Origin of the sequence: Billgrantia ethanolica, assembly GCF_021404305.1 — a bacterium.
GTDB classification, from domain to species: domain Bacteria; phylum Pseudomonadota; class Gammaproteobacteria; order Pseudomonadales; family Halomonadaceae; genus Halomonas; species Halomonas ethanolica.
Genome location: NZ_JABFTX010000004.1, coordinates 509012 through 566682 on the forward strand (window position 1 = coordinate 509012; position 57671 = coordinate 566682).

A 57671-nucleotide genomic window follows, 5' to 3' on the forward strand; every position below is an offset into this window, starting at 1 on the left:
TCGATGCCGGGTGTATCCCCGAGATCGCGCAACTTGTCGGCATCGATGTCGGTAGCGATGACCCGAGCGCCCTCGGCGGCGAAGCGCAGGGCCGTGGCACGACCGATACCCTGGCCGGCGGCGGTAATCAGAGCGGTCTTGTGCTGCAGTCGCATGGCACCCCACCTGTATGACAGGCTGCTAGCCTGATGTTCGGTCAAGTATGGCTCAGTAATGACGGCTTGCCAACCGAACGTGGCCGGCCAGGGCGTGGTCCTGGTTGGCGCCAGCCATGCCAAGCAGTGACATGAAAAAGGCGGTCCGAGGCCGCCAAAGGTTTCAGAGAAATATGCGATGGAAACGCTGAACAAATCGACGAGCGAGATGAGGCGCAACGCAGCGATTCGCTCGCGTAGGCGTTGTGTAGCGTTTCCTATGTTTCGCGCTTGCCGTCGACCAGCCGTGTCACCCCCCAAGGGTTGCCGTCGCGCAGCGGCTCGGGTAGCAGCCCCTGCGGCAACGCCTGGTAACACACCGGGCGCAGGAAGCGGAAGATCGCCGCGCTGCCCACCGAGGTGGTGCGGGAATCCGAGGTGGCCGGGAAGGGGCCGCCGTGGACCATGGCGTGACACACCTCGACCCCGGTGGGCCAGCCGTTGGCCAGAATGCGCCCCGCCTTGCGCTCGAGGGTCGGCAGCAGCTGCCTGGCGGCGTCCAGGTCGCCGTCGTCCATCTGCAGGGTGGCGGTGAGCTGGCCCTCCAGGTGGGCCGCAACGCGTTGCATCTCGCTCGTGTCGGCGCACTCGATCACCAGCGAGGTGGCGCCGAACACTTCTTCCTGCAGCTCGGGCTCGGCGAGGAAGTCCTGGGTGGTGGTGACGAACAGTCCGGCCTGACAGGCATGGGCGCTCTCGCCGACCTGGCCGCGGGCCGCTTCGCGTACCTTGCCGTTGGATGAGAGCCGCTTCACACCCTGCTCGTAGGCGTCGTGGATGCCCGGGGTGAGCATGGTCTGGCCGGCGCTCTGCTTGACGGCACCACTCGCGGTCTCGACGAAGGCGGCAAGCTCAGGCCCCTTCACGCCGATCACCAGCCCGGGATTGGTGCAGAACTGCCCGGCGCCCATGTTGAGCGAGGCGACGAAGCCTTCGGCGAGCTGGGCGCTGCGCGCCTTGAGCGCCTCGGGCAGCAGGAACACCGGGTTGATCGAGCTCATCTCGGCGTAGACCGGGATCGGCTGAGGGCGGCTTTGGGCGGTTCTCATCAGCGCGGTACCGCCACTGCGGGAGCCGGTGAAGCCGACGGCTTGAATGCGCGGGTCGGCCACCAGCGCCTGGCCCACCTCGCGGCCCGAGCCGAACAGCAGCGAGAATACCCCTTCCGGTAGCCCGCGCTTCTCCACCGCGCGCTGCACGGCGCGGCCTACCAGCTCCGAGGTGCCGGGGTGGGCGGAGTGGGCCTTGACGATCACCGGGCAGCCGGCCGCCAATGCCGAGGCGGTATCGCCGCCGGCCACGGAAAAGGCCAGCGGGAAGTTGGAGGCGCCGAACACGGCGACCGGGCCCAGCGGAATGTGGCGCTGGCGCAGGTCGGCGCGGGGCAGCGGCTCACGTTCCGGCAGAGCCGGATCGAGACGCAGGTCGAGCCACTCGCCGGCGCGTACCACTGACGCGAACAGGCGCAGCTGGCCGCAGGTGCGGCCGCGCTCACCCTCGAGACGGGCGCGGGGCAGGCCGGTCTCGGCCATGGCGCGTTCGATCAGCGCGTCGCCGATGGCCTCGATCTCGCCGGCGACGGTGTCGAGGAACGCCGCGCGCTGCTCCAGCGTCGTCTCGCGGTAGACGCCGAACGCCTCTTCGGCGAGCTGGCAGGCGCGCTCCACCTCGGCTTCGCTGCCGCCGCGATAGACGGGGTCGAGATCCGCGCCGGTGGCGGGATTGACGGCGCGGATCTCGCCGCGGCTGCCGGTAACGGCCTCGCGGCCGATCAGGGATGTGCCTTGCAGTGTCATGGGAGCTCCTTGCGCGGGATGCAGCGGATCGACTTGTGATACATGGTATGTCGTGCTACCTGTCATACAAGCCTACCGTAGATGATGCCGTCGCGTCGATCCAGCGCAGCGCGGGCGCTGTATGGCTGTTTCGGGACCGGATGGACGGGCTTTGCCGCTGAGCCGGCTGCTTTACCGTGGGGGCCGGCTCAGCGCGCCAGCCAGCCGCCATCCACCGCCAAAGCGTGGCCGTTGACGTAGGCCGCAGCGTCGGAACAGAGGAAGATCACCGCGCCGGCGAGGTCTTCCGGGGTGCCCCAGCGACCGGCGGGAATACGCCCCAGGATCTCGGCGCTGCGGGTGGCATCCTCGCGCAGGGCCTGGGTATTGTCGGTGGCCATGTAGCCCGGGGCGATGGCATTGACGGTGATGCCGTGGGCGGCCCACTCGTTGGCCAGCAGCCGGGTCAGGCCGAGCAGGCCGCTCTTGCTGGCGGTGTAGGCAGGCACCCGGATGCCGCCCTGAAAGGAGAGCACCGAGGCAACGTTGACGATTCGCCCCGGTGCGCCGCGTTCCACCAGGTGTCGGGCGACCGCCTGGGCGAGGAAGAAGGCCGCCTTGAGATTGACGTCGACCACGGCGTCCCAGTCCTCTTCGGTGAACGTCAGCGCGGGCGCGCGGCGGATCGTGCCGGCATTGTTGATCAGCATGTCGAGCCGTCCGGTCGACTCGAGGGCGCGGGCCACGATGGCCTCGGGCGTATCGCGGCCCAGCGCTGCCTCGACGGCGACATAGCGCCGACCGAGGGCCTCGACTTTCTCGCGGGTCTCGTCGCTGTTGCTGCGATTGACGCCGACGATATCGGCACCTGCCTCGGCCAGCGCCAAAGCCAGGCCTTGCCCCAGCCCCTTGTTGCAGCCCGTGACCATCGCCACACGGCCGTGCAAGTCGAAGCGGTTCATGGCGTTTCCCCGCGCCACGCTACCTCGTTGACCAGGCTGAGCGGGCGCTTGCCTTCCAGCGCCAGGGTGATGTTGTCCACCGCGCGCTGGGCCATGGCGTCGCGGGTCTCGTGGGTCGCCGAGCCCGCGTGCGGCAGGGCCACCACGTTGGCCATGTGCGGCAGGGGCGACTCCGGCGAGAGCGGCTCCTGCTCGAAGACGTCGAGCCCGGCGGCGTGGATCTCGCCCATTTCCAGCGCCGCGATCAGCGCCGCTTCGTCGACCACCTTGCCGCGGGCGATGTTGACGAAGATCGCCGAGGGCTTCATCAGCTCGAACTCGCGCCTGCCGATCAGGTGCGTGGTCTCCGCCGTCAGCGGTACGGTGACGCAGACGAAGTCGGCCTGGGCCAGCAGCTCGTCCAGCTCACAGCGCACGGCGCCCAGCTCCTGCTCCAGCGTGGGCTTGGGCGAGGAGCAGGCGTAGAGCACCCGCATGCCGAAGCCCAGGGCACCGCGGCGGGCCACGCCGGCACCGATACGGCCGAAGCCGACCATGCCCAGCGTCTTGCCATGGACATCGGTGCCAAAGTGGGGCTCGCCGATGCTGGCCGTCCAGTCGCCGCGCTTGACCATATCGGCCAGCTCGATGGCGCGCCTGGCAGTCGCCATGATCAGCAGAAAGCCGGTGTCGGCGGTGGTTTCGGTAAGCACGTCGGGCGTATTGCACAGCAGGATGCCGCGCCGGGTCAGCGCCTCGAGGGGGTAGTTGTCGTAGCCCACCGAGATGGTGGCGATGGCCTCCAGTTGCGGGGCCAGGTCGAGCAGCTCCGGTGTAATGACGAGGCTGGAGCCGACCAGGCCGTGGGCCTGCCCCAGAGCCTGGCGAAAGTCGGGGTCGTCGGTGCTCTTCAAGGTCTCGAAGTAATCGATGTGGAAGCGTTGGCGAAGCTGGTCGAGATGGATCGGTTTGAGGCGGGTGTAGGCGACGATGCGTTTTGTCATTGTGTTCGCTCTGTCTTTGCTCTGTCTTTGCTCTGTCTTTGCTCTGTCTTTGCTCTGTCTTTGCTCTGTCTTCGCTCTGGGCGGGCGGGGCAGGCTCAGCCTAGTCAATGCGCCAGCACTGGGCAAATACGACGCCGACCCATCCAGTTTACGACATATGCGCTTGACGCTACTGGCATACTTTCTGCGTCTGAACGATGTTAAGCATATCTGTGAGCGACAACTTGGTTTACCTTTGCCAGACAGGCTTGCCTGAGAGCGACACCAAGACCCTGACGAGCTGAATGCCGATACAACGTATAACGATTCCCGGCATTGGAGTATGAACATGTCCACGATGCCACCGGCTTCGGCCGCCCCGACTCAGCCCCTGCGCAAGGCACCCACGCCCCAGACGCTAGGTTTTCTGCTGCTGGAGAATTTCACCTTGTTCTCGCTGGCCTCGGCCATCGAGCCGCTGCGCATGGCAAATCAGCTGGCCGGTCGCGAGCTGTACCGCTGGTTCACGCTGAGCGTGGACGGCGGGCCGATCTCGGCCAGCGATGGCCTTAGGGTCACGCCGGACGGCGCCATCACCATGCCGCTTGCGCTGGACATGATCATCGTCTGCGGCGGTGTGGGGCCGGCCCGAACCGTGCAGCGTGAACACGTCGTCTGGCTGCAGTCCCAGGCGCGCCTGTCGCGTCGATTGGGCGGCATCTGCACCGGTAGCTGGGCGCTGGCCAAGGCCGGGCTGCTGGACGGCTACGAGACCAGCGTGCACTGGGAGTGTCTGGCGGCGATGCGCGAGTCGTTCCCCCGGACGGTACTGACCACCCGGCTATTCACTATTGACCGTGACCGCGCCACCGCCTCCGGCGGCACCGCACCGCTCGACATGATGCTGACCCTGATCGAGCGCGAACATGGGCGCGAGCTTTCGGCGGGCATTTCCGAGATGTTCATCTGCGACCGCGTGCGCGGCGAGAACGATCATCAGCGTGTGCCGCTCAAGCATGTGCTGGGCACCACCCAGCCCAAGCTGCTGGAGATCGTGGCGCTGATGGAAGCCAACCTGGAAGAGCCCATCGAGCTCGCCGAGCTGGCCGACTACGTCGACGTTTCGCGTCGCCAGCTCGAGCGGCTGTTCCAGAAGTACCTGCACTGCTCGCCGTCGCGCTACTACCTCAAGCTTCGCCTCACCCGGGCCCGCCAACTGCTCAAGCAGACCTCGATGCCGATCATCGAAGTGGCCTCGGCCTGCGGCTTCGTTTCCACGCCCCACTTCTCCAAATGCTATCGGGAGTTCTTCGGCCTGCCGCCACGTGAGGAGCGGCTGGGCATGAGTCCGCTGCGCCAGCCGACGCTTCCCGAGCCGCCTGCCGAAGGCCTGCTGCTGCAACCGGTCCGCCTCGAGCCAGTGCCGGAGCAGCCGATCTCGGCGGCGCTGGTGGCGCTCGACAACGCCCGTGGCGAGCCCACCTACGCCAGCGTGCGTCTGGACCACTGACCCCGACGGCTCGCGACTTGGGCGCCGTGGGCCGTTAACCCATCTCTTTTCGATTCCTTCCCTCTCCCGCCCGGCGCGGGAGAGGGGTTTGCGTGACTGGATTCCGCCCTTCCAGTGGAAGGCGGCAGGAGTGGTGAGCTGTGCCGTTCGTCGCAGTCGCGACAGGAGTGACGTTTTTGGAATTATCGCCGTCGCTTCCAGAAGTCGGGACTCATCATGCCAGCGCTATGCTGCCTTCAAGTCAATCCATCCGGAGCACGCCCTCATGACGCCCCAAGACCTGCACGACGATGCCATCGTCATCGACGGCCTGATCATCGCCAAGTGGAACCGCGAACTGTTCGAGGACATGCGTCGCGGCGGTCTCACTGCCGCCAACTGCACCGTCTCGGTGTGGGAGGGCTTTCAGGCCACCGTCGACAACATCGTCAAATCGAACCAGCTGATGGCCGAGTGCAGCGACCTGGTACGCCCGGTGCGCACCACCGCCGACATCACCCGGGCAAAGGAGGAGGGCAAGACCGGCATCATCTACGGCTTCCAGAACGCCCACGCCTTCGAGGACCAGATCGGCTACGTCGAGATCTTCAAGCAGCTCGGCGTCGGCATCGTGCAGATGTGCTACAACACCCAGAACCTGGTGGGCACCGGCTGCTACGAGCGCGACGGTGGGCTCTCCGGCTTCGGTCGTGAGATCGTCGCCGAGATGAACCGCGTCGGCATCATGTGCGACCTCTCCCACGTCGGTTCGAAGACCTCCGAAGAGGTGATTCTCGAATCGAAGAAGCCGGTCTGCTACTCCCACTGCCTGCCGTCCGGGCTCAAGGAACACCCGCGTAACAAGTCCGACGAGGAGCTGCGCTTCATCGCCGAGCACGGCGGCTTCGTCGGCGTGACCATGTTCACCCCCTTCCTGCGCGCCGGGATCGACGCCACCGTCGACGACTACGTCGAGGCCATCGAGTACGTGATGAACATCGTCGGCGAAGATGCCATCGGCATCGGTACCGACTTCACCCAGGGCCACGGCAAGGACTTCTTCGAGTGGCTGACCCACGACAAGGGCTACGCCCGTCGCCTGACCAGCTTCGGCAAGATCATCAATCCCGAGGGTATTCGCACCATCGGTGAGTTCCCCAACCTGACCGAAGCGCTGCTGCGCCATGGGATGAGCGAGCGTCAAGTACGCAAGATCATGGGCGAAAACTGGGTACGCATATTGAAAGACGTTTGGGGCGCCTGACGATTGCGGCTGAGGCGACTCCTCAGCGAGGAGCGCCGGGGGCAGGCCGAAGAGGAGGTCCGACTCCAGGGGTGAGGAGCACTGCTCCGAACGGGCTGGCCATGGATGGCCAGCACCGGCCCTGCAAGCGGAGCAGGATGCGAGAGCGCCGCAGGGAATCGGTAGCGTACAGGGAAGTATTCACAGCGCCTCCTCGACGGTCCGGCGCCCCGGGGCCTGCCCCCGGATCAGCTCCGAGCGGTGCTGCCAAAGACGATGCTCTTGCCCGCAATGCCATAACAAACAAGATTTGAGGAAACCAACCGTGACCAAGATGGCCCCTGAGCTTCCCATCGAGGTGGATAGCGAAACCGGCGTGTGGACCACCGACGCCCTGCCGATGCTTTACGTGCCACGGCACTTTTTTATCAACAACCACACGGCCGTCGCCGAAGCGCTGGGTGTGGATAACTATGCCGAGATTCTCTACCGCGCCGGCTACAAGAGCGCCTGGCACTGGTGCGAGAAGGAGGCCGAATTGCACGGTCTGGAAGGCGTCGACGTGTTCGAGCATTACATGAAGCGGCTGTCTCAGCGCGGCTGGGGCAAGTTCGTCACCGAGGCCATCGATCTCGATGCCGGTACCGCCCGCGTACGCCTGGAGCACAGCGCCTTCGTCTATCAGCTCGGCAAGACGGGGCACAAGGAGGAGTACATGTTCACCGGCTGGTTCGCCGGCGCCATGGACCAGATCCTCGCCGCCCGCGGCAGTGCCCTGCGCACCGTCGCCGAACAGACCCAGAGCGCCGCCGAGCCCGGCTGCGAGGTAGGCATCTTCACCGTTCAGCCGTTGGCCGACGCCCAGGGTTGAGGAGGTTTCCATGGCATTCGACGCGATCTTCGAGCCGATCCAGATCGGCAAGCTGACCATCCGCAATCGTGTGGTCAGCACCGCCCACGCCGAGGTGCATGCCACCGACGGCGGCATGACCACCGAGCGCTACGTCAAGTACTACGAGGAGAAGGCCAAGGGTGGCTGCGGCCTGTGTATCTGCGGCGGCTCCTCCGTCGTCTCCATCGACAGCCCCCAGGGCTGGTGGAGCTCGGTGAACCTGTCCACCGACCGCATCATCCCGTACTTCCAGAATCTCGCCGATGCCGTGCACAAGCACGGCGGCAAGATCATGATCCAGATCACCCACATGGGTCGGCGCTCGCGTTGGGACGGCTTCGACTGGCCGACCCTGGTGTCGCCCTCCGGCATTCGCGAGCCGGTGCATCGCTCCACCTGCAAGACCATCGAGGAGGAGGAGATCTGGCGCATCATCGGCGACTACGCCCAGGCCGCGCGGCGGGCCAAGGAGGGCGGTCTTGACGGCGTCGAGCTCTCTGCGGTGCACCAGCACCTGATCGATCAGTTCTGGAGCCCGCGGGTCAACAAGCGTACCGACCAGTGGGGCGGCAGTTTCGAGAACCGCATGCGCTTCGGCATGGAGGTGCTCAAGGCGGTGCGTGCCGAGGTGGGCGAAGACTTCGTCGTCGGCATGCGTATCTGCGGCGACGAGTTCCACCCGGACGGCCTGACCCACGAGGACATGAAGCAGATCGCCGCCTATTACGACGCCACCGGCCAGGTCGATTTCTTCGGCGTGATCGGCTCCGGCTGCGATACCCACAACACCCTGGCCAACGTCATTCCCAACATGTCCTTCCCGCCGGAGCCCTTCCTGCACCTGGCGGCGGGCATCAAGGAAGTGGTCAAGGTGCCGGTGATCCACGCCCAGAACATCAAGGATCCCAACCAGGCCCAGCGTATCCTCGAAGGGGGCTACGTCGACCTGGTGGGCATGACCCGGGCGCACATCGCCGACCCGCACCTGATCGCCAAGATCAAGATGGGCCAGATCGACCAGATCAAGCAGTGCGTGGGAGCCAACTACTGCATCGATCGCCAGTATCAGGGCCTCGACGTGCTGTGCATCCAGAACGCCGCGACCTCGCGGGAGTACATGGGCCTGCCGCACATCATCGAGAAGTCCGAGGGACCGAAGCGCAAGGTGGTGGTGGTGGGTGGCGGCCCCGGCGGTATGGAAGCGGCCCGTGTCGCCGCCGAGCGCGGCCACGACGTGACCCTGTTCGAAGCCGCAGATCAGCTCGGCGGCCAGATCACCATCGCCGCCCAGGCGCCGCAGCGCGACCAGATCGCCGGTATCACCCGCTGGTACCAGCTGGAGCTGGCTCGCCTCAAGGTGGACCTGCGCCTCGGCACCCGCGCCGACGAGGCCACCCTCGAGGACCTGCGCCCGGACGTCGTGATACTGGCCACCGGCGGCCAGCCCTTCCTCAGCCAGTACCCGGAGTGGGGCTACTCGGAGAACCCCGAGGAGAGCCTGGTGGTCAGCACCTGGGACGTGCTCTCCGGCAAGGTGGCGCCGGGCAAGAACGTGCTGATCTACGACTCCATCTGCGAGTTCTCCGGCGTTTCGGCGGCGGATTATCTGGCCGACAAGGGAGCCAAGGTCGAGATCGTCACCGACGACATCAAGCCCGGCGCGGCGGTGGGCGGCACCACCTTCCCGACCTACTACCGCAGTCTCTACGAGAAGGAGGTGATCATGACCTCCGACCTGATGCTGCACAAGGTCTACCGCGAGGGCGACGCCCTGGTGGCGGTGCTCGAGAACGAGTACACCGGCGCCATGGAGGAGCGAGTGGTCGACCAGGTGGTGGTGGAGAACGGCGTACGCCCCGACGAGGCGCTCTACTACGCGCTGAAGGAGCGCTCGCGCAACCGCGGCCAGGTGGATCTCGAGGCGCTCTACGCCGCCAAGGCGCAGCCCTGCCTCGCCGAGGAAGGCGACGGCTACCTGCTGTTCCGCCTGGGCGACTGCACCGCGCCGCGCAATACGCATGCAGCAATTTATGACGCCCTGCGGCTGTGTAAAGACCTCTGAGTTGGCGAAAGCCACCAACGGTGAGGGGCGCCGGGGGCAGGCCGTCGCGAGGGTCATTTGCCATGGATGGCAAATGTAGCGCCCAGGGAAGGGTTCACAGCGCCCTCGCATAGGCCTGCCACCGGCAAAGCCCCGGCACCAAAGCTAACGCCAAAGCCAACGGCTTATGAGACGAGGTGAGCACCATGCTCGACACCCTCCTGCCGATACTGATCTTCTCCGCCCTGGCGCTGGCCGTGATCGGCGCCGTGCGGCGCATTCGCCTGTGGCGCCAGGGTCGACCCGCCCGGGTCGATCTGCTGCGCGGGCTCGCCGCCATGCCGCGGCGCTACCTGGTCGATCTGCACCATGTGGTGGCACGTGACAAGGTCATGTCCAACACCCACGTGGCCACCGCCGGCGGTTTCGTCGCGGCGGCCGTGCTGATGATCCTGGTACATGGCCTGGGGCTCGGCTCTTCAGAAAGCATGGGGCCCATCCTCGGCGGGCTGCTGCTGTTGGCCAGCGCCGCCATGTTCGTCGGCAGCCTGTTCGTCGCCAAACGGCGGCGCAACCCGCCGGCGCGGCTCTCCAAGGGGCCCTGGATGCGCCTGCCGAAGAGTCTGATGGCGTTCTCGGCGAGCGTGTTCCTGCTCACCCTGCCGACGCTTGGCATCCTGCCTGCCGGAACGGGCAGCGTGATCCTCGCTCTGGCGCTGGCCGCGGTGCTGGTGTGGGGTCTGGGCGAAATGTTCTTCGGCATGACCTGGGGCGGGCCGATGAAGCACGCCTTTGCCGGCGCCCTGCATCTGGCCTTCCATCGCCGCCCTGAGCGCTTCGGCGAGGGCAACCGCTCCACCGGGCTCAAGGCGCTGAACCTGGACGACCCCAAGGCCCCCCTGGGTGTCGAGACGCCCAGCGACTTCACCTGGAACCAGCTGCTCGGCTTCGATGCCTGCGTGCAGTGCGGACGCTGCGAGGCGATGTGCCCGGCCTTCGCCGCCGGTCAGCCGCTCAATCCCAAGAAGCTGATTCAGGACATGGTCGTCGGCATGGCCGGCGGCAGCGATGCCCACTATGCCGGTAGCCCCTACCCGGACAAGCCCATTGGCGAACACCGCGGCCACCCGCATGGGCCCATCGTGGCCCGCGAGGGCACTGCCCTTGTCGATGCCGAGACGCTGTGGTCGTGCACCACCTGCCGCGCCTGCGTCGAGGAGTGCCCGATGATGATCGAGCACGTCGATGCCATCGTCGACATGCGTCGCTTCCTGACCCTGGAGCATGGCAATACCCCGGGCAAGGGCGCCGAGGTGCTCGACAACCTGATCGCCACCGACAATCCCGGCGGCTTCGATCCCGGCTCGCGCATGCACTGGGCGGCGGACCTCAACCTGCCGCTGATACGCGACATGGGGCAGGTCGACGTGCTGCTGTGGTTGGGCGACGGGGTCTTCGACATGCGCAATCAGCGCACGCTCAGGGCGCTGGTGAAGGTGCTGCGTGCGGCCGGCGTCGATTTTGCCGTGCTCGGCAACGAGGAGCGCGACAGCGGCGACGTGGCACGCCGCCTGGGCGACGAGGCGACCTTCCAGTCGCTGGCCAAGCGCAACATCGCGACGCTGTCGCAGTACCGCTTCCAGTGCATCGTCACCTGCGACCCGCACAGTTTCCATGTTCTCAAGAACGAGTACCGCGAGCTGGGCGGCCCTGATTTCAATGCAAACTGGGTTGTGCGCCACCACAGTACCTACATCGCCGAGCTGTTCGAGGCGGGTCGGCTGCACTTCACGCCCTGGAAGGGCGGCCGCGTCACCTATCACGACCCCTGCTATCTGGGCCGCTACAACGGCGAATACGAAGCACCACGCAACGTGCTCAAGGCGCTGGGCATCGAAGTGGCCGAGATGCAGCGTTCGGGATTCCGCTCGCGCTGCTGTGGCGGTGGCGGCGGCGCGCCGATCACCGATATCCCCGGCAAGCAGCGGATTCCCGACATGCGCATGAACGACGTCAAGGAGACCGGCGCCGAGCTGGTGGCGGTAGGCTGTCCGCAGTGCACCGCCATGCTCGAGGGGGTGGTCGATGCCACCGCCGAGGTGCGCGACATCGCCGAGCTGGTGGCCGATGCCCTGGTGGAGCGCCCTGCTGGCTCCGGTGGCGGCAGCGATAGCGCTCGCACCCCGCAGTCTGCCTCAACCCGTCCCTTGATGAAGGAGGTCACGCCATGAGCGAGATCGTGCGTCGCGATCCGCGCCGCGAGTGGATCGCCCGCAACCGCCTGCATCCCGAGCACGAACGGGTGCTGGCCGAGCTTGGCCAGAGTGCCGGGCATGGCATGGCGGCGACGGAATGGATGGGCCCCAACGGCGTGATCCGCAAGAATCCCCATGCGGTCGGCTTCATCGGGCCCAACGGTATCAAGCGCATCGACCGCAGCGGTGTCCAGCAGGCTGCCGCAGCGGGACGTGGCGCCAGTGCCGGTAGCAAGGCCGCCGACGAGCGGCGGCAGGTCATCATCGAGGCCCCGGACTTCCTGGTCGCGGTGGTACCGGACCTGCCCGGCGGGCGTCTCTCCAGCCACGACCGTGACCTGCTGGGCCTGGCCCGGCAGCTGGCCGACGCCGATGGTGAGCGGCCGGGGGCCGTGCTGGCGGTGGTCTTCGGCCAGGCGGATGTCGGAGGGTATGGCGACGCCGGCATCGATCGGCTGCTCGTGCTGGAGGGCGATGACATCGACGGCTACGCGCCGGAGGCACGCCTGGCGGCACTCACCGCCGTCGACGGCGAGTTTGCTCCGCGTCACTGGCTGTTGCCCGACTCCAAGCTGGGCGGCGCCGACCTGGGGCGGCGCCTGGCGGCGCGCCTTGGCGAACGGCCTGCCGCCGGCATCTGGCAGGTCGAACGGGACGCTGCCTGCGCGCTGGGCTGGCGCTGTACCGGGCGCGGTGCTGCGGGAACCAGCGATATCCAGCGCGCCCTGCCGCGTGTGGTACTGGCGCTGGCCGAATGTGCCGAACCCGTTTCCGAAACCCGCCATGCGGTACAGCCGCTGGGCTTGTCGCAGCCGCTGCCGCCCCTGCTGGGGCGCATCGAGGACCTGGGCCAGGTGGCCGTCGACCCGGCCGGCGTGGCGCTTTCCGAAGCCGAGTTCATTCTTTCCGCCGGCAACGGCGTCAAGGACTGGGAGGGCTTCCATCAAGCCGCCAAGGTATTGGGAGCGACCGAAGGTGCCTCGCGGGTGGCGGTGGACGATGGCTTCATGCCGCGCCATCGCCAGGTGGGCGCTACCGGGACCTGGGTCACTGCACGGGTCTACGTGGCGGTGGGCATCAGCGGTGCCATCCAGCACCTGCAGGGCATCCAGAGCTGCGACAAGGTAGTGGCCATCAACCTCGACCCGGGATGCGACATGATCAAGCGCGCCGACCTGGCGGTGATCGGCGACTCGGCGAGCATACTCGCGGCGCTGGTCGAGATGGTCCAACGGCAACGGGAGGAGAAGCGCGATGCAGCCTGAAGTACAAAGAGAGGCGGTACTCGACGTGGCGGTGCTGGTCTCCGTGGGCCGCCACCCCGTGACCGGGCGCGCCCGGCGCGCCGATCAGGACGCCCGCGGCGTGGAGCTGGCCCTGTCCCTCGCTGGGGCGCGCATCTCCCTGCTGCACGCCGGCGCGCTCGACGAGGAGAGCGAAAGTGCCTTGCGCGGCTATCTGGGCATGGGCTTCCCCGCCTTGACCCTGGTCGAGCAGTTGCCTGGTGCCGACGTGATCCCCGCTCTGACCGACAGGCTGAGTGCAGCACGGCCGCAACTGGTGATCGCCGGCGAGCGCGCCGAGCAGGGCGAAGGCTCCGGCATGCTGCCTTACCTGCTGGCCGAGCGTCTTGGCTGGCCGCTGGTCGGTGGCCTGGCTGCCGTGGAAAAGGTCGAGAATGGCGTGGCCACCCTGCTCCAGGCTCTGCCTCGTGGCCAGCGCCGCCGGCTGCAGGTGCGGCTGCCGGCCATCGTCACCGTCGACGCTGCCGCCGCCGCGGCCCGCCAGAGCGCCTTCGGCCCGGCCCAGCGCGGTGAGATCGAGGCCGAGTCGGCAGCGGTTGAGTGGGACGAGGCTCAGCCGGAGTGGAACGTGACACCGGCCCGCAAGCGTCCCAAGCGGCTCAAGATCGTCAAGGCGGCCTCGGCGCGGGATCGCTTCAAGGCCGCCGCGGCCAAGGCCGAAGGCGGCAGTGGCCAGGTGTTGACCGACGTGACCCCGGAGCAGGGCGCCGAGTCGATCTTCAAATTGCTCAAGGAAGAGGGCGTTCTGCGCTAGCTTGCGATAACGCACCCACGATAACGCCATAACCCAACGCAACGACCCCGGCCTTGGCCGGGGTTGTTGCGTTGGGGGGCGGTATTGGCGGAGATAGGCAGCACCCAGGGCAAGTGGCACACACGCCAACCGCGCGCCGGCGGCGGGCCTTGTATCGCTTGCGACAGCGATCCAACCGGTTGGTCTCTTGGAGCTTGGCTTATGTCTTCCCCCAACAAGAAGACCCCGGCCAAGGCCGGGGTCGCGTGGTTACTCCTTACATGAGGTTGGCGATTTCAGGCCAGCTTGGCGACCGCCAGTCCGCGCTGCTCTTCTCTCAGCCCCTTGACCAGGCAGTAAGCCATGCCCAGCAGTACCAGGGTGAATGGCAGCCCGGTGGCCACGGCGCCGGCCTGCAGGGCGCCCAGTGCGGTGCTGCCGCCGCCGTAGAGCAGGATGCCGGCGATCACGCCTTCCAGCACCGCCCAGAACACGCGCTGGCCGCGGGGAGCATCGGTCTTGCCGCCGGCGGTGATGTTGTCGATCACCAGCGAGCCGGAATCCGACGAGGTGATGAAGAAGATCAGCACCAGCAGGATCGCCAGACTGGAGGTCAGGGTGGTCAGCGGCAGGTGCTCGAGCATCTGGAACATCGCCAGCGAGACGTCGCTGATGCCGTCGGCCAGGGCGCCCACGCCGGCCGCCGACTGAGTCAGGGCGGTGCCGCCGAAGGCGCTCATCCACACCAGCGTGACCAGGGTCGGCACCAGCAGCACGGCGATCAGGAACTCACGTACGGTGCGCCCACGGGAGACCCGCGCAATGAACATGCCGACGAAGGGCGACCAGGAGATCCACCAGGCCCAGTAGAACACGGTCCAGCCGTGGTACCAGACGGTGTCGTCGCGGCCGACCCAGTTGGAGAGCGGCACGATATGGCTGACGTAGGCCAGGGTGGTGTGCCACAGGTTGTTGACGAACAGCAGCACGCCGCCGGTCACCAGCACGAAGGTGAGCAGGCCCAGGGCGAGCATCATGTTGATCTTGGAGAACAGCTTCACGCCGCCGTCGATGCCGCGCCACACCGAGAACAGTGCCACGGCGGTGACCACCACGATGATCGCCAGCTGGGTGCCGATGGTATTGGGCACGCCCCACAGGTAGTTGAGGCCGCCGGCCGCCTGGGAGGCACCGAAGCCCAGTGAAGTGGCCAGACCGAAGATGGTGGCCAGTACCGCGACGATGTCGATGATGTGGCCGAACCAGCCTCGCACTCTCTCGCCGAGGATCGGCGTGAAGGCTGAACGCAGGGTCAGCGGCAGGCCGCGATTGTAGGCGAAGAAGGCCAGCGACAGGCCCACCACGCCGTAGATCGCCCAGGGGTGCAGGCCCCAGTGGAACATGGTGGCGCCGATGGCTGCGCTGGCCCCGGCCGGGGTGTGCGCCTCGGCGTTGAGCGGAGTGCCGTACCAGTCGGTGTAGTAGGCCACCGGCTCGGCCACGCTCCAGAACATCAGGCCGATGCCCATGCCCGCGGCGAACAGCATGGCGAACCACGAGGTGGTCGAGTACTCCGGGCGGGCCTGGCTGCCGCCCAGGCGGATGCGCCCCAACGGCAGGACGATCAGCGCCAGGCACAGCAGCACGAAGAGGTTGCCGGCAATCATGAACAGCCAGTCGAAATACTCGATGGAGAAGCCGCGGGCCGCGGTGAGGTGGCTGTTGGCGGCATCGGGATAGATCAGGGCGTAGAGGATGAAGGCCAGAATGGCCAGGGCCGAGAGTGGGAACACGGGATGGTGGAAGTCCATTCCCAACACCTGGGCGTTGTCCTGCCCGGGCTCAAGGATTGGCGCATCGTCATGCTTCATGGGGATTCCTCACATGTTGTTGTTGGCATCCGCAAGCGGCAGGCGCTCCCGGGCGAACCATTGTTGGGTCAGGTCGGCGAGGGGTATGTCGTGAAAGCGACCTCCAGCTATCCGTTGGCTCACCGCGGTCGCGTCATGTCTCGGGCAGGCATGCGGAGGTCTCTGTGGGGCAAGTGCCACCTGATGGAGGGCATAGGCTGAAGCGGCGGTATGTACCGCCCCATGACAACAACGAGTGGAGCCAGCCATGAGCCAAGCCAACCGAGGCGTCGTCTACAAAGGTCCGGGTAAGGTCGACGTCGAATCCATCCCCTATCCGGAACTCGCCCTTGGCAATCGCAAATGCGACCACGGCGTGATCCTTAAGGTGGTCACCACCAATATCTGCGGTAGCGACCAGCACATGGTGCGCGGCCGTACCACTGCGCCCGCCGGCCTGGTGCTGGGCCATGAGATCACCGGCCTGGTGGTCGAGTGCGGGCGCGACGTCGAATTCATCAAGCCGGGCGATCTGGTCTCGGTGCCCTTCAACATCGCCTGCGGGCGCTGTCGCAACTGCAAGGAAGGTCGTACCGGGATCTGTCTCAACGTCAACCCGGCACGCCCCGGTGCCGCCTACGGCTACGTCGACATGGGCGGCTGGGTCGGCGGCCAGACCGAATACGTCATGGTGCCCTACGCCGACTTCAACCTGCTGAAGTTCCCCGACAGCGACCAGGCCATGGAGAAGATCCGCGACCTGACCCTGCTCTCCGACATCTTCCCTACCGGCTTCCACGGCTGCGTGACAGCCGGCGTCGGGCCGGGCAGCACCGTCTATATCGCCGGGGCCGGCCCGGTGGGGCTGGCGGCGGCGGCGTCGGCCCAGCTGCTGGGCGCGGCCTGCGTGATCGTCGGCGACATGATCGAGGAGCGTCTGGCCCAGGCGCGCAGCTTCGGCTGTGAAACCATCGACCTGACCCAGGAAGGCGACATGGCCGACAAGCTGGAGGCGATCCTCGGCGAGCGCGAGGTCGACTGCTTCGTCGACTGCGTCGGCTTCGAGGCCCACGCCTGCGGCTGCAATCACGACAAGGAGGCGCCTGCCACCGTGCTCAACTCGGCGATGCAGATGACCCGCGCCGGCGGCCAGATCGGCATCCCGGGCCTCTACGTGACCGAAGACCCGGGCGCCGTGGACGATGCCGCCAAGCAGGGCGCTCTGAGCATGCGCTTCGGTCTTGGCTGGGCCAAGTCCCACTCCTTCCACACCGGCCAGTGTCCGGTGATGAAGTACCACCGTCCGCTGATGCAGGCGATCCTGTTCAACAAGATCAAGATTGCCGATGCGGTCAACGTGCAGGTGATCTCGCTGGACCAGGCGCCGCAGGGCTATGCCGACTTCGATGGCGGGGCGGCCAAGAAATTCGTCATCGACCCCCATGGCAGCGTGGCTGCGTAAGCAAGCGTGGCGGCCAGCCATTTTGGGATATCGACCCCCACGGCAGCGTGGCCGACTGACGGCCGAGCGGGTACTCTAGGGAGCGAACGACGGTAACGGCAGCGGGAGGTGAGAAAGATGATGTATGCCGACTTGATCGATGCGGAGGACTTCCGTCAGCGCCTGGTGGCGCTGGGCATCGACCTGCCTGCCGATGCCGATGCCGACCCCGATACCTGCGCCCGGCTTGCCGCCCAGCAACAGGCCGAGGCGGGGGTGCCCGGCCTGGAGGCGCTGGTCGTCGAGCTGGAGGCACAGACCGGCGTCATGCTGCCCGAGGTGCGCGAAGCGCTGGTGAATCATCTGCGGCCAATCGCTGGCTAGAGCGGCATGAGCCACACCGCTGTCAGCTCTTGATTGAACCCGGGTGAAACGAATCGCCCCCGGCCAAGGCCGGGGGCGATTTCTTTCACATCGCGAGGAGCGGGCGAGGGCTAGCCCTTCACCACCTGCAGGTGAGGGGCGCTGTGGCCCAGGTTCTCCTGCATCCGCTCGCTGTACCAGTCGATGAAGTCGATCACGCCGAACTCGTAGGTCTCGGAGTAGGGACCCGGCTGGTAGGCCTTGGAGTTGATGCCGCGCTGGTTCTCCTCGGCCAGGCGCTTGTCCTGGGCGTTGGTGGCGTCCCACACCCGGCGCATCTCCTCGGGCTGGTAGTCGACGCCCTCCACGGCATCCTTGTGCACCAGCCACTTGGTGGTGACCAGGGTCTCCTGCGGACCCAGCGGCAGCACGCGGAACACGATGGCGTGGTCGCCCATGAAATGGTTCCAGGAGTTGGGCAGGTGCAGGATGCGCAGCGAGCCCATGTCGGGGCTGGTCAGGCGGCCCATCAGCTTGGCGCAGGCCGGCTTGCCGTCCATGGTCATCGAGACCACGCCATCCAGCAGCGGCGTGCGGGTCAGCCGGTTGCGCTTGCCGAAGCGCTTGAGCTGCCAGGGAATCTGCTGCTCGTCCCAGTCGGACTGCTTCTTCGCCACCAGCGCCTTGTAGGCGGGCGTGGCGCGGGGATCGTCGGTGTCGTCGAACTCCTGCAGCGAGTTGAGCAGCTCCGGGTGGGAGCCGTTGCAGTGGTAGCACTCGCGGTTGTTCTCGAGCACCAGCTTCCAGTTGGCCTGCTCGACGATGTTCGACTCCACCGCGACCTTGAGGTTGCCCATCTCGTAAGGCTCGAGATAGTGCTCCAGGGTGAGCAGGAAGTCGTCGATGACGGGCGGCTGCTCGGCCAGGCTGATGAAGATGTAGCCGCCGCCGGTGCGCACCTGAACCGGCTTCAGGCCATAACTGCCCAGATCGAAGTTCTCACCCATGTCGCTGCCGGCGAACAGCAGGCGGCCGTCGAGCTCATACGTCCACTGATGGTAGGGACACACCAGCTTGGCCACCTTGCCCTTGTCGCTGACGCACAGCCGCGAGCCGCGGTGACGGCAGACGTTGTGGAACGCATGGATGGTACCGCCGTCGCCGCGTACCAGGATCACCGGGTTGTCGCCGACCTGCAGGGTCATGTAGTTGCCCTTGGCGGGAATCTCGCAGGTCATGCCGGCGAACAGCCACTCCTTGCCGAAGATCTCCTGCATGTCCAGCGCGAACAGGCGGGCATCGTTGTAGAACGGCTGGGGCAGCGAGAAGTTGCGCTCGCGCTCGGCGAGCATCGCGACGACGGCTTCACGCGCCGGGTCCAGGGGATCGTCCAGAGTGGTGGGTGAGATCGGATCCATGCAGAGACATCCTCATTGCTGGCCGCGGTTGCGGCATCGGTCGAATTGTTGGTTTTCGCCAGGGAGCGGCATAGTCATTGTCTTGGGTGCCGAGTACGAATACGGCGAGTGTGGATCAGCCACCGGTCGCTCAGTTGTCTGTTGACGACCCGAAAGCGTTCAGTCGCGACCAGCGGGTGCAGAAAAGTCGCCCCAAGTGGAAGCCAGGGGTACGTTCGTGTCGCAGTCAGGCAAGTCGTGGGCTTGCCTGCTGACGCAGAATTCGATCAACGGCAGGCGGTGTTCCGCAGTCGGAGCCTTCCACGCTGATCAATGCCAGGCGACTCGACATGACCATGAACTTTCTCAATCCCGTCACGACCCAGACCTGGACCAACGGCCGCCACCTGGTGCGCTGCGTCAAGGTGATCCAGGAGACCTGGGACGTCCGTACCTTCTGCTTCATGGCCGAGCAGCCGGTGCTGTTCTTCTTCAAGCCGGGGCAGTTCGTGACCCTGGAGCTTGAGATCGACGGCGAGTCGATCATGCGCTCCTATACGATCTCCAGTTCACCGTCGATTCCCTACAGCTTCTCGATCACCGTCAAGCGGGTGCCCGGCGGTAAGGTGTCGAACTGGCTGCACGACAACCTGAAGGTCGGCGACGAACTGGCGGTACATGGCCCTGTGGGCAACTTCAATTCGATCGACTTTCCCGCCGACAAGGTGCTGTTCCTCTCCGGTGGCGTGGGTATCACGCCGCTGATGTCGATGACACGCTGGTTCTTCGACACCAACGCCAACGTCGACGTCGAGTTCATCCACAGTGCGCGCGCCCCGCGGGATGTCATTTACCATCGCGAACTAGTGCACATGTTCTCGCGGATCCCCGAGTTCAAACTGCATATCGTCTGTGAGAAGAAGGACGACATCGGCGAGGCCTGGGCCGGCTATCGCGGGTATTTGACCCAGCCGATGCTCGAGCTGATGGCGCCCGACTACCTCGAGCGGGAGATCTTCTGCTGCGGCCCCACGCCGTACATGAACGCGATCAAGCACATCCTGCGCGAAAACGGCTTCGATATGAGCCGCTACCACGAGGAATCCTTCGGCGCCACGCCGCTTGACGTGCGCGAGGAGGTGCTGGAGCTGGCCGAGCAAGCCGAGGCCGAGGCGGAGGAGATCGATTACGCCGACATGCTCAGCGTCGAGTTCGTCGGCTCGGGCAAGAGCGTACGTATTCAGCCGGGTGAAACGGTTCACTCGGCTGCCGCCAAGCTCGGCTTGCACATCCCCAAGGCCTGCGGCATGGGGATCTGCGGCACGTGCCGGGTAGGGCTCAAGTCCGGGCAAGTGGACATGGAGCACAACGGCGGCATCACCGACGAGGACGTGGCAGAGGGCTATATCCTCTCCTGCTGCAGCAAGCCGCTGGGCGACGTGGTGGTCGACTACTGACGACGGCACCGGCGAGGCTCAGCCGTGGCGTGACTCGTCGAACAGCTCGTCGACGCCGCACACCTCGCCGCAACGGTCCAGCGAATAGCCGGGCAGCTCGCGCACGGCCTGCTGGAACGGCGCGCCGCGGATCATCTCGAGCAGACGTAAGACGCTGGGGTCGGCCAGGCTGCTGCGCTGACACAGCAGCAGATAGTGCTCGCTGGCCAGCGGCAGGAAATCCAGGCCGAACTGGCGCGCGGCGGCCTCGACGCCGAAGCCGACGTCGGCCATGCCGGCGGCGATGTAGGCGGCCACCGCGGAGTGGGTGTACTCCTCCAGCTCGAAGCCACGGATGCGCTGCGCCGAGAGGCCCACTTCCCGCAGCAGGATATCGAGCAGCGCCCGGGTGCCGGAAGCCTGCTGGCGGTTGATGAAGCGCACGTCGCCACGCACGAGATCGGCCAGGCCGGCCACACCCCTGGGATTGCCCGGTGCGAGCATCAGCCCCTGACAGCGGGTGATGAAGCGAATGATGCAATGGCTGCGCGGCCGCAGCTGACGGCGGTAGCCCTGCATCAGCGGACCCTGGGTCGCCGAGGTCGGCATGTGGTAGCCGGCCACGTCGCAGGCGCCGCGATTCAGCGCGGCCAGGGCCTCTGCCGGGCTGCAGTACTGCAGATCGAGCTGAAAGTCGCTGGCGAATCTGGGCAGCAGCGCCACTGCATAACCGTGACTGGCGTGCATGCGCAGCACCGGTTCGACGCCCTCGAACAGCTGCTGCAGCTCGAGATTGAGCTCCGAGCCCAGGCTCTCCAGCTGCGGACCGAGCCGGGCGGCCACCCGCTGGCGAGCCCACAGCAGCTTGTCGCCCAGTGGAGTGAGTCGTGCGCCGCGCCCCTTTTGCATTTCCACCAGCGTAACGCCGAAGAAGTCCGCCCACTTGTTGAGCAGGTTCCAGGCATGGCGGTAGGAGATACCGGCCTCGGCCGCGGCCTCGGTCAGCTTGCCGCTGCGATGGATGCCCTGCAGCAGCCCGAACAGCTGCGGATCCAGGCGGTTGCCGGCCTCGTCGGTGAAGGACCAGGCAGGTTCGATTTTAATACGTTTCATATGATGTGTTTTTCATATTTCGTAACCCAGGCAGGACTGCTACCTTCACAAATACGCACCATCAATGATGCTACGGACACCTTATCCAATATATGCACTGTAGTACATAAATAAGTAGTACATAACGAGACCGTAACCAGCAGCTTCGAACGTACCGACGCAAGACGCCAGAAGATGCGCTCCCTACGTTCGCTTCGAGGCCAGGCCATGCTCAATAGCCCATTCCCTTCATGGACGCCCCAGCTGATTCAGGACGAAATCGACGCCCTGAAGCACAAGCCCGGCGCTCTGCTTCCCATCCTGCACGCGATCCAGGACCGCTGCGGCTACGTGCCGCGCGAGGCGGTGCCGCTCATCGCCGAATCGCTGCAGCTCACCCGGGCCGAGGTGCACGGCGTGATCAGTTTCTACCATCACTTCCGCACCACGCCGCCGGGGCGCCACGTGGTACAGATCTGTCGCGCCGAGGCATGCCAGGCGCGGGGCTCACGGGCGCTGGAAATGCACGCGCGGGACACCCTGGGGATCGACTACCACCAGACCACCGCCGACCGCGAGATCACCCTGGAGCCGGTCTACTGTCTGGGCAACTGCGCCTGCGGCCCGTCGCTGCGCGTCGACGATCGCATCCTGGCCCGGGTCACCCCCGAGCGCTTCGACCGGCTGGTCGATGAACTGACCACCCAAGTGCTGAAGGTGAGCTGATGACCACGAGACTCTTCGTTCCCCGCGAGACCACCGCGCTGGCGCTTGGCGCCGACGAGGTCGCCCAGCGCATCGAGGCCGAGGCCGAGGCCCGTGGCGTCGAGATCGAACTGGTGCGCAACGGCTCCCGCGGGCTGTTCTGGCTGGAGCCGCTGGTCGAGGTCGAGACCGCCGTCGGGCGCATCGCCTACGGGCCGGTAGCCCCCGAGGACGTGGCCGGGCTGTTCGATGCCGGCCTGCTCGAAGGCGGCGAGGCACCGTCGCTGTGCCAGGGGCCGGCCGAGGAGATTCCCTATCTACAGGCCCAGCAGCGTCTGACCTTTTCGCGCATCGGTGTCACCGACCCGCTGTCGTTGGAGGACTACTGCGCCCACGACGGCTTCCGCGGCCTGCGCCGGGCGCTTGGTCTCGCTCCCCAGGCCATCGTCGACGAGGTCAAGGCCTCCGGCCTGCGCGGTCGCGGCGGGGCGGCGTTCCCCACCGGCATCAAGTGGCAGACCGTGCTCGACGCCCCCGCCGCGCAGAAGTACATCGTCTGCAACGCCGACGAGGGCGACTCCGGCACCTTCGCCGACCGCCTGGTGATGGAGTGCGACCCCTACCTGCTGATCGAAGGCATGGCCATCGCCGGCCTCGCCGTGGGTGCCACCCAGGGCTACGTCTACCTGCGCTCGGAGTATCCGCTGGCTCAGCAGATCTTCAATGAGGCCATCGCCCGTGCCGAGGCCGCCGGCTATCTCGGTAGCGACATCCTCGGCAGCGGCCAGGCGTTCCACCTCGAGGTGCGTCTGGGGGCCGGCGCCTACATCTGCGGCGAGGAGACCTCGCTGCTCGAAAGCCTCGAAGGCAAACGCGGCATGGTGCGCTTCAAGCCGCCGCTGCCGGCCATCGAAGGCCTGTTCGGTCAACCCACCGTGGTCAACAACGTGCTGTCGCTGGCGGCGGTGCCCTTCATTCTCGCCGAGGGGGCCGCGGCCTATGCCGACTGTGGCATGGGCCGTTCACGCGGCACCCTGGCGCTGCAGCTGGCCGGCAACGTCCAGCGCGGCGGACTGGTGGAGCTGGCCTTCGGCACCACCCTGCGCCAGCTGATGGAGGAATTCGGCGGCGGTACCTTCACCGGGCGACCGCTGCGTGCGGTGCAGGTAGGCGGCCCCTTGGGCGCCTATCTGCCCGAGAGCCAGTGGGACCTGCCGCTCGACTACGAGGCCTTCGCCGAGGTCGGTGCAGTGCTCGGGCATGGCGGCGTGGTGATGTTCGACGACACGGTGGACATGGCCGAGCAGGCGCGCTTCGCCATGGAGTTCTGCACGGTGGAGTCGTGCGGCAAGTGCACCCCCTGCCGCATCGGTGCGGTGCGCGGCGTCGAGGTGATCGACCGCATCCGCGCCGGCGAGCGTCGTGAGGCCAATCTCATACTGCTCGCCGACCTGTGCGAGACCATGGTGGACGGCTCACTCTGCGCCATGGGCGGCATGACGCCGTTCCCCGTGCAGAGCGTGATGAAACACTTTCCCGACGATCTGCAGCGCGACGCGCAGCCGCATTGAGCGGGAGGAGGCCCGATATGTTGAACTATTACGATCCCAAGCAGACGCCCGCTCCGCAGCACTTCTTGCCGGAGCGCGACTATGGCACCCCGGCGCGGCTCTCCGAGACGCGGGTCAGCCTCGAGATCGACGGCGTCGCGATCAGCGTGCCCGAAGGCACCTCGGTGCTGCGCGCCGCGGCCTTGGCCGACATCAACATTCCCAAGCTGTGCGCCTCGGACAACCTCGAGGCGTTCGGCTCGTGCCGCCTGTGCGCGGTGCAGATCGAGGGCAGGCGCGGCCTGCCGGCCTCCTGTACCACGCCGGTCGAGGCCGGCATGAAGGTGACCACCCAGAACGCGCGGCTGGCCAAGCTGCGGCGCAACGTGATGGAGCTCTACATCTCCGACCACCCGCTTGACTGCCTGACCTGCCCGGCCAACGGCGACTGCGAACTGCAGGACATGGCCGGTGCGGTGGGGCTGCGTGAGGTGCGCTACGGCTTCGACGGCGCCAATCACCTGGACGCCGAGACCGACGACTCCAACCCCTATTTCAGCTTCGACCCCAGCAAGTGCATCGTCTGCTCGCGCTGCGTGCGCGCCTGTGAAGAGGTACAGGGCACCTTCGCCCTGACCATCGAAGGGCGCGGCTTCGAGTCCAAGGTCGCCGCCGGCCAGAGCGAGGCGTTCATGGATTCCGAATGCGTCTCTTGCGGCGCCTGCGTGCAGGCCTGCCCGACCTCGACGCTGATGGAGAAGTCGGTGATCGAACAGGGCCAGCCGGAGCACAGCGTGGTGACCACCTGCGCCTACTGTGGCGTGGGCTGCTCGTTCAAGGCCGAGATGCAGGGCGACCGGGTAGTGCGCATGGTGCCGTACAAGGGCGGCGACGCCAACCACGGCCACTCCTGCGTCAAGGGCCGCTTCGCCTTCGGCTACGCCACCCACCCCGACCGCCTGAAGACGCCGATGATTCGCGAGTCGATCGACCGGCCCTGGCGCGAGGTGGGCTGGGAGGAGGCGATCGCATTCGCCGCCGAGCGGCTCAAGGCGATCCAGGCCAAGTACGGCCGCGAAAGCATCGGCGGCATCACCTCGTCGCGCTGCACCAACGAGGAGACCTACCTGGTGCAGAAGCTGGTGCGCGCGGCCTTCCACAACAACAACACCGACACCTGTGCCCGGGTGTGTCACTCGCCCACCGGCTACGGCCTCAAGACGACGCTGGGCGAGTCCGCCGGCACCCAGACCTTCGACTCGGTGATGAAAGCCGATGTAATCGTGGTCATCGGCGCCAACCCCACCGACGCCCACCCGGTGTTCGCCTCACAGATGCGCCGCCGCCTGCGCCAGGGCGCCGAGCTGATCGTCGTCGACCCGCGCCGCATCGACCTGCTCAAGACGCCGCACCATCGCGGTGCCCAGCACCTCGCCCTGCGCCCCGGCACCAACGTGGCGATGATCAACGCCATGGCTCACGTGGTGATGAGCGAAGGGCTCGAGGACCGCGAGTTCATCGCCAAGCGCTGCGACGCGGCGGGCTATCAGGCCTGGCGCGAGTTCATCCTCGACCCGCGCCATGCGCCGGAGAACGTCGAGGCGATCACCGGGGTGCCCGCCGAGCAGGTGCGCCGCGCCGCGCGCACCTATGCCCAGGCGCCCAACGGCGCGATCTACTACGGCCTCGGCGTCACCGAGCACAGCCAGGGCTCGAGCATGGTGATGGGCATCGCCAACCTGGCCATGGCCACCGGCAACATCGGCCGCGAAGGGGTGGGCGTCAACCCGCTGCGCGGGCAGAACAACGTCCAGGGTTCCTGCGACATGGGCTCCTTCCCCCACGAGCTGCCGGGCTACCAGCACGTCGGCGACCCCGCCGTGCGCGAGCGCTTCGAGGCGGCCTGGGGTGTGCCCATCGACGACGAGCCGGGCCTGCGCATCCCCAACATGTTCGATGCCGCCGTGGCCGGCGAATTCAAGGCGCTCTACGTGCAGGGCGAGGACATCGCCCAGTCCGACCCCAATACCCAGCACGTCGAGCAGGCGCTGCGCTCGCTGGAGTGCCTGATCGTGCAGGACATCTTCCTCAACGAGACGGCCAAGTTCGCCCACGTGCTGCTGCCGGGCTCCTCGTTCCTGGAGAAGGATGGCACCTTCACCAACGCCGAGCGCCGCATCAACCGGGTGCGCAAGGTGATGCCGCCGCTGGCCGGCAAGCAGGACTGGGAAGTGACCGTGGATCTGGCCAATGCGCTGGGCTATCCCATGCACTACGACCATCCGTCGCAGATCATGGACGAGATCGCCGGCCTCACGCCGAGCTTCACCGGGGTCAGCTATGCGCGGCTCGACGCGCTGGGCAGCATTCAGTGGCCGTGCAATGAGGCGCACCCTGAGGGCACCCCGACCATGCACATCGAGGACTTCCCCATCGGCCTGGGCCAGTTCGCCATCACCGACTACGTGGCCAGCGACGAGCTCAGCAACCGCCGCTTCCCGCTGCTGCTGACCACCGGGCGGATCCTCTCCCAGTACAACGTCGGCGCCCAGACCCGACGCACGCACAACCAGGCCTGGCACGACGAGGACGTGCTCGAACTGCACCCGGCCGACGCTGAGCTGCGCGGCGTGCGCGACGGCGACTGGGTCGGCATCACCAGCCGCGCCGGCCAGACGGTGCTGCGTGCGCGGATCAGCGACCGCATGCCGCCGGGGGTGGTCTACACTACCTTCCACCATCCGGGCAGCGGAGCCAACGTGATCACCACCGACAGCTCCGACTGGGCGACCAACTGTCCGGAATACAAGGTGACCGCCGTGCAGGTCGAGAAGGTCAGCCAGCCGTCCGCCTGGCAGCGCCAGTTCCAGACTTTCGACCAGCTGCAGCTCGAACTGCTGCGCGGTGGGAACAAGGACGAAGCGGGCCAGGCTCTCAGCGGGGCGCGTGAATGAGTGACGACCACAGCCGCTGCCGGGTTCCGGTGGACGTGCGCCGGGCCGGCAGCGCCGAGCGGCGGGAGGACAGCATCGCGGTGGAGACGCCGGTGGCGCTGGTCTACAACGGCATCTCCCATGCGGTGATGATGGCCACGCCGGACGATCTCGACGACTTCGCTCTCGGCTTCAGCCTCACCGAGGGCATCCTGCACACGCCGGATGAGCTCTACGGCATCGAGGTGCGCCAGGAGGACTGCGGCATTGCTGTCCATCTGGAGATCGCCACTCAGCGCTTCATGGAGCTCAAGCAGCGCCGTCGCAGTCTGGCCGGTCGTACCGGCTGCGGGCTGTGCGGCACCGAGTCGCTGGAGCAGGCGATCCGTCCCATCGGCCGGGTGATTGCTCCGACCGTTGACGATGCTGCCATTCAGCTGGCGCTGGAGGCGCTGAAGTGGCACCAGCCGCTACAGCGCGAAACCGGTGCCACTCATGGTGCCGCCTGGTGCGACCTCGGCGGGCGGATTCAACTGGTACGCGAGGACGTCGGTCGCCACAACGCCCTGGACAAGCTGATCGGCGCCATGCTGAGTCGTCGTCTATCGGTGGAAGACGGCTTTGCGCTGGTCTCCAGCCGGGCCAGCTACGAGATGGTGCAGAAGTGCGCCAGCGCCGGCATCGGCTGCCTCGTCGCCGTCTCGGCCCCCACCTCGCTCGCCATCGAGCAGGCGCGTCAGGCTGGTCTGCTGCTGGTCGGCTTTGCCCGCACGGGGCGCCACGTCATCTATCATCAGCCGGTACGCGAAGCCGTGCCGGTCGTTCAAGCCAGCGGAGGTTGAAGTCGCCATGAGCCGCAGTCAGCTCGATACCCTGATCCACATGGCGAACCAGATCGCCGCCAACAATGCCCACTACGGCGATGATGCCGCCGAGCGCGTGTATACCCACCTGAAGAAGTTCTGGGCGCGCAGCATGAAGCGCCAGATCGTCGACTATCTCCAGCAGGACGGCAGTGAGCTGTCGCCCCTGGCCCGGCAGGCCATCGAGCGGCTGGCACAGAGCCAGAGCGAGACGCATTCGGCGAGCGCCTGACGCCCGATACCGGTCTTTCCCGCGCTTTTTCAACGAAAGGAGGCGAGTCCCTCTTTTGCCTTAGCATGCCTATGGTATATTCGACCCACGCGTCTCATGGTTCGGTCGGCGACCTTGTTCCCAGCCCCATGTGACGAGATCCCCTCGAAGGGAGGCGTGCCATATCCTCATGGTACGGGCCATGGCGGGTCCGAATAATTCGATCGGCTTGAGTCGACGATAACTCCACTACGCACGGGCAGGGGCTCATGAACAGGCCATTCTTCCAGGCTGCCGCCTTGACGGCAGGCTTCTTCGCGTTTGGGCCGGCGGCCCAGGCCAACATTCCCGACTCTTCTCATAATCTCAATGGCGTGATGCCGGACACGCCGACGCTGTGGCAGGTGCTGGACGCAGTGGCACAGCCCGAAGGGCTGACCGCCGACGAGGTGTGGCTCAGCATCGACCTGCGCAACCGCCGGGTGCGGGTGATGCGCGGCGAGCACGAGATCAAGCGCATCGAGCACCTCGCCTTCGGTGCCGGCGGTGCGGCGCCGCTGCGCGCCAAGGGCAGCTCGATGACGCCGATCGGCGAGTTCCGCGTCGACCGCATCAACCGTGCCTCACGCTTCGGCCTGTTCTTCGGCTTCGACTACCCCAACGCCCAGGTCGCCGAAGAGGCACTGCGCAGCGGCAAGATCACCATGCAGGAGTACTGGTACATCGAGAACTACCGGGCGCGCCACGGCCGGGCACCGCATACCACGGCGCTGGGTGGGCTGATCGGAATTCATGGCCTGGGACAGGGCGACCCCGAGATCCATCGCAGCTTCGATTGGACCGAGGGCTGCGTGGCGGTCAACAACGAGGAGATCCGTGCGCTCGACCCCTGGCTGCGCATCGGCACGCGGGTGGTGATCAAGGGTTAAGCAAAGCCTTGCATCAATAGGGGGAGCTGGCGGAAGAGCGTGGGAGTCGAACCCACCAGGGACCGCTGGCAGCCCCTGCCAGATTTGAAGTCTGGCCGCCCCACCGGGGGTCGATCCTCTTCCTTGAGTCGTTAACGCCACATCTCGACGTTGCGTATCACGCGCTCGTCTCCGATTCGGCGCGTGTAGCCTACCTTATCAAAGAATTCGAGCATGTGTATGGCCAGCTTGCGGCCGGTGCCGATGCGGTCGCGAAAGGCGGCTGCGCGGATCCTGCCGTGCTCGCGCTCCAGCGCCTGCACGATGGTGGCCATCTCGGCCACCGTGTCGGCCGGGTAGAAGTGGTCGCGGCGTACCTGGTAGAGCCGGCCGAGGCGGGCGCAGGCGATGAGCACCTCGCGGATGCGGGCTTCATCGAGGCTCTCTTCTGCCAGGTCTTCGCAGGCGGCCAGATCGCGCACTCGCGGCGGCTGGAAGCCTGCCTCGGCGATGTGCGGTTCGAGTCGCTGCCACAGCGCCTCGTCCGCCTCGCTCAGGCTGGCGTGGTGGCCGGGCTGGGCGACGAAGGGGCCGTGGGCGACCAGCTTGCCGGTGGCTACCAGCCGCTCGATCAGCTGCCGGCCCGTCGCCTCGGGCAGCTGCGGCGCGGCCTGGCGCGTCAGCCGGCCGCGCTCGGTGCCCAGCATCGAGGGCTCGCGCTCGTGGTTGGCAGCCACGCTGTCGAGCAGCCGTGCCTCCAGGGCCGCGATGGCCTCGGCCGAGAGGGCGCGGAGCTGCCCTCGACTCGCAAGCGTAACGCCGCCCAGCGCCGCCACCGCGTCGCCCAGCGCCGCCGGCTCGAGGTTGGCGTTGCGCGCCAGGGTGTCGAGGTCGACGCCGGCAGGCTGCAGGCGTAGCCCGGCTTCCAGCGCCGGTGCCAGGTCGAGCGGCGTGCTGTCGGCGCAGCGGGCCAGGGCGGCGAGCCAGGCCAGCCGTTCGGGACGGCGCTGGCCGCGGCGCGGCGGGTCGCCCTCCAGCACCGTGGCCCCGCCCAGGGTGATGCCTGCGGCAGGATCGCGAATCACGCAGCGGTCGCCCAGGCAGGCGTGTACCGGTTCCTCCAGCACCAGTTGGCCCAGCATGCTCTCGCCGGGGGCGAGGTGCTGGCCTTCCAGCAAAGAGATACGTCCGCTATAGCGGCCCACGCCCAGGTGCACCTGCACCGGTGTCCAGTGCTTCACGCCGGGGGCCGAGTCGAGCAGTCGTAGCGCCACGTCCAGGCGTCGCAGTGGCGGCGCGTCGAGCGCCTCGGCAACCAGCCAGTCGCCGCGTCGAATGAGATCGCGGTCGATGTCGGCGCCGGCCAGGTTGAGCGCCACGCGGTCGCCCTGGTGCGCCCGGTCGCTCTCGCGGTGCTGACGGCGCAGGCCGCGCACCCTGGCCTTATGGCCGCCGAGGGCCAGGCGTAGCGTGTCGCCCTCGTTCACTTGGCCGGCCAGTGCGGTACCGGTCACCACCACGCCGGCGCCGCGCTTGGTGAAGACCCGGTCGACGACGAAGCGGAAATGGCCGCGCACGGCGGTGTCGCGCTGCATTGCGGCCATCGCCCATAGCCGTTCGCGCAGGGCATCCACCCCTTCGCCGCTTGTGCTCGACACCTCGTGGAGCGATGCCTCGGCCAGCGGCGTGTCGGCCAGCAGGGCGGCGATCTCCTCGCGTACCTGGCGGCGGCGCGCGGTATCGACCCGGTCGACCTTGGTCAGTGCCACCAGGCCGCGGTCGAGTCCCAGCAGCGAGAGGATCTGCAGGTGTTCGACGGTCTGCGGCATCACGCCGTCGTCGGCAGCCACCACCAGCAGCACCGTATCGACCCCGGCGCTGCCTGCCACCATGTGATGCAGGAAGCGCACGTGACCGGGCACGTCGACGAAGCCGAGCTCGACGCCCTCGGCCATCTCGGGATAGGCGAAGCCGGGCTCGATGGTCAGGCCGCGGGCCTTCTCTTCCTTCAGCCGGTCGGTATCGATACCGGTGAGCTGCCGGATCAGGGCGGTCTTGCCGTGGTCGACGTGGCCGGCGGTGCCGACGATCACGCTTGGCCTCCCGGCGGGGCCGCGCCATAGAGGCGGGGCAGCTGCTCCAGCTGACCGAGGAAGGCGGCGATTTCCGCCTCGCCGGCCAGGCAGCGCAGGTCGAGCAGCAGGGCGCCGTCGTTGAGGCGCCCGATGACCGGGCGCGGCAGCCGGCGCAGGGCGGTTTCCAGGCGCTGCAGCTGCCGCTCGCGCTGGCGTCGCTGGTCGGCGCGGGGGCGCCACGTCAGGGCCCGGCTGGGCAGCCGGTCCACCGGCAGCGAGCCGCTGCCCAGCTGGCTGGCGCAGGGGGCGAGCGTCACCTCGAAGTCGCTGAGCAGGTCGCTCGCATGGGGCAGCAGGCGCTCGCCGGTGGCGGCGATCTCCGCCTCGGCGCGGGTCAGCAGCGCCAGGGTGGGGATGTCGCGCTCGAGGGCGTCGCTGTCGCGGTAGAGGCGCAGGGTGGCCTCCAGCGCCGCCAGGGTGAGCTTGTCCAGGCGCAGGGCGCGCTTGAGCGGGTGGCGCTTGATGGTGGCGATGGCTGCCCGGCGGCCAACGATGATGCCCGCCTGGGGGCCGCCGAGCAGCTTGTCGCCGCTGAAGGTGACCACGTCGGCGCCGGCGGCGATGGCGTCATTCGGCTGCGCCTCGTAGGGCAGCCCCAGGGCGGAGAAGTCGGCCAGCGCGCCGCTGCCCAGGTCGATCAGCAGGGGGACGCCGTGAGCGTGGGCGATCTCGGCCAGCGTGGACTCCGGCACGCTCTTGGTGAAGCCGGTGATGGCGTAGTTGGAGGTGTGGGCCTTGACGATCAGCCCGGTGTGCTCGCCGATGGCGGACGTGAAGTCCCGGGGGTGGGTGCGGTTGGTGGCGCCCACCTCGCGCAGCCGGCAGCCGGCCGCCTGCATGATGTCGGGCATGCGGAAGGCGCCGCCGATCTCGATCAGCTCGCCGCGGGAGATCAGCGCCTCGCGTCCGGCCCCCAGGGCGCCCAGCGCCAGCAGCACGGCACCGGCGTTGTTGTTGACCACGGTGGCGGCCTCGGCGCCGGTCAGCTCGCACAGCAGGTCCTCGACCAGGCGGTCGCGGTCGCCGCGCTCGCCATCCTCCAGGTCGTACTCCAGCGCCGTGGGGTGGCGCGCGGCATCGGTCATGGCGGCGATGGCGGCCTCGGCGAGGGTGGAGCGGCCCAGGTTGGTGTGGATCACGGTGCCGGTGAGGTTGAACACCGCGCGGGAAGCCGGGCGGGCCAGCTCGGTGAGCCGCGCGAGGGCGGTGGCGGCCAGGACGTCGCCGTCGGCAATCTCGCCGGCCTTCCGGTCACCGGTGAGCTGCTCACGGGCCTCGTCCAGGGTCTGGCGCACCGCACGCCGCACGAGGCGGTGACCATGGCGGGCACGGGCCGCGGCTACGGCGGGGTGGGCCAGCAGGGTATCCACTGCGGGCAGGCTGCGTCGAACGTCCATTGTCGTGCTCATGTCCATGTCGGAGCGATCATCCCCCGGTGCGAGGATGGCGTTGCCAGGCGCCTAAGCGCACTGTGGCTCCCTATGGCATAGCATGTCCGACCGCGCGGCGTCCAACCGCCGGCTCAGCCTTCGGCGATCAGCAGCGGGTTATAGCCGCTGCGCCGGTAGCGCCCCTCCTCGCCCAGCAGCAGGTCCAGCGCCAGGCTGCCCAGGTCGTCGGCCAGCGGCTCGGCCTTGGCGTCCAGCGTGCGGGGGAATATCTTGAGATAGCTGCCGCAGTCGCCGCAGGCCTCGGCCTGGGCCACCTCGGCAGTCGCCTCGTCTTCCTCTGCGCTCGCTTGCGGCGCCAGGCTCAGGTAGCCGAGCTTGCCGCTCTGCTCGCACACGCTGCACAGGGAGCGCTCGAAGTACCACTGGGTCGCGCACAGGCCGCACTGCAGGTAGCGCACGCCGCTGCAGCTGGCCTCGCTCTCGATCACGCTGGCCACCGGCGGCGAACCGCAGCAGGGGCACAGGGTGCGTATCTCGCCGCTGGGGCGGGCCGGCACGTGCGGCAGCGCCTGCACCAGCCGCTGCCAGGCTACCTGCAGGGCCGCGGCGATCAGCGGCATCAGGCCACGGTGCTGCTCGTCACCGGCCTCACCGGCAAGCAGCTGGGCCACCAGCTGCTTCAGCGTGGCGTCGGGCAGTTCGCGCAGGGCGGCGATGAGGGGGCGCTGTGCTGCGCCCACGTGCAGCTCCAGCGCACCGAGCAGGGCCGCCAGTTCGCCCGGGATGTCGATGTCGTCCTGCAGCGCCTGGGCATTCAGGGGCGGCATGCCGTGCTCGAGTGCCAGACGAAATGCCTCGGGCTCAGGCTGCCAGCCCGTGGCGCGCTCCAGCGCCACCTGCTGGGCGGTGGCCAGTTGGGCCATGAAGCCGAGAAACTCCCCCAGCGGTGGGTTGCGCTCGGCCAGCGCCTGCAGACGCCGCGCGCGCCGGGCGAAGTGGTCGTCGGTGGGCAGGCGGACCTCGGGCGGCTGCATGATCCCCATGGGGGCATTGCCATAGGAGTGATTCACGGCGATTCCCCTCTGCGGCTTGCGTGGCGGCGGCTGATCTCGCGGTGCTTGCGCTCCTTCTCCATCTCCTCCTCGTACCACAGGTCGTGATGGTGGCGAGCCCAGGCCTTGCTCACCCGGCCGCGAACCATGGCCTGGAACGAGCCCTTGACCCAGATGCCGGAGTAGATGTGGATGATCAGGGTGATGATGGCGAGGAAGGCGAGGTAGGCGTGGCTCACCGAGGCCAGCCGGCGCAGGGTGATCGGCACCTCTTCGCCGACCAGCGGTTGCCACATCAGCACGCCGGTGATCAGCAGCAGCGGTATGCACAGCAGCATGACCCAGAACACCAGCTTCTGGCCGGCGTTGTTCTTGCCCACCGGCGGCAGCTTCTCGTCACGGTTGGTCAGCACGTCGTCGATCTGCTTGAGCCACTGTACGTCGTGACGCTTGAACAGGCTCTCCTTGAAGAAGCGGATCGCCATCAGCACGAACAGCAGCGACAGGAACAGGCCGATCCAGGGGTGCAGGATGCGGGTCATGGTGGGGCCGCCGAACAGCCCCGTCAGCGACCAGAAGAAGGGGTGGAAGAAGGGCAGCCCGCTGAGCACCAGCAGCACGAAGCTGATGGCGACGAGCCAGTGCAGCAGGCGTGTCCAGACGCCGTAGCGCAGCAGCTGTGGGTCCGTCTTGGCCAGGCTCATGGTCGACCCTCCCGCTCATCTCGCTCTTCTCTGGCCTCCCGCTCTCGTTGGCGGGCCTCGTCGTCGCGCACCGCCTGTTCGTCATCCTCGCCGTGCTCCTTGGGCCCGGCGGTGGCGTAGTGGAGAAAGCCGGTCAGGGCGGCAAGGCCGATGGCCGCCGAGGCCAGCGGTTTGGTCACCCCCTTCCAGGCGCTGACCATCGGGCTGATGCTGGGGTTCTCCGGCAGGGCGCTGTAGATCCCCGGCTTGTCGGCGTGCTGCAGAACGTAGATCACGTGGGTGCCGTCGACGCCCTCGGGGTTGTAGACCCCCGCGTTGTCGAAGCCGCGGCGCTTGAGAAAGTTGGTGCGGGTCTCGGCCAGGTCGAGCATGTCGTCGCGGGTGCCGAACATGATCGAACCGGTGGGGCACGATTTGACGCAGGCCGGCTCCAGGCCGTGGAACACCCGGTCGGAACACAGCGTGCACTTGTAGGACTTGCCGTCCACCTCCGAGATGCGCGGCACGTCGAAGGGACAGCCGGTGACGCAGTAGCCGCAGCCGATGCAGTGCTCGGAGTTGAAGTCGACGATGCCGTTGGCGTACTGCACGATGGCGCCGGGGGCCGGGCACGCCTCGAGGCAGCCGGGGTCGGCGCAGTGCATGCAGTTGTCCTTGCGGATCAGCCACTCCAGGTTGCCCTGCTCGTTCTCGTACTCGTCGAAGCGCATTACCTGCCAGGTGTTGGGGGTGAGGTCGAGCGGGTTGTCGTATTCGCCGACGTTGTTGCCGACCTCGTCGCGCAGGTCGTTCCACTCGGCGCAGGCGACCTGGCACGCCTTGCAGCCGATGCAGCGCGACACGTCGATCAGCTTGGTCACCGGGTCGATGCCGCCCGTTCGCTCCTGGGGCGAGGGTACCGTGGTCGCCGAGCGGGCGATGATGTTCTGCAGATTGACCTGTTCGCCTCTCATCTTTGGCCTCCTTGCCCTGTGCCTACAGCTTGTCGACGCGCACCAGGAACGACTTGTACTCGGGTGTCTGGGTATTGGCGTCGCCCACCGAGGGCGTGAGCGTGTTGGTCAGATGGGCCTTCTTGGTTTCGCCGAGGAAGCCCCAGTGCAGCGGAATGCCCACCTGATGCACCGTCTTGCCGGCCACCTGCAGCGGGCGAATGCGCTTGGTCACCACCGCCACCGCGTCGATGTGGCCGCGCTTGGAGCTGACCCGCACCCGGTCGCCCTTGGCGATGCCCAGCTCCTGGGCCAGGCTTTCGCCGATCTCGACGAACTTCTCCGGCTGGGCGATGGCGTTGAGCCGGTTGTGCATTGTCCAGTAGTGGAAGTGTTCGGTCAGGCGATAGCTGGTCGCGGCGTGGGGAAACTCCTCGAAGGTGCCGAGGTTTTCGCGATCCTGCGGGAAGATGCGCGCCCCCGGGTTGTGCTTGGCCAGGGGGTTGTCCGGATGCAGCGGATTGCTGGCGATGGGCGTCTCGAAGGGTTCGTAGTGCTCGGGGAAGGGACCCTCCTTCATGCGGTCGCGAGCGAACAGCTGGCCGCGTCCGGTCTGGTTCATGATGAACGGGCCCTGAGTCGCCTCGGGCGGCGAGTCCTCGGGGAAGTCGGGCACGTCGTTGCCGACCCAACGCTCGCCGTCCCACCACACCACGGCCTTGTTGGCCGCCCAGGGCGTGCCGTCGGGGCGGGCGCTGGCGCGGTTGTAGAGGATGCGGCGATTGGCCGGCCACGACCACGCCCAGCCCAGGGTCTGGCCGCTGCCGTAGGGGTCGGAGTTGTCGCGGCGCGCCATCTGGTTGCCGCCCTCGGTCCAGCAGCCGGCGAAGATCCAGCAGCCGCAGGCGGTGGAGCCGTCGGCGCGCAGGAAGCCGAAGTCCTCGATCTGCTCGCCGGCGCGTACCACCAGGTTGCGGTCCTCGTCGAAGACATCCTCCAGCGCCCAGCCGTTGTACTCCCGGGCCAGCTCCTCGGGGCTCGGCTCCTCCGGCCGACGGTAGGGCCAGTGCAGGTTGAGGATGGGGTCGGGGAAGGCGCCGCCCTCCTCCTGGTAGAGCCGCTGCATGCGCAGGAAGATGCCGGCCAGGATCGCCGTGTCGGGCTTGGCTTCACCCGGCGGCGGCGCCGCCTGCCAGAACCACTGCAGCCAGCGCGAGCTGTTGACGATGGTACCGTCCTCCTCGGCGAAGCTGGTGGTGGGCAAGCGGAACACCTCGGTGTCGATGGCGGCAGGATCGACGTCGTGATACTCGCCGTGGTTCATCCAGAATTCCGCCGTTTCGGTCCTCAGCGGGTCGATCACCACCAGGAACTTCAGCCGCGACAGCGCCTCGGTGACCTTGGCCTTGTGCGGGAAGGCCGCCAGCGGGTTGAAGCCCTGGCACAGGTAGCCGTTGATCTCGCCCTGATGCATGCGCTCGAAGGTGTGCAGGATGTCGTAGAGGTCCTCGCCCATCTTCGGCAGCCAGTCGTAGCACCAGTTGTTGGCTTCGGTGGCGGCGTCGCCGTACCACGCCTTCATCAGGCTGACGTGGAAGCGCTCGTAGTAGCGCCAGTAGGAGATCTCCTCGGGCACCAGCGGCGGGCGGGCGCGCTCGAGGATGAAGTCCTCGTAGTCCTGCTCGTCGTCGTCGGGCAGGGTCAGGTAGCCGGGCAACTGGTCGGAGAGCAGCCCCAGGTCGGTCAGGCCCTGGATGTTGGAGTGGCCGCGCAGGGCGTTGACCCCACCGCCGCGCATGCCCATGTTGCCCAGCAGCAGCTGGACGATGGCCGCGGTACGGATGATCTGCGAGCCGATGGAGTGCTGCGTCCAGCCCAGCGCATAGAGGAAGGTCATGGTCTTGTCGGGGGCCGCCGTCTCGGCGGCCATGTCCCACACGTGCTGGATCTTCTCGCGCGGCGTGCCGCACACCGACGAGACCACGTCGAGGGTGTAGCGGCTGTAATGCTGGCGCATCAGTTGGAACACGCAGCGTGGATGCTGCAGCGTCTCGTCGCGCAGGGCGTGACCGTCCTCGTCGTACTGGTACTGCCAGCCCTCCATCTCGTATTCGCCGTTGTCGGCGTCGTAGCCGTTGAACAGGCCGTCCTCGAAGCCGAACTCGTCGGCCACCAGCAGGCTGGCATCGGTGTAGGCGAGCACGTAGTCACGCTGGAAGCGACCGCTCTCGATCAGGTAGTGGATCAGCCCGCCGAGGAAGGCGATGTCGGTGCCGGTGCGAATCTCGGCGAAGTAGTCCGCTACCGCGGCGGTGCGGGTGAAGCGCGGGTCGACCACCACCAGCCGGGCGTCGTTGTGCTCGCGCGCCTCCATCACCCAGCGGAAGCCCACGGGGTGCGCTTCGGCAGGGTTGCCCCCCATGCCGATGATCAGGTCGGCATTGCGAATGTCGACCCAGTGGTTGGTCATGGCACCGCGACCGAATGCTGGGGCAAGACCTGCCACCGTCGGTCCGTGTCAGACGCGCGCCTGATTGTCGAACACCACCATGCCCAGGCTGCGGGCGATTCTGTGGGTGCAGTAGGCGGTCTCGTTGGTCGAGGCCGAGGCCGCCAGCATGCCCGTTGTGGTCCAGCGATTGACGGTCTGACCTTCCTCGTTCTCGGTGATGAAGTTGGCGTCGCGGTCGTCCTTCATGTGTCGGGCGATGCGGGTGAAGGCCTCGTCCCAGCTGATCCGCTTCCACTCGCTGCTGCCGGCCTCGCGTACCTGAGGGTAGCGCAGTCGCGATTCGCTGCGGATGTAGTCGAGCAGCCCCGCGCCCTTGGGGCACAGCGAGCCGCGACTCACCGGGTGATCCGGGTCGCCCTCGACGTGGTAGATGTCATCGATGTTGTTGATCGCGGCGTCGCCGCGCGCGTAGATCAGCACGCCGCAGCCCACCGAGCAGTAGGTGCAGTTGCTGCGGGTGATCTTGGCGCCGGTGAGCTTGAAGTGGCGGATCGAGGCGATGGCGGGGTCCGGGGCGAAGCCCATCATCGCCATGCTGGATGTGGCCATCCCCGCCGCACCGAGCTTGAAGAACTGTCTGCGCGAAACCCTGAGGGTCATGAGGCCTCCTGCCTGGTTCCCGTACCCATTGTGTCGTTGTGCATCTTTGCTAGCGGTCTGTATTAAGCGTAGCGACTCCTGACAGGTTCGCGGTTCGCCGTTGGTTTCCGTTGGTAACGAACGGCTGCCGCAGTTGGTTGTCGCCGGGTCATCAGGGCGACTGGTCGCCGCTGGCCTGGGGCTCGCCATCCTCGCGGCGGCCGGTGTCGTCGGCACCCAGCGGTTCGTCGGGCATGACGTCGTCGTTGTCGTCCTCTTCGCCGTCCTCTTCGCGCTCGGGCGACTGTGTCTCGTAGGCCGGGCCGGCGTCGGATGCGGCGGGTGGGGTCTGGAACAGCTCGTCGCCCTGGGTCTCGCCGCTGCCGCTGCCCTGATCCTCCTCTTCCATGTCGGCACCGGTAATACCGCTGGTGGTGCCGGCTCGCCCGGTGGTGACGTCCGGCGCTTCGGTGATCTCCGCCGGGTCCATGCCGGCGGCGCTCTCGTCCGGTGTGGCCGGGTCGGTGGCCAGCGCCGTGGCCGACCAGAGCATGGTTGCCCCCAGCAGAGGGACGAACGTCTTGGCTGTCATGCTTGCCTCCTTGCCTGCCGCTCTCTCACCCCCAGCGTAGACCCTGACGAATGAGGCCGACAGCGAGGCGCCTTGGCTCGATGGGTGGCAATCTCGCGCCTTGCCTTTCTACACTGGAGCCAGGCCGCCCCGATGGGATGCCGGGGCTCACGTTCCTTTACATGTATGTGTCGTCAATGGAGTGACATCTTGCGCAGTCTGCCGGCCACCCTCCCGATCCTGTTCGTCTGCGAAATCAGCTTCCTGCTCGGGCATGGTCTGATCATGACCCTGCTCGGCGTGCGCATGTCCATCGAGGGTTTCCCCTCGCACATGGCGGGTCTGCTGATGTCGAGCTTCTCGCTCGGTTTCGTGCTGGGCAGCTATCTGCTGGAGAAGCGTATCCGCAGCGTGGGGCATATCCGCGTGTTCGCTGCCTGCGCCGGCATTCTGGCGGTGACCGCCATGCTCCATGGCCTGTGGGTCGATGCCTGGGCCTGGCTGGTCTGGCGCCTGCTCGGTGGGGTGGCCACGGCCGGTATGCTGATGGTGATGGAGTCGTGGGTCTCGGGGGAGTCGACCAACGACAATCGCGGCCGGGTGCTGGCGATCTACATGATCATCTCGACCCTGTCGCTGGCCGGCGGGCAGTGGATGCTCAACCTGGCCGATCCGGCCGGCCCGGCGTTGTTCTCCCTGGTCGGCATGCTGTTCGCCCTGGCGCTGGTACCTCTGTCGATCGTGCGCATTCATGGGCCGCGTCAGACCCACGACATCCAGCCGCAGAAGATCCCGCTCAAGACGCTGTTCAAGCGTGCGCCGGTGGGGCTGGTGGGGGCCTTCACCGCCGGACTGATGGTGCAGTCCTTTTTCGCCATGACGCCCTTCTACGGTCAGGAGATCGGCCTGACCACCGGCGAGACGGCGCGTTTCATGGCGATCACCACCATGGTGGCGCTGTTCGCCCAGTGGGGGCTCGGGCGGCTTTCCGACTATATCGACCGGCGCAAGGTGATCCTCGGCATGGCCGTGGTGATGACGATCTCGGGGGCGCTGGTGTCGATGCTGGTGCGCATCGACTTCTGGCTGCTGGTGCTGGTGGCCTGCTTCCACACCGCCATGCTGCATACCCTCTACGCCCTGAGCCTGGCGCACACCAACGACTGGCTGGAGCCCGGCGAGATCGTCGCCGCCAATGCCAAGCTGATGATCTGGTATGGCATCGGCTCGATCATCGGTCCGTTCTCGGCCTCGCTGGTGATGCAGGCGATCGGCCCGGACGGGCTGTGGATGTTCCTCGGCGGCGCCTCGCTGGCACTGGCGCTTTTCGTCACGCTGCGCCTGCGCCGTCGTCCCGGTGAGCCGATCGAGGAAGTCGAGCAGGAGCCCTTCGTGGCGGTGCCGACCCTGGAGACGCCGCACTTCACCGAGCTCGACCCGCGCCTGGAGCCGACCCAGCTGGAGTTTCACTTCGAGGAGGCCACGGAGCCGTCGCGAGAAGAGGCTGCCTGAGGCCGGCGAATGCGCCATCATGGGGGACGCCCTCAGAGGGAGAAAAAGACCGATGCGACGTTCATTCGCTCTGCCCTGCGTGCCGGGTCGTGTGCTGGGCCTGCTGGCCTGCCTGTCGCTGCCCATGACCGTACAGGCCGACGGCTGCCCGACGCCGGGCAAGTGGCTGCAGCCCGGCGGCGAGCGGCTCGATTCGACGGCGCTGTTCGCTGAGCTTGCCGAGCGCGACGTGGTGCTGCTCGGTGAACAGCATGACCGCATGGATCACCACCGCTGGCAGCTGCACACCCTGGCCGGGTTGCATGCCCTGCGTCCGGACTTGGTGATCGGTCTGGAGATGCTGCCCCGTGAGGCCCAGCCGGCGCTGGACGCCTGGGTGGCGGGGGAGCTCGACGAGGCCGAGTTCCTCTCCGCCAGCAACTGGCGCACTGCCTGGGGCTTCGATCCGGCGCTCTACCTGCCGATTCTGCACTTCGCCCGCCTGAACAAGGTGCCGCTCAAGGCAATCAACGTCACCCCCGAACTGCGCGGCCGCCTGGCCGGTGAGGGCTGGGATGGGGTGCCGGAAAGCGAGCGCTTCGGCATTTCCGCCCCGGCCGAGGCCTTGCCGGCGTATCGCGAGCGCCTCTCTGAAGTGTATGCCCAGCACCCCAGCGGCGATGACGACGCCGGCCTGGAGCGTTTCGTCGCCGCCCAACTGGTGTGGGATCGTGCCATGGCTGCGGGGCTGGTCGAAGCCACCGCCGAGGGCGCCCTGGCGGTGGGCCTAATCGGTCAGGGGCACCTGCAGTACGAGCATGGCGTCCCCCACCAGTTGGACGACCTTGGCGTCGAGTCCCACGCTACCCTGCTGCCCTGGGCGGTGGTGGAGGAGTGCGAACCGCCACCGGCGGGGCTGGCGCATGCCGTGTTCACCTTGGCCGAGACTCCGGCGCAGGCCCAGCCGCCAATGCAGCTTGGGGTCTATATCGTGCCCCACGAGGCCGGGATCGAGGTGCGCGGCATTCAGCGTGGCTCAGTGGCCGAGAGCGCAGGCCTGGAGGAGGGGGATATCATTCTGCGCGCCGCCGGTGAGACGCTGACGAGGCCTGCCGACCTGACCCAACGGGTGCAGCGTCAGCCACCCGGCACCCTGCTGCCGCTGGAGGTGGAGCGCAACGGTGAGCGGCGCGAGATCCTGGCGCGTTTCCCGCCGCGTGACAGCGGCAACGGCACAAGATGAGCCGGGCGATGCCGAACGCGCTGCGCTCGCTCCTGCCCGGGCTGATAGCGCTCGTCCTGCTTTTCGGCATCGTCGCGGCGCGGGCCGAAGCGCTGCCCCAGGTCAGCCTCGATATCGCCCTCGACCCCGGCAGCGGCAGCCTGGAGGGGGAGATGACCCTCGTGCCGCCGCCTGCGTCGAACGGCTTCACCTTGCTGCCCGGCCTCGAGCTCGTCGCCGCGCAGGCCGATGGCGACGCCATCACGGCCGAGGCTGACGACGACGGCCGCCATCGGCTCGCCTGGCCGTCGGGCATCGAGTCGCTGACGCTGCGCTGGCAGGGGCGGCTGGAGGACGGCGAGGGGCTGATGGTCTCGCCTCACGGCAGTCTGTTGCCGGCCCACGGCGGCTGGTATCCGCGCTTCGATGACTTGGGCCCGTTCGCACTGACGCTGCAAGTCACGCTGCCGCCGGGGCAGCGGGCGGTGGCCACCGGCTCGCTGCAGGGTGAGCCTCGGGCCGACGAGTCGGGCTATCGCGTGCACCACGCTCACCCGCGTACGACGGTGGTGGAGCTGGCCGCCGGCCCCTGGCAGGAGCGCAGCCGCAAGGTCGACGGCGTGCGCCTGCGCACGCTGTTCCCCGAGGCGCTGGACGAAGCCCACGCCGAGACCTACCTGGACCACGCCGCCGACTACCTGCAGCGCTTCGTCGGCCGGGTTGGCCCCTATCCCTACGCCAGTTTCACCATCGCCTCCGCGCCGGCCCCGGTGGGGTTGGCCTACCCCGGCTTCACCCTGCTCGGCGAGCGGGTCATCCCGCTGCCGTTCATCCCCCGCACTTCGCTGGCCCACGAGCTGATGCACGCCTGGTGGGGCGCCGGGGTGCTGGTCGACTATTCCGATCGAGACGGGATTGGCGGCAACTGGTCCGAGGCGCTGACCACCTACCTGGCCGACTATGCCCTCGACGAAGCCCGCGGCGAGGCGAGGGAGACCCGAAGGCGCTGGCTGCTCGATCTGGCGGCGCTGCCGGACGACTTCGACCGCCGGCTGGCCGACTTTCGCGGCCAGCGCGACCCGGCCATGCGGCTGCTGGGCTACCAGCACGGCGCCATGCTGCTGCACATGCTGCGCCAGCGTATCGGCGACGAGGCCTTCGACGAGGGGCTGCGCCGCTTCGCCGAGCGCCATATGCATCGCCGGGCCGGCTGGGACGACCTCGCGGCGGCGCTGAGCGAGGCCGCCGGCGAGCCGCTGCAGGCGTCCGTCGAGGCCTGGGTGCAGCGGCCGGGACGTCCGGCGCTGGCCGTCGAGACCATCCGCCGCGAGACATCGGATGGCTGGACGATAGCGGGGGTGCTCGAGCAGAGCGGGGCGGGTGCACCCTGGCCGCTCCAGGTGCCGCTCACGGTCGAGACTGCCGCCGGGGTGGAGCGGCACCGAGTGGCGCTCGAAGAGGCGCGAGCCGACTTCTCGCTGCGACTGGAGAAGGAGCCGCTCGCGCTTCTCGTCGACCCCGAGTTCGACCTGCTGCGCCGGGTGGACGGCCCGCCGATCCTGCGCCGGGTGACGCTCGATCCCGCCAGTCGGCTGCTGGCGCTGGAGGCTGCGCTGGCCGAGCCGGTCAGGCAAGCCTTGGGTACCCCGCTGCCTGCGGCCAGCGAGACGCCATCGCTGGCGGAGGATGCGCCGCCGCTTTTGGTGGCGGGCGCGACCGGGCAAGTGGCTGACTGGCTCGAAGATCAGGGGTTCGCTGAGGTTGCTCGGAGCATGGGGCAACGTGGCCAGGCGCGGGCCTGGACCCTGCCCGGCACCGCCGTGACGGCAATCAGCGCTGACGACCGGGAGACCCTCATGCGCCTGCTGGGCAGCCTGCGCCACCAGCTGGCGCATGGCTACCTGATCGTGGATGGCGACGAGACGGCCACCGGTAGCTGGTTGCTCGACGAGAGTGACCTGCGCGTCGATTGGTCGCCCTGATTGCTTGCACGCAGCGGTGCTCGATGCGCTATCGTATCGGGAGCCGCCGGACGCCCGGCGATGGACACGATCATGCCGCGTAAGCGCACTGAATCTGCTGGAGGAGAGCCTTGGCCATTTCCCGTTTTGCCGATCTGCTGGACGAGGCGCGTCGTCAGCCCGAGCCGCAGCGCTTGCTGTTCGTCTTCACCCGCGCCGAGTTGCCCGACAATCCCACCGAGGAACAGCGTGAGCGCTTCGAGCAGGGTGAGGGTGGCGCGCTGACCCCGGTACTGTGCGTCGACAAGACGCCCGAGGAGCTCAGTGACATGGCCGCGCTGGTGGCGGAGTCGCAGCACACCGGCATCGAGTGGGACGTCGTGTTCGTCGGCGCCCTGTCCGGCCGCGGCCGGGAGGCGCCCACCAGCGAAGAAGCCGAGAACCATCTTCAGCGTATGGTGCAGTCGCTGCAGATGGGCAATACCCAGAGCTTCCTGGCGCTGAATCGTCAGGGCGAGGCGATAGCCTTGCAATAGCGCGTCGGTGACACCATAGAGAACCCTTATCGGAACCATGGCGGCAATCAATTTTCGCCTATCGGTTGCGATGGATAAGATATGCCCCGTATTCGGATCACCCACCAATGACATGGAGCATTACTGAATGTCCCTGATCAACACCGAAGTCCAGCCGTTCAAGGCCACCGCTTTCCACAACGGCGAGTTCGTCGAAGTCTCCAACGAGGACCTGAAGGGCCAGTGGTCCGTGGTGATCTTCATGCCGGCCGCGTTCACCTTCAACTGCCCGACCGAAGTCGAGGACGCCGCCGAGCACTACGAGGAGTTCAAGAAGGCCGGTGCCGAGGTCTACATCGTCACCACCGACACCCACTTCTCGCACAAGGTGTGGCACGAGACTTCCCCGGCGGTGGGCAAGGCCAAGTTCCCGCTGGTCGGTGACCCGACTCACCAGCTGACTCGCGCTTTCGGTGTGCACATCGAAGAAGCCGGTCTGGCCCTGCGCGGCACCTTCGTGATCGACCCGGAAGGCGTGATCAAGACCCTGGAGATCCACGACAACGCCATCGCCCGCGACGTCGCGGAGACTCTGCGCAAGCTGAAGGCCGCTCAGTACGTTCGCAACAACCCGAACGAAGTCTGCCCGGCCAAGTGGAAGGAAGGCGAGCAGACTCTCGCGCCCTCTCTGGATCTGGTCGGCAAGATCTAACCGATCTTTCCTGACCCGCGGGACTCGCTTTTGATCCCGCGTGCGTTCCCGCCCGGGCATGTGCTGCCCGGGCGATTTTCCGATACGTGCAAGCCCGTGCCTGCGCCGACGCCACGTCAGCGCTGAGAGCATCGTCTTGCCATTTTCCAGCCCGGACATGAAGGAAACCGCTGTCATGTTGGACGACAATCTGAAAAGTCAGCTTAAAGCCTACCTGCAGAAGGTCACGCAGCCGTTCGAGATCGTCGCTTCCCTCGATGACGGCGCGAAATCCCAGGAGCTGCACGGGCTGCTGAAGGACATCGTCGCCCTGAGCGACAAGATTACCCTGCGTTTGGACGGTACGGATGCGCGCAAGCCCTCCTTCGCCCTGAACCGTCCCGGCGAGGAGACCGGCGTGGTCTTCGCCGGTATTCCCATGGGCCACGAGTTCACCTCGCTGGTACTGGCGCTGCTGCAGGTGGGCGGCCATCCGCCCAAGGTCAGCGACGACACCCTCGCCCAGATCAAGGCGCTCGAAGGCGAGTTCCACTTCGAGACCTACTACTCGCTGTCGTGCCAGAACTGCCCCGACGTGGTGCAGGCGCTCAACCTGATGGCCATCTTCAACCCGGGCGTGCGCCACGTTGCCATTGACGGCGCGCTGTTCCAGGACGAGGTCGAACAGCGCCAGATCATGTCGGTGCCGAGCATCTACCTCAACGGCGAGCCCTTCGATCAGGGGCGTATGAGCCTGGAGCAGATCCTGGCCAAGGTCGACACCGGCGCGGCCCAGCGCGAGGCGGCCAAGCTCAACGAGAAGGAAGCCTTCGACGTGCTGGTGGTGGGCGGCGGCCCGGCCGGCGCCGCGGCGGCCATCTACGCCGCACGCAAGGGCATCCGCACCGGCGTGGCGGCCGAGCGCTTCGGCGGCCAGGTGCTCGATACCATGGCCATCGAGAACTTCATCTCCGTGCCCTACACCGAAGGCCCCAAGCTGGCCGCGGCCCTCGAGCAGCACGTCACGGAGTATGAAGCCGACATCATGAACCTGCAGCGCGCTGTGAAGTTGATCCCGGCTGCGGATCAGGGCGGTGAGCACGAGGTGGAGTTCGAATCCGGCGCGCGCCTCAAGAGCAAGACGCTGATTCTCTCTACCGGCGCCCGCTGGCGCGAGATGAAGGTGCCAGGCGAGGCCGAGTATCGCAACAAGGGCGTGGCCTACTGCCCCCACTGCGACGGCCCGCTGTTCAAGGGCAAGCGCGTGGCAGTGATCGGCGGCGGCAACTCCGGCGTCGAGGCGGCCATCGATCTGGCCGGTATCGTCGGTCACGTGACTCTGATCGAGTTCATGGACGAGATGCGCGCCGACGCGGTGCTGCAGAAGAAACTGCGCAGCCTGCCTAACGTCGAGATCATCCTCGGCGCGCGTACCACCGAGGTGAATGGCGACGGTACCCGGGTCAACGGCCTGACCTACGAGGAGCGTGCCAGCGGCGAGATCAAGCGGCTCGAGCTGGAGGGTATCTTCGTCCAGATTGGCCTGGTGCCTAACACCGAGTGGCTCACCGATTCGCCCATCGAGCTCTCACCGCGTGGCGAGATCGTGATCGACGAGCGCGGCATGACCTCGGTGCCTGGGATCTTCGCCGCCGGTGACGTCACCACCGTGCCTTACAAGCAGATCGTCATCGCCATGGGCGAGGGCTCGAAGGCCGCCCTGGGCGCCTTCGACTATCTGATTCGTCACTGACGTCGAGTCGCCTGCAGCGGGCTGTCGCTGCAGGCCGACCGTCCTTCTTGCGCCCCGCAGGTCGAGAGACCCTGCGGGGCGCTTTTCGTATACATTTAAGTAAACTTCGTTGAAGACAAGGATTGCTGGCTGTCATCCCCCTTAGTGCGTCCCCGACCGTGATGCGCTACTCATGAGATGGGGTTCATCAATGACAACGTCTCTAATCGAGGGAGCAAAATGACCCAACACCAGAAGCGCAACCGAAAGGTGCAGCTGATGTCAGCCACGCTGCTACTCGGCGGTGCAGGCTTGGTTCAAGCGGCGACGCTGGACAACGTGCGGCAGCAGGACCAGGTTCGCTGTGGCGTCAACGCCGCCCAGCCGGGATTTTCGGCACTGGATGACCAAGACAGCTATCGTGGCCTGGATACCGATGTTTGCCGAGCCATTGCCGCGGCCGTGCTGGGCGATGCCGAGAAGGTCCGCTTCGTGCCGCTCGACTCGGTGGAACGTTTCACGGCGCTGCAGTCGGGTGAGGTGGATGTGCTGTCGCGAACCACGACCTGGACTTCGGCTCGGGACACCACGCTGGGCATCAACTTCACTGGTGTCAGCTACTATGATGGCCAGGCGTTCATGGTCGCCAGCGATCTGGGGGTGGCAAGCGCCACGGAACTCGACGGTGCTGCGGTGTGCACCCAATCGGGCACCACCAGCGAACTCAACCTGTCGGACTACTTCCGTGTCAACGGAATAGACTACGACCCCGTGGTATTCGATTCGCCGGAGCAGTCCATCGCTGGGTTCGAAGCCGGTCGCTGCGACGTGCTCAGCTCCGATGCCTCTCAGCTTTACGCCCAGCGCATGCAGCTCGCCGATCCCGACAGCGCCCTGATCCTGCCCGAAATCATCTCCAAGGAGCCGCTGGGACCGGCCGTGCGCCAAGGCGACGACCAGTGGTTCAACATCGTCAAGTGGTCGCTGTTCGCCATGCTCAATGCCGAGGAGTACGGCATCACCCGTGAGAACGTCGATGAGATGCTTGATTCCGACGACCCGGATATCGCTCGCTTGCTCGGTCGCGACGGGAATTTCGGCGAGGGTATGGGGCTGACCGCAGACTGGGCTTACCAGATTGTCAGGCAGGTCGGGAATTATGGCGAGATGTTTGGGCGCAACGTAGGTGCCGGGTCCGATTTCAACATCGCCCGGGGACTCAATGCCCTGTGGACCGAGGGTGGCCTGCAGTATGCCCCACCGGTGCGCTGAGGCGTGCCTGATGCTTCATTGTGGTGCATTTGCACAGGGTGGATCGCCTTAGAGGCGAGCGTTGAATAATGGTTTTGCCTGCGCTATCCCCGTCCTGGAACAAACCTTGCTAAGGTGCTGGTCACATGCCCAGGCATGCATCGTCCAAGAATACCAAGAACCCATGAGGATCTATTCAATGCGCGACAACAAGAACAAGTGGCTTCTGGTCACTTCCGCAGCGGTACTGGCACTGGGTACCGCCTCCCTCGCTTCGGCCAACACGCTGCAGAATACTCTTCAGCGTGGCGCCGTGCAGTGTGGCGTCAGCGACGGCCTGCCGGGTTTCTCCGCGCCCGACGACCAGGGCGAGTGGCAGGGGCTGGATGTCGACGTGTGCCGCGCCGTTGCGGCCGCGGTGTTCGGTGATGCCGACGCCGTACGCTACATCTCGCTGAACGCCGTGGAGCGCTTCACCGCGCTGCAGTCCGGCGAGGTCGATGTACTTTCGCGTAACACCACCTGGACCACCACCCGCGACACCACTCTGGGTCTGAACTTCACCGGCGTGACCTTCTACGACGGTATCGGCTTCATGGTCAATCGTGACCTCGGGGTGAGCAGCGCCAAGGAGCTCGACGGAGCGGCTGTGTGCGTGCAATCCGGTACTACCACTGAGTTGAACGTGGCCGACTACTTCCGTGCCAACGGCATGGAGTTCGACCCCATCGTTTTCGACACCTCCGAGCAGACCGTGGGTGGCTACGAGGCCGGACGCTGCGACGTGCTGACCTCCGATACCTCACAGCTGGCGGCGCTGCGTATTCAGCTCTCCGATCCGGATCACTCTGTCATTCTGCCCGAAATCATCTCCAAGGAGCCGCTGGGCCCGGTGGTGCGCCAGGGTGATGATCAGTGGTTCAACATCGTCAAGTGGTCGCTGTTTGCCATGCTCAACGCCGAGGAAATGGGGATCACCCAGGATAACGTCGACGAGATGCGCAACTCCGACGATCCGGACATTGCCCGTCTGCTGGGTCAGGACGGCAACTACGGCGAAGGCATGGGGCTCGACGCCAACTGGGCGTACAACATCATCAGCCAGGTGGGCAACTACGGTGAGAGCTTCGAGCGCAACGTAGGCATGGGCTCTCCGCTGGAGATCGAGCGCGGTATCAACGCGCTGTGGACCGACGGTGGTATTCAGTACGCTCCGCCGATCCGCTGATTGAACCGTCCGAGTCACCTGAGGTGCCTCGATCCACCTAAGCCCCGGCCCGGACATCCCTCGGCCGGGGCTCGATAACTGCTTGACGGATCCAGGCGGAGAGTCCCTTCATGTCCGTTCGACCCAAGGCCCATTCGCTGGGCCCAAAACCGCCATTCTGGCGCGACCGCGGCAAGCGAGCCCTGATCTTCCAGGTTCTGCTCATTGCTGCTGTCGCGGCCTTCCTGCTCTATATCGTCAGTAACACCCAGGCCAACCTTGCTGCTCGAGGCATCACCACCGGTTTCGGCTTCCTCAACAACACGGCAGGTTTCGGCATCGTCCAGAGCCTGATCGATTACTCGTCACAGAGCACCTACGGGCGCACTTTCCTGGTGGGCCTGCTCAATACGCTGCTGGTGTCGGCGCTGGGCATCGTGGCGGCCACCATCATCGGTTTCATCGTCGGGATTGCTCGCCTCTCGCCCAACTGGCTGATCGCCCGGTTGGCCAGCGGCTATATCGAGATATTTCGTAACATCCCGCTGCTGTTGCAGATCTTCTTCTGGTACTTCGCCGTGTTGCGCGCCATGCCTTCGGCACGTGACAGCTACTCCCTTGGCGAGGTGATTTTTCTCAACGTGCGCGGCCTCTACGTGCCCGAGCCGCTGTTCGAGTCGGGGTTTGGCCTGATCCCGCTGGCCCTTGGCATTGCGGTGGTGGCAAGTATCGCGCTGATCATCTGGAACAAGCGGCGGCATGAAGCCACCGGCAAGCGTCTGCCGGCGGGCTGGATCTCGCTGGCCTTGATCGTCGGCCTGCCGCTGTTCGTGCTGCTGGTGACCGGCGTACCCGTCACCTGGGACGTGCCCGAGCTGCGCGGCTTCAACTTCCGCGGCGGCATCACCATTATCCCCGAGTTCCTGGCTCTGTGGCTGGCGCTCTCGATCTACACGGCGTCGTTCATCGCCGAGATCGTGCGCTCCGGTATTCAGGCGATTTCCCATGGTCAGACCGAAGCGGCCCAGGCGTTGAGCCTGCCGCAGAACCTGGTGCTCCGCCTGGTGGTGGTGCCTCAGGCACTGCGCGTGATCATTCCGCCTCTGACCAGTCAGTACCTCAACCTGATCAAGAACTCCTCGCTGGCCACGGCCATCGGTTATCCCGACCTCGTCTCGGTGTTTGCCGGTACCACGCTGAACCAGACGGGGCAGGCGATAGAGGTCATCGCCATGACCATGGCGGTCTACCTGACCATCAGCCTGCTGGTGTCGATGTTCATGAACTGGTTCAACGCCCGCGTGGCGCTGGTGGAACGCTAGGAGAGGCGCCATGACGACTCAATACAAGATGATCGAGGCGCGTCCTGCGCCGAGGAACACGGTGGGGCCTGTCGCCTGGTTGCGTGCCAACCTGTTCAGCGGGCCGGTGAACTCCTTTTTCACCCTGCTTGGCCTCTATCTGCTCTACCTGCTGCTCACCCCGACGATCCAGTGGGCCATCATCAACGCCGACTGGATCGGCACCTCGCGAGATGACTGCTCCCGCGAAGGGGCCTGCTGGGTCTTCGTCAGCGCTCGCTTCACCCAGTTCATCTACGGGCTCTATCCGCGCAGCGAGATCTGGCGGGTCGACGTGACCTTCGCCACTTTCGCCGCGCTGATCGCTTGGCTGGCCATACCGCGGCTGCCCTTCAAGCGCTGGGTGGCGCTGGTCACCCTGGTGGGGTTCCCGGTATTCGCCTACTTCATGCTTTACGGCGGGTATTTCGGCCTGCCCGTCGTGCCGACCCACCGCTGGGGCGGACTGATGCTGACCCTGGTACTGGCCGTGGTAGGCATGGTCGGCGCACTGCCGATCGGTATCTTGCTGGCGCTCGGACGCCGCTCGCAGATGCCCATCGTCAAGAGCTTTTGCGTGGTGTTCATCGAGTTCTGGCGCGGCGTGCCGCTGATCACCGTGCTGTTCATGGCCTCGGTCATGCTGCCGCTGTTCATGCCGACGGGCGTCAGCGTCGACCGCCTGATCCGCGCTTTCATCGGTATCACCCTGTTCCAGAGCGCCTACATGGCCGAGGTCATCCGGGGCGGGCTGCAGGCGATACCCCGCGGCCAAGAGGAAGCGGCGGCGGCGCTGGGCATGAACTACTGGATGCGCATGGGCCTGATCGTGCTGCCCCAGGCGCTGAAGATGATGATCCCCGGTATCGTCAACACCTTCATCTCGCTGTTCAAGGACACCACCCTGGTCATGATCATCGGTCTGTTCGACCTGTTGGGCATCGTCCAGGCGGCGCTGTCGGATTCCCGCTGGCTGGGCTTCGCGCTCGAGGGCTACGTCTTCGCCGCGTTCATGTTCTGGATCTTCTGTTTCAGCATGTCGCGCTACAGCCAGTACCTCGAGCGGAAGCTGCACACCGGCCATAAGAGATAGGAATGAGAACAATGACTGAACAAGCAACCAAGGCCGGCACCGAGACCCCCATGGTCGAGATGCGCGGCGTCAACAAGTGGTACGGCGACTTCCACGTGCTGCGCGACATCGATCTCGAGGTCAAGCGCGGCGAGCGTATCGTCATCTGCGGCCCTTCGGGCTCGGGCAAGTCGACGCTGATCCGCTGCATCAACCATCTCGAGGAGCATCAGGCCGGCGAGATCGTGGTCGGCGGCATTCCGCTGACCCAGGACGTCAAGCGCATCGAGCAGATCCGTCGCAACGTGGGGATGGTGTTCCAGCACTTCAACCTCTTCCCGCACCTCACCGTGCTGGAGAACTGCTGCCTGGCACCCATGTGGGTGCAGAAGAAGCCGCGGCGCGAGGCCGAGGCGCAGGCCATGAAGTATCTGGAACGGGTGCGGATTGCCGAGCAGGCGCGCAAGTACCCCGGGCAGCTCTCCGGCGGCCAGCAGCAGCGCGTAGCGATCGCCCGCTCGCTGTGCATGCATCCCGAGGTGATGCTGTTCGACGAGCCCACCTCGGCACTCGACCCGGAGATGATCAAGGAGGTGCTCGACGTCATGGTCGAGCTGGCCAACGAGGGTATGACGATGCTGTGCGTGACCCACGAGATGGGCTTCGCCAAGACCGTGGCCGACCGCGTGATCTTCATGGATCAGGGGCAGATCATCGAGGAGAACGCGCCGGAGCCTTTCTTCAACAACCCGCAGTCCGAGCGTACTCAGCTCTTCCTCAGCCAGATCCTCGGTCACTAGGAGCGAGGCTGCCGGGACCGCCTTTCGTTACGGTCCGGCAGCCGCCCATGCCTCGACGAGGCGGTCGGCCTACCGGTGTGGGCGTGACCGCTGGCCGATCAGATGCTGCCTTGAGGCTTGAGGGGCTCGGCGGGGCGTGTCACGCGGGCACTGCCCAGCACGCTGGGTTCGATCTCGACCGAGCGTGCCTCGCTGGTCCATGCGGCCTGGGAATCATGTACTGCCGGGCGGCGCTCGAAGGAGCGCGTCATCACGTCGCCGGGGGCGAAGCCCGCCCGGGTGTCGAGATGGTAGGGCAGCAGCGAGATCTCGACGAGCAAGCGCAGGACGAGGGTCGCGGCCAGCCACAGCCCGGCGCCCACGGCCAGCTCGGGCCAGGTCTGGTACCAGCCGGTGGCAGCGAACCAGGGGGTGCGTGGCAGCAGCCATAGTGCGGCGGCGACAATCAGCCCCATCTGCAACAGGAGATGGAAGAAGAGCAGGAAGCCGCGGGACATGGGGCGGCGGGGAAACAGAAACTGACGCATCGGGCTCCTCCCTTGGGCACATCGGCATACGATGAACGTGCCGACATCCCTGCCGACGGTTCGATGCTACCCCAGATCGCGGCCAGCGTCAGCCGATACGTCGGGAAACGCTCACCCTCGGTCGAGCAGGGTGATGCTTGCCGGTAACAGAGCGTCCTGGTCGCGATGCTCTCCGAGCGGACGGCCCGACAGGGCGGTCAACAGGATCTGCAGCGGATCGCCGTGGCTCACCAGCAGCACGGTCTCCTGGCGCAGCGATTGCTCCAGCGAGGCGATCACCCCCTGCATGCGAGAGGCGACACTGGCGACGCTCTCCACGCCATGCTCGCGATGCTCCGGGTCGTGCCCATCAAGCGCCCAGACCTCGGGATAGCGGCTGTCCGGCCCACCTTCAAAATCGCCGAAGGCACGCTCGCGCAGGCGCGGCTCGGGTTGCAGCGCGAGCCCGAAGTGCGTAGCCACTCGGGTGGCGGTTTCGGTGGTGCGCAGGAAGTCGGAGTGCAGGATGCGGGTCGGCGTCGGCCAGCGCCAGTCGGCGAGCAGCGCTTGCAGCTGTGCCTCGCCCCGATGGGAGAGGCCGTACGCCGAGAGCCCCCTGGCCGGGGTGCTGATGATCAAGTGCCGCTCGTTGGCCTCGCTATGGCCATGCCGCATCAGCAGGTAGCGGTTGTGGCGCGCGCCCGTAGAGAAGTGAAATCGGTTTGACATCGTCTTGTCACACTACCTAGATTGAAGGTTAGTTTCGTTTGCGATCATGCGGGCTATAGCATGTTCGCTTTCGAGCAGAATAGGCGGGATGCCGGTACGGGTCATCCCGTGTCTTGCCGCAAGACCGGCACACTTGAATCCAATAACTCGAATAACGACAAAGATCAGAGAGACACGCCAATGACAACACCCAAGCCTTTCGGACGCTCTGCCCTCAATTCTCTGGCCCTGTCCAGCCTGCTGCCTCTGGCGCTGCTGATCTCGGCACAGGCCCAGGCCGATTGCCCCCGCGGTGACCTGGACACTCTATTCTGCGACGAGGATGGCGACATGGTCGCCGATCTGCCCGCCGATGAATCCGAGTGGGCCAACCCCGATACGCTGATCTTCGCCTACACCCCGGTGGAGGACCCTGCCATCTACTCCGACATCTGGCAGCCCTTCATCGATCATCTGCAGGAGGTGACCGAGCGTAACGTACGCTTCTTCGCCGTGCAGTCCAACTCGGCTCAGGTCGAGGCCATGCGCAGCGGGCGGCTGCACATTGCCGGCTTCTCCACCGGCCCGACGCCGTTCGCGGTGAATCTGGCCGGCGCGGTACCGTTCGCCCTGATGGGCTCCGACGACGGTCAGTTCGGCTACACCCTGCAGGTATATACCCACGTCGATTCCGGCATTGACGAGCTGGAGGACCTGCGCGGCAAGCGGGTGGCGCACACTTCGCCCACGTCGAATTCCGGCAACCTGGCGCCGCGGGCCCTGTTCCCTGAGCTCGGCATCGTGCCCGATGAAGACTACGAAGTGGTCTACTCCGGTAGTCATGACCAGTCGATGCTGGGCGTGGTCGCTCGCGACTACGACGCCGCACCGGTGGCCTCCGAGGTAGTGGAGCGCATGGCCGCGCGGGGGCTCTACGATCCGGACGAGGTCAAGATCATCTACGAAACCGATGCCTTCCCCACCACCTCCTACAACTACGCGCACAACCTCCACCCTGACCTTGTCGAGAAGATCAAGGAAGCCTTCTTCACCTTCGATTTCGCAGGCACGGCGCTGGGCGATGAGTTCGAGGGCGTCGACAAGTTCATCCCCATCAACTACCAGGAACACTGGGAGATGATCCGCACCATCCAGGCCGCCAACGACGTGCGCTACACCCGCGAGGACCTGGAGCAGGAATAACCAGGCGGACTCTGAAGCCGGGGCCCTTGGCAATGCCGAGGGCTCTCCTGTCCCAGAGGGCTTTCCTGTCCCTTCAGCGTGAGGTGGGTGAATGCTGGAAATTGCGAAACTGGTCAAGCGTTACGGCCGTGACGAGCCGGTGCTCAAGGAGCTGGATCTGAAGGTCGAAGGCAGCAGCGTGGTCTCCATCGTCGGCGCCTCCGGGGCCGGCAAGAGCACCATGTTGCGCTGTATCAACCGCTTGGTGGAGCCCTCTTCAGGTTCGATCAAGCTCAACGGCACCGAGCTGGTCAACCTGCGCGGGCGCGACCTGCGCCGTGCCCGGCGCAAGATCGGTATGGTGTTTCAGGGCTTCAATCTGATCGACCGTCTCACGGTGATGGAGAACGTGCTGGCAGGGCGGCTCGGCTACGTCAATCTCTATCAGGCGATTACCCGCCGCTATCCCCAGAGCGATATCGAGCGCGCCTTCACACTGATGGAACGAGTGGGCATCGCCCACTACGCCAACAAGCGGGCCGACGAGCTATCCGGTGGTGAGCGTCAGCGGGTCGGCGTGGTGCGGGCGCTGATGCAGGAACCGGAAATCCTTCTCGCCGACGAGCCCACCGCCTCCCTCGATCCGCGCACCTCCGAGCAGATCATGAAGCTGCTGCAGAGCCTGGCCAGTGAGCTCTCACTGCCGGTACTGATCAACATTCATAACGTGGCCCAGGCCAAGGCCTACACCGAACGCATCGTCGGCCTGCGCCACGGCAGGATGATCTTCGACGGCGTGCCGGCCGATTTCGGCAAGGAGGCGCTGGACGCCATCTACGGCGGCATCGAGACGGCCGAAGACGAGATCACCGAGGAGCCCGGCCGCCCGGCGCAGCAGGGGGTGGCTCATGACTCGACCTGACCAGGCCACCGCGCCGCGCACCTGGCGCAAGCCGCCCTTCATCGCCAACCCGGTGCTGCGCTATGGGCTGTGGCTGGTGGTGATCGTCTACCTGGTGTGGGCCTTCGGCTCGCTGCCGTTCAACTGGGCGCGCATCAGCGAGGGCCTGCCACGGGCGGCACGTATCTTCGGCGGCGGCTTTCCTCCCAGCTTCGAGCGCAGCGGGCTGCTGATCACCGGCTTCAAGGAGAGTTTCCAGATCGCCATCTTGGCCACCCTGATGGGGGTGGCGCTGTCGATTCCGTTCGCCGTCATGGCGGCCAAGAACGTGGCGCCCAAGCCCATCTACCTCCTCGGACGGGCGGTGATCATCATCTCGCGCAGCTTCCATCCGGTGATCGTCGCCATCCTGTTCGTGGCAGCGGTGGGCTTCGGTCCTCTGGCCGGCATCCTGACGCTCACGATCTACTCGATCGGCTTCGTCGGCAAGCTGCTGGCGGAGGAGATCGAGGAGATCGACTGGGGCCAGGTCGAGGCGATGAAAGCCGCCGGGGCGGGCTACCTGGCGACCCTGATCTACGCCGTGTTTCCGCAGATCCTGCCGCGCCAGGTGGGGCTCTCCATGTATCAGCTCGACAGCAACCTGCGCGCCTCGGCGGTGGTCGGCATCGTCGGTGCCGGCGGGATCGGCGGCACCCTGATGAATGCCTTCGGTCGCTACGACTACGATTTCGCCTTTGCCATCCTGCTCATGATCATCGCCGTGATTCTGGTCAGTGAAGGCATCAGCGGCTGGGTGAGGAAGAAGATATGGTAGATCATGCCGGTGCCCTGGCCGACCGCGTCTGGCGGCGCTACGACCGCAAGCAGCAGCTGATCCGCTACGGCGTGCTGCTGGTTACCGTGATGGTGGTCTACTGGGCGATACGCGACATCGACATCTTCTGGCCGTGGGTGTGGGACGCCCCCAACCAGATCTCGAGTCTGGGTGCGCGCATGTGGCCGCCCGACCCCTCGCGGCTTGCCGCGATCACCAACGCGCTGCTGGAGACGGTACACATCGCCACCCTGGCGACCCTGCTGACGATCTTCATCGCCCTGCCGGTCTCTTACATCGCGGCCCAGAACACCACGCCCAACCGCGCCTGCCTGTGGCTGGGGCGCTTCATCCTGGTGGCCAGCCGTTCGGTGAACACCATCATCTGGGCGCTGCTGTTCGTGGCCATCTTCGGTCCCGGGGTGCTGGCGGGAATATTGGCCATCATGTTTCGCTCCATCGGTTTCATCGGCAAGCTGATGGGTGAGGCCATCGAGGAGATCGACCGTCGCCCGGTGGAGGCCATGGAAGCCACCGGCGCCTCCAAGGCCAAGGTGATCGCCTATGCCGTCGTGCCCCAGGTGATGCCGGCGTTCTTCGCCATCGTCATCCTGCGCTGGGACATCAACATCCGCGAATCGACGGTGCTGGGGCTGGTTGGCGCCGGCGGTATCGGGGTGATCCTGCAGGGGGCCATCGACACCTTCGCCTGGCCCACGGTGGCCACCATTCTGATCGCCATCGTCGTACTGGTGCTGATCGGCGAGGCAGTGACGGGCCTGCTGCGGCGCAAGGTGCTCTAGAAGGCGTCGATGAGGTGGTGGTTGACCTACCCGGCGCCCCTTGCCATGTTGAACTCGAGGCCCCGTGATGGGGCTCCACTCACTGCATCAAGGAGAGGCTATGACAACGTATATCGTGGTGGCCGATGCGGCTAGGGCGCGCGTATTCACCCGCGACGCGCTGCAGCTGGAGGAGAAGGAGAGCCTGGTGCACGCCGAAGGGCGGCTGCACGAGGGAGACCTGGTCACCGGCGAGACGGGAGCCGTCGACGAGTCGACCTCCCATACGCGGCGTTCCAGCCGCGGTGACAGCGTGGCGCTGGACCATGAGGCGGAAATCTTCGCCAAGCAGATCGCCGAGCGAATCTACAAGGCCCGAGTCGATAACCGCATGGACAAGCTGATCCTCGTCGCGCCGCCCCGCTTCCTGGGCGTGCTGCGTGACAAGATCGACGGGCCGACCAGCAAGCTGATCATTCACACTCTGGACAAGGATCTCTCCAAGGCGCCGCTGAACGATATCCAGAGAGCCGTCAGCGACATGCGCTGAAGCGACCTTAGGAAACACTGCACAAATGCCTGCGCGAGCGAATCGCTGCGTTGCGCGGTGCTGGTGCGCCAGCCCGGTCGGAATCCTCACATATACCCCATATGCTCCGGTTCCTGTGCTCCGTGCGCCTTGCACTTCATCTCGCTCGTCGATTTGTTCAGCGTTTCCCTTAGCCTCGCATTCAAGCTTGCACTCAAGACAAGGGCGTTCTTGCCGATAGAAGGAGCATGTCTGTGAAGTTTGCTTCGCTGCAACATGCTACCCACTTCAGCGAGAACGCCCATGCATTTCAGATCGATCCGCCAGTTCGTGGTCATGCTGGCCGGGCCCTGCCTGTTGGCAGTGGTCGTGGCCCTGGTCGTCTATGCCCTGTTCTCCTCGGCACGTACCCAGCAGACCGTCGAAACCCACACCCGCGAACTGCTCGAAGGGGCCGTCGACGAGCGTCTGGAGGTATTGGCGGACGCC

General features: G+C 66.4%; 50 protein-coding genes and 1 tRNA gene (2 of these 51 running past the window's edge). 33 read left to right on the forward strand and 18 right to left on the reverse strand.

Features of this window, described 5'->3' with window-relative positions:
• The 4 genes from HOP53_RS18940 to HOP53_RS18955 form a co-directional block, all read right to left on the reverse strand.
• On the reverse strand, positions 1-155 hold the 5' end (the start) of the coding sequence (locus HOP53_RS18940; RefSeq protein ID WP_234271438.1) for an SDR family oxidoreductase. The gene continues 595 nt to the left of window position 1, outside the view; the window shows 155 of its 750 coding nt (coding positions 1-155); it begins with the start codon at positions 153-155; the stop codon falls past the left edge of the window.
• A 257-nt stretch (positions 156-412) separates the two neighbouring features.
• Positions 413-1990, reverse strand: a complete 1578-nt coding sequence (locus HOP53_RS18945) for an aldehyde dehydrogenase (NADP(+)) (protein ID WP_234271439.1) — start codon at positions 1988-1990, stop codon at positions 413-415.
• Between the two features lie 188 nt (positions 1991-2178).
• Positions 2179-2931 (reverse strand): 2-dehydro-3-deoxy-D-gluconate 5-dehydrogenase KduD, encoded by a 753-nt coding sequence (gene kduD / locus HOP53_RS18950; RefSeq protein ID WP_234271440.1) that lies wholly within the window; start codon positions 2929-2931, stop codon positions 2179-2181.
• The gene (locus tag HOP53_RS18955) at positions 2928-3914 is read right to left on the reverse strand and encodes a 2-hydroxyacid dehydrogenase (protein ID WP_234271441.1); all 987 of its coding nucleotides are present in this window, start codon (positions 3912-3914) and stop codon (positions 2928-2930) included. The genes kduD and HOP53_RS18955 overlap by 4 nt, the downstream gene beginning before the upstream one ends.
• 328 nt (positions 3915-4242) lie before the next feature.
• On the opposite strand from HOP53_RS18955, the gene gbdR reads away from it, so the two are divergent.
• The 7 genes from gbdR (at position 4243) to etfB (ending at position 13871) form a co-directional block, all read left to right on the forward strand.
• Positions 4243-5403: a choline metabolism transcriptional regulator GbdR gene (gene gbdR / locus HOP53_RS18960; RefSeq protein WP_234271442.1), complete on the forward strand. Its 1161-nt coding sequence runs from the start codon at positions 4243-4245 to the stop codon at positions 5401-5403.
• Positions 5404-5668: 265 nt separating this feature from the next.
• A complete protein-coding gene (locus HOP53_RS18965) occupies positions 5669-6646 on the forward strand; it encodes a dipeptidase (RefSeq protein WP_234271443.1) in 978 nt (325 codons plus the stop codon).
• A 304-nt stretch (positions 6647-6950) separates the two neighbouring features.
• Entirely contained in the window at positions 6951-7496 is a 546-nt protein-coding gene (locus HOP53_RS18970) for a DUF5943 domain-containing protein (protein WP_234271444.1), read from the forward strand.
• A gap of 10 nt (positions 7497-7506) precedes the next feature.
• Entirely contained in the window at positions 7507-9579 is a 2073-nt protein-coding gene (gene dgcA, locus HOP53_RS18975) for a dimethylglycine demethylation protein DgcA (protein WP_234271445.1), read from the forward strand.
• 185 nt (positions 9580-9764) lie between these two features.
• Positions 9765-11789, forward strand: a complete 2025-nt coding sequence (locus tag HOP53_RS18980; protein WP_234271446.1) for a (Fe-S)-binding protein — start codon at positions 9765-9767, stop codon at positions 11787-11789.
• Entirely contained in the window at positions 11786-13078 is a 1293-nt protein-coding gene (gene etfA / locus HOP53_RS18985; protein WP_234271447.1) for an electron transfer flavoprotein subunit alpha, read from the forward strand. The genes HOP53_RS18980 and etfA overlap by 4 nt, the downstream gene beginning before the upstream one ends.
• The gene (etfB, locus tag HOP53_RS18990) at positions 13068-13871 is read left to right on the forward strand and encodes an electron transfer flavoprotein subunit beta (RefSeq protein ID WP_234271448.1); all 804 of its coding nucleotides are present in this window, start codon (positions 13068-13070) and stop codon (positions 13869-13871) included. The genes etfA and etfB overlap by 11 nt, the downstream gene beginning before the upstream one ends.
• Before the next feature lie 275 nt (positions 13872-14146).
• Here etfB and HOP53_RS18995 read toward each other — a convergent pair whose 3' ends face one another.
• Positions 14147-15721 (reverse strand): BCCT family transporter, encoded by a 1575-nt coding sequence (locus HOP53_RS18995; protein WP_234271449.1) that lies wholly within the window; start codon positions 15719-15721, stop codon positions 14147-14149.
• A gap of 247 nt (positions 15722-15968) precedes the next feature.
• Between HOP53_RS18995 and fdhA the strand changes: the two genes are divergently transcribed.
• Entirely contained in the window at positions 15969-17162 is a 1194-nt protein-coding gene (gene fdhA, locus HOP53_RS19000) for a formaldehyde dehydrogenase, glutathione-independent (RefSeq protein ID WP_086509112.1), read from the forward strand.
• Positions 17163-17279: 117 nt separating this feature from the next.
• Positions 17280-17525, forward strand: a complete 246-nt coding sequence (locus tag HOP53_RS19005; protein ID WP_234271450.1) for a hypothetical protein — start codon at positions 17280-17282, stop codon at positions 17523-17525.
• A 110-nt stretch (positions 17526-17635) separates the two neighbouring features.
• Here HOP53_RS19005 and HOP53_RS19010 read toward each other — a convergent pair whose 3' ends face one another.
• Positions 17636-18922, reverse strand: coding sequence for an aromatic ring-hydroxylating oxygenase subunit alpha (locus tag HOP53_RS19010; protein WP_234271451.1), 1287 nt, complete (start codon positions 18920-18922; stop codon positions 17636-17638).
• Positions 18923-19251: 329 nt separating this feature from the next.
• Between HOP53_RS19010 and HOP53_RS19015 the strand changes: the two genes are divergently transcribed.
• Positions 19252-20358: an FAD-binding oxidoreductase gene (locus HOP53_RS19015; RefSeq protein WP_234271452.1), complete on the forward strand. Its 1107-nt coding sequence runs from the start codon at positions 19252-19254 to the stop codon at positions 20356-20358.
• An 18-nt stretch (positions 20359-20376) separates the two neighbouring features.
• Here HOP53_RS19015 and HOP53_RS19020 read toward each other — a convergent pair whose 3' ends face one another.
• Positions 20377-21450, reverse strand: a complete 1074-nt coding sequence (locus HOP53_RS19020) for a substrate-binding domain-containing protein (RefSeq protein WP_234271453.1) — start codon at positions 21448-21450, stop codon at positions 20377-20379.
• Between the two features lie 207 nt (positions 21451-21657).
• Here HOP53_RS19020 and HOP53_RS19025 point away from each other — a divergent pair, with 207 nt between their 5' ends.
• From HOP53_RS19025 to HOP53_RS19050, 6 genes are all read left to right on the forward strand, one after another.
• Entirely contained in the window at positions 21658-22155 is a 498-nt protein-coding gene (locus tag HOP53_RS19025; protein WP_010625842.1) for a formate dehydrogenase subunit gamma, read from the forward strand.
• On the forward strand, positions 22155-23705 hold the full coding sequence (locus HOP53_RS19030) for a formate dehydrogenase beta subunit (RefSeq protein ID WP_234271454.1): 1551 nt from the start codon (positions 22155-22157) through the stop codon (positions 23703-23705). Before HOP53_RS19025 ends, HOP53_RS19030 begins: the two co-directional genes overlap by 1 nt.
• A gap of 17 nt (positions 23706-23722) precedes the next feature.
• On the forward strand, positions 23723-26638 hold the full coding sequence (fdhF, locus tag HOP53_RS19035; protein ID WP_234271455.1) for a formate dehydrogenase subunit alpha: 2916 nt from the start codon (positions 23723-23725) through the stop codon (positions 26636-26638).
• A complete protein-coding gene (gene fdhD, locus HOP53_RS19040) occupies positions 26635-27459 on the forward strand; it encodes a formate dehydrogenase accessory sulfurtransferase FdhD (protein WP_234271456.1) in 825 nt (274 codons plus the stop codon). Before fdhF ends, fdhD begins: the two co-directional genes overlap by 4 nt.
• Positions 27460-27466: 7 nt before the next feature.
• Complete coding sequence (locus HOP53_RS19045) at positions 27467-27712, forward strand: formate dehydrogenase subunit delta (RefSeq protein WP_086509120.1); 246 nt, start codon at positions 27467-27469, stop codon at positions 27710-27712.
• Between the two features lie 248 nt (positions 27713-27960).
• On the forward strand, positions 27961-28620 hold the full coding sequence (locus tag HOP53_RS19050) for a L,D-transpeptidase (RefSeq protein WP_234271457.1): 660 nt from the start codon (positions 27961-27963) through the stop codon (positions 28618-28620).
• Positions 28621-28647: 27 nt separating this feature from the next.
• On the opposite strand, the gene HOP53_RS19055 is transcribed toward HOP53_RS19050, so the two are convergent.
• The 9 genes from HOP53_RS19055 to HOP53_RS19095 all read right to left on the reverse strand — a co-directional run bounded on the left by HOP53_RS19055 (position 28648) and on the right by HOP53_RS19095 (position 38496).
• Positions 28648-28743, reverse strand: a tRNA-Sec gene (locus tag HOP53_RS19055).
• Positions 28744-28751: 8 nt separating this feature from the next.
• Positions 28752-30692, reverse strand: a complete 1941-nt coding sequence (selB, locus tag HOP53_RS19060; RefSeq protein WP_234271458.1) for a selenocysteine-specific translation elongation factor — start codon at positions 30690-30692, stop codon at positions 28752-28754.
• A complete protein-coding gene (gene selA / locus HOP53_RS19065; RefSeq protein WP_234271459.1) occupies positions 30689-32131 on the reverse strand; it encodes an L-seryl-tRNA(Sec) selenium transferase in 1443 nt (480 codons plus the stop codon). The genes selB and selA overlap by 4 nt, the downstream gene beginning before the upstream one ends.
• A gap of 125 nt (positions 32132-32256) precedes the next feature.
• Positions 32257-33195 (reverse strand): formate dehydrogenase accessory protein FdhE, encoded by a 939-nt coding sequence (gene fdhE, locus HOP53_RS19070; protein WP_234271460.1) that lies wholly within the window; start codon positions 33193-33195, stop codon positions 32257-32259.
• Entirely contained in the window at positions 33192-33881 is a 690-nt protein-coding gene (locus HOP53_RS19075; RefSeq protein WP_234271461.1) for a formate dehydrogenase subunit gamma, read from the reverse strand. Before HOP53_RS19075 ends, fdhE begins: the two co-directional genes overlap by 4 nt.
• Positions 33878-34834, reverse strand: a complete 957-nt coding sequence (gene fdxH, locus HOP53_RS19080; RefSeq protein WP_234271462.1) for a formate dehydrogenase subunit beta — start codon at positions 34832-34834, stop codon at positions 33878-33880. The genes HOP53_RS19075 and fdxH overlap by 4 nt, the downstream gene beginning before the upstream one ends.
• 22 nt (positions 34835-34856) lie before the next feature.
• Positions 34857-37319, reverse strand: coding sequence for a formate dehydrogenase-N subunit alpha (gene fdnG / locus HOP53_RS19085; protein WP_234271463.1), 2463 nt, complete (start codon positions 37317-37319; stop codon positions 34857-34859).
• Between the two features lie 12 nt (positions 37320-37331).
• On the reverse strand, positions 37332-37925 hold the full coding sequence (locus tag HOP53_RS21775; RefSeq protein ID WP_234271464.1) for a molybdopterin-dependent oxidoreductase: 594 nt from the start codon (positions 37923-37925) through the stop codon (positions 37332-37334).
• Positions 37926-38076: 151 nt separating this feature from the next.
• Positions 38077-38496, reverse strand: coding sequence for a hypothetical protein (locus tag HOP53_RS19095; RefSeq protein ID WP_234271465.1), 420 nt, complete (start codon positions 38494-38496; stop codon positions 38077-38079).
• 189 nt (positions 38497-38685) lie between these two features.
• Between HOP53_RS19095 and HOP53_RS19100 the strand changes: the two genes are divergently transcribed.
• From HOP53_RS19100 to HOP53_RS19150, 11 genes are all read left to right on the forward strand, one after another.
• The gene (locus HOP53_RS19100) at positions 38686-39987 is read left to right on the forward strand and encodes an MFS transporter (protein ID WP_234271466.1); all 1302 of its coding nucleotides are present in this window, start codon (positions 38686-38688) and stop codon (positions 39985-39987) included.
• Between the two features lie 52 nt (positions 39988-40039).
• A complete protein-coding gene (locus tag HOP53_RS19105; protein WP_234271467.1) occupies positions 40040-41209 on the forward strand; it encodes a ChaN family lipoprotein in 1170 nt (389 codons plus the stop codon).
• A gap of 8 nt (positions 41210-41217) precedes the next feature.
• Positions 41218-43170 (forward strand): M1 family metallopeptidase, encoded by a 1953-nt coding sequence (locus HOP53_RS19110; RefSeq protein WP_234271468.1) that lies wholly within the window; start codon positions 41218-41220, stop codon positions 43168-43170.
• Positions 43171-43280: 110 nt separating this feature from the next.
• Positions 43281-43685: a ribonucleotide reductase subunit alpha gene (locus tag HOP53_RS19115; protein ID WP_234271469.1), complete on the forward strand. Its 405-nt coding sequence runs from the start codon at positions 43281-43283 to the stop codon at positions 43683-43685.
• Between the two features lie 127 nt (positions 43686-43812).
• Positions 43813-44376: an alkyl hydroperoxide reductase subunit C gene (gene ahpC / locus HOP53_RS19120; protein ID WP_010625824.1), complete on the forward strand. Its 564-nt coding sequence runs from the start codon at positions 43813-43815 to the stop codon at positions 44374-44376.
• Positions 44377-44551: 175 nt separating this feature from the next.
• Complete coding sequence (gene ahpF, locus HOP53_RS19125; protein WP_234271470.1) at positions 44552-46108, forward strand: alkyl hydroperoxide reductase subunit F; 1557 nt, start codon at positions 44552-44554, stop codon at positions 46106-46108.
• A 258-nt stretch (positions 46109-46366) separates the two neighbouring features.
• Complete coding sequence (locus HOP53_RS19130; RefSeq protein ID WP_234271588.1) at positions 46367-47359, forward strand: amino acid ABC transporter substrate-binding protein; 993 nt, start codon at positions 46367-46369, stop codon at positions 47357-47359.
• Positions 47360-47537: 178 nt separating this feature from the next.
• Entirely contained in the window at positions 47538-48566 is a 1029-nt protein-coding gene (locus HOP53_RS19135) for an amino acid ABC transporter substrate-binding protein (RefSeq protein ID WP_234271471.1), read from the forward strand.
• A gap of 110 nt (positions 48567-48676) precedes the next feature.
• Complete coding sequence (locus HOP53_RS19140; protein ID WP_234271472.1) at positions 48677-49867, forward strand: amino acid ABC transporter permease; 1191 nt, start codon at positions 48677-48679, stop codon at positions 49865-49867.
• Between the two features lie 10 nt (positions 49868-49877).
• A complete protein-coding gene (locus HOP53_RS19145; protein ID WP_234271473.1) occupies positions 49878-50978 on the forward strand; it encodes an amino acid ABC transporter permease in 1101 nt (366 codons plus the stop codon).
• Between the two features lie 50 nt (positions 50979-51028).
• Positions 51029-51757: an amino acid ABC transporter ATP-binding protein gene (locus tag HOP53_RS19150; RefSeq protein WP_234271589.1), complete on the forward strand. Its 729-nt coding sequence runs from the start codon at positions 51029-51031 to the stop codon at positions 51755-51757.
• 98 nt (positions 51758-51855) lie between these two features.
• Here the strand turns inward: HOP53_RS19150 and HOP53_RS19155 are convergent, their stop codons facing one another.
• Both HOP53_RS19155 and HOP53_RS19160 read right to left on the reverse strand, forming a co-directional pair.
• Entirely contained in the window at positions 51856-52284 is a 429-nt protein-coding gene (locus HOP53_RS19155) for a hypothetical protein (protein ID WP_234271474.1), read from the reverse strand.
• A 111-nt stretch (positions 52285-52395) separates the two neighbouring features.
• Entirely contained in the window at positions 52396-52992 is a 597-nt protein-coding gene (locus HOP53_RS19160) for a histidine phosphatase family protein (RefSeq protein WP_234271475.1), read from the reverse strand.
• A gap of 180 nt (positions 52993-53172) precedes the next feature.
• Here HOP53_RS19160 and phnD point away from each other — a divergent pair, with 180 nt between their 5' ends.
• From phnD to HOP53_RS19190, 6 genes are all read left to right on the forward strand, one after another.
• Positions 53173-54174: a phosphate/phosphite/phosphonate ABC transporter substrate-binding protein gene (gene phnD / locus HOP53_RS19165; protein WP_234271476.1), complete on the forward strand. Its 1002-nt coding sequence runs from the start codon at positions 53173-53175 to the stop codon at positions 54172-54174.
• A 91-nt stretch (positions 54175-54265) separates the two neighbouring features.
• Positions 54266-55075, forward strand: a complete 810-nt coding sequence (gene phnC, locus HOP53_RS19170; protein WP_234271477.1) for a phosphonate ABC transporter ATP-binding protein — start codon at positions 54266-54268, stop codon at positions 55073-55075.
• Positions 55062-55871: a phosphonate ABC transporter, permease protein PhnE gene (gene phnE, locus HOP53_RS19175; protein WP_234271478.1), complete on the forward strand. Its 810-nt coding sequence runs from the start codon at positions 55062-55064 to the stop codon at positions 55869-55871. The genes phnC and phnE (HOP53_RS19175) overlap by 14 nt, the downstream gene beginning before the upstream one ends.
• Positions 55865-56674: a phosphonate ABC transporter, permease protein PhnE gene (gene phnE, locus HOP53_RS19180; protein WP_234271479.1), complete on the forward strand. Its 810-nt coding sequence runs from the start codon at positions 55865-55867 to the stop codon at positions 56672-56674. The genes phnE (HOP53_RS19175) and phnE (HOP53_RS19180) overlap by 7 nt, the downstream gene beginning before the upstream one ends.
• A gap of 100 nt (positions 56675-56774) precedes the next feature.
• Entirely contained in the window at positions 56775-57203 is a 429-nt protein-coding gene (locus HOP53_RS19185; protein ID WP_234271480.1) for a host attachment protein, read from the forward strand.
• Positions 57204-57485: 282 nt separating this feature from the next.
• Positions 57486-57671 carry the beginning of a methyl-accepting chemotaxis protein gene (locus HOP53_RS19190; protein WP_234271481.1) on the forward strand. It continues 1878 nt past the right edge of the window, so the window shows 186 of its 2064 coding nt (coding positions 1-186); its start codon is at positions 57486-57488; its stop codon lies off the right edge, out of view.

What these genes read in the sequence shown, in the direction of transcription:
- gbdR (WP_234271442.1), top strand. Translation starts at nt 4,243, where the DNA reads ATGTCCACGATGCCACCGGCTTCGGCCGCCCCGACTCAGCCCCTGCGC.
- phnD (WP_234271476.1), top strand. Translation starts at nt 53,173, where the DNA reads ATGACAACACCCAAGCCTTTCGGACGCTCTGCCCTCAATTCTCTGGCC.
- HOP53_RS19150 (WP_234271589.1), top strand. Translation starts at nt 51,029, where the DNA reads ATGGTCGAGATGCGCGGCGTCAACAAGTGGTACGGCGACTTCCACGTG.
- HOP53_RS19155 (WP_234271474.1), bottom strand. Translation starts at nt 52,284, where the DNA reads ATGCGTCAGTTTCTGTTTCCCCGCCGCCCCATGTCCCGCGGCTTCCTG.
- etfB (WP_234271448.1), top strand. Translation starts at nt 13,068, where the DNA reads ATGCAGCCTGAAGTACAAAGAGAGGCGGTACTCGACGTGGCGGTGCTG.
- fdxH (WP_234271462.1), bottom strand. Translation starts at nt 34,834, where the DNA reads ATGAGAGGCGAACAGGTCAATCTGCAGAACATCATCGCCCGCTCGGCG.
- HOP53_RS19025 (WP_010625842.1), top strand. Translation starts at nt 21,658, where the DNA reads ATGCTCAATAGCCCATTCCCTTCATGGACGCCCCAGCTGATTCAGGAC.
- HOP53_RS19140 (WP_234271472.1), top strand. Translation starts at nt 48,677, where the DNA reads ATGTCCGTTCGACCCAAGGCCCATTCGCTGGGCCCAAAACCGCCATTC.
- HOP53_RS18965 (WP_234271443.1), top strand. Translation starts at nt 5,669, where the DNA reads ATGACGCCCCAAGACCTGCACGACGATGCCATCGTCATCGACGGCCTG.
- HOP53_RS19030 (WP_234271454.1), top strand. Translation starts at nt 22,155, where the DNA reads ATGACCACGAGACTCTTCGTTCCCCGCGAGACCACCGCGCTGGCGCTT.
- HOP53_RS19095 (WP_234271465.1), bottom strand. Translation starts at nt 38,496, where the DNA reads ATGACAGCCAAGACGTTCGTCCCTCTGCTGGGGGCAACCATGCTCTGG.
- HOP53_RS19145 (WP_234271473.1), top strand. Translation starts at nt 49,878, where the DNA reads ATGACGACTCAATACAAGATGATCGAGGCGCGTCCTGCGCCGAGGAAC.
- HOP53_RS19050 (WP_234271457.1), top strand. Translation starts at nt 27,961, where the DNA reads ATGAACAGGCCATTCTTCCAGGCTGCCGCCTTGACGGCAGGCTTCTTC.
- HOP53_RS19045 (WP_086509120.1), top strand. Translation starts at nt 27,467, where the DNA reads ATGAGCCGCAGTCAGCTCGATACCCTGATCCACATGGCGAACCAGATC.
- HOP53_RS18945 (WP_234271439.1), bottom strand. Translation starts at nt 1,990, where the DNA reads ATGACACTGCAAGGCACATCCCTGATCGGCCGCGAGGCCGTTACCGGC.
- HOP53_RS19130 (WP_234271588.1), top strand. Translation starts at nt 46,367, where the DNA reads ATGTCAGCCACGCTGCTACTCGGCGGTGCAGGCTTGGTTCAAGCGGCG.
- fdhF (WP_234271455.1), top strand. Translation starts at nt 23,723, where the DNA reads ATGTTGAACTATTACGATCCCAAGCAGACGCCCGCTCCGCAGCACTTC.
- HOP53_RS19185 (WP_234271480.1), top strand. Translation starts at nt 56,775, where the DNA reads ATGACAACGTATATCGTGGTGGCCGATGCGGCTAGGGCGCGCGTATTC.
- phnE (WP_234271479.1), top strand. Translation starts at nt 55,865, where the DNA reads ATGGTAGATCATGCCGGTGCCCTGGCCGACCGCGTCTGGCGGCGCTAC.
- HOP53_RS19160 (WP_234271475.1), bottom strand. Translation starts at nt 52,992, where the DNA reads ATGTCAAACCGATTTCACTTCTCTACGGGCGCGCGCCACAACCGCTAC.
- HOP53_RS19005 (WP_234271450.1), top strand. Translation starts at nt 17,280, where the DNA reads ATGATGTATGCCGACTTGATCGATGCGGAGGACTTCCGTCAGCGCCTG.
- HOP53_RS21775 (WP_234271464.1), bottom strand. Translation starts at nt 37,925, where the DNA reads ATGACCCTCAGGGTTTCGCGCAGACAGTTCTTCAAGCTCGGTGCGGCG.
- fdhA (WP_086509112.1), top strand. Translation starts at nt 15,969, where the DNA reads ATGAGCCAAGCCAACCGAGGCGTCGTCTACAAAGGTCCGGGTAAGGTC.
- phnE (WP_234271478.1), top strand. Translation starts at nt 55,062, where the DNA reads ATGACTCGACCTGACCAGGCCACCGCGCCGCGCACCTGGCGCAAGCCG.
- HOP53_RS18980 (WP_234271446.1), top strand. Translation starts at nt 9,765, where the DNA reads ATGCTCGACACCCTCCTGCCGATACTGATCTTCTCCGCCCTGGCGCTG.
- HOP53_RS19135 (WP_234271471.1), top strand. Translation starts at nt 47,538, where the DNA reads ATGCGCGACAACAAGAACAAGTGGCTTCTGGTCACTTCCGCAGCGGTA.
- HOP53_RS19010 (WP_234271451.1), bottom strand. Translation starts at nt 18,922, where the DNA reads ATGGATCCGATCTCACCCACCACTCTGGACGATCCCCTGGACCCGGCG.
- HOP53_RS19020 (WP_234271453.1), bottom strand. Translation starts at nt 21,450, where the DNA reads ATGAAACGTATTAAAATCGAACCTGCCTGGTCCTTCACCGACGAGGCC.
- fdhD (WP_234271456.1), top strand. Translation starts at nt 26,635, where the DNA reads ATGAGTGACGACCACAGCCGCTGCCGGGTTCCGGTGGACGTGCGCCGG.
- HOP53_RS19075 (WP_234271461.1), bottom strand. Translation starts at nt 33,881, where the DNA reads ATGAGCCTGGCCAAGACGGACCCACAGCTGCTGCGCTACGGCGTCTGG.
- etfA (WP_234271447.1), top strand. Translation starts at nt 11,786, where the DNA reads ATGAGCGAGATCGTGCGTCGCGATCCGCGCCGCGAGTGGATCGCCCGC.
- HOP53_RS19110 (WP_234271468.1), top strand. Translation starts at nt 41,218, where the DNA reads ATGCCGAACGCGCTGCGCTCGCTCCTGCCCGGGCTGATAGCGCTCGTC.
- selA (WP_234271459.1), bottom strand. Translation starts at nt 32,131, where the DNA reads ATGGACGTTCGACGCAGCCTGCCCGCAGTGGATACCCTGCTGGCCCAC.
- HOP53_RS19015 (WP_234271452.1), top strand. Translation starts at nt 19,252, where the DNA reads ATGACCATGAACTTTCTCAATCCCGTCACGACCCAGACCTGGACCAAC.
- HOP53_RS18955 (WP_234271441.1), bottom strand. Translation starts at nt 3,914, where the DNA reads ATGACAAAACGCATCGTCGCCTACACCCGCCTCAAACCGATCCATCTC.
- kduD (WP_234271440.1), bottom strand. Translation starts at nt 2,931, where the DNA reads ATGAACCGCTTCGACTTGCACGGCCGTGTGGCGATGGTCACGGGCTGC.
- HOP53_RS19105 (WP_234271467.1), top strand. Translation starts at nt 40,040, where the DNA reads ATGCGACGTTCATTCGCTCTGCCCTGCGTGCCGGGTCGTGTGCTGGGC.
- ahpC (WP_010625824.1), top strand. Translation starts at nt 43,813, where the DNA reads ATGTCCCTGATCAACACCGAAGTCCAGCCGTTCAAGGCCACCGCTTTC.
- ahpF (WP_234271470.1), top strand. Translation starts at nt 44,552, where the DNA reads ATGTTGGACGACAATCTGAAAAGTCAGCTTAAAGCCTACCTGCAGAAG.
- HOP53_RS18995 (WP_234271449.1), bottom strand. Translation starts at nt 15,721, where the DNA reads ATGAAGCATGACGATGCGCCAATCCTTGAGCCCGGGCAGGACAACGCC.
- phnC (WP_234271477.1), top strand. Translation starts at nt 54,266, where the DNA reads ATGCTGGAAATTGCGAAACTGGTCAAGCGTTACGGCCGTGACGAGCCG.
- dgcA (WP_234271445.1), top strand. Translation starts at nt 7,507, where the DNA reads ATGGCATTCGACGCGATCTTCGAGCCGATCCAGATCGGCAAGCTGACC.